The organism is Bacillota bacterium, from assembly GCA_036504675.1.
Classification (GTDB): Bacteria; Bacillota; Sulfobacillia; order JAJYWN01; family JAJZPE01; genus DASXUT01.
Genome location: DASXUT010000147.1, coordinates 1 through 56722, shown reverse-complemented (window position 1 = coordinate 56722; position 56722 = coordinate 1). Strand labels below are relative to the sequence as shown.

At 66.4% G+C, this 56722-nt stretch carries 66 protein-coding genes and 1 riboswitch (1 of these 67 cut by a window edge); all 66 genes read left to right on the top strand.

From position 1 onward, the window contains the following. Positions 1-126, top strand: partial view of an amidohydrolase gene (locus VGL40_10810; GenBank protein HEY3315750.1) — the end only. Its footprint begins 1104 nt before the window's first position; 126 of the gene's 1230 nt are visible here — the last part of the coding sequence; its start codon lies off the left edge, out of view; the stop codon is at positions 124-126. Positions 127-194: 68 nt separating this feature from the next. Next, entirely contained in the window at positions 195-644 is a 450-nt protein-coding gene (locus VGL40_10805) for a GNAT family N-acetyltransferase (protein ID HEY3315749.1), read from the top strand. 2 nt (positions 645-646) lie between these two features. Continuing rightward, positions 647-883 carry a MoaD/ThiS family protein gene (locus VGL40_10800; GenBank protein ID HEY3315748.1) on the top strand — a complete coding sequence of 79 codons (237 nt, stop codon included), beginning with the start codon at positions 647-649 and terminating at the stop codon, positions 881-883. A gap of 26 nt (positions 884-909) precedes the next feature. Continuing rightward, positions 910-2817 (top strand): aldehyde ferredoxin oxidoreductase family protein, encoded by a 1908-nt coding sequence (locus VGL40_10795; GenBank protein HEY3315747.1) that lies wholly within the window; start codon positions 910-912, stop codon positions 2815-2817. Continuing rightward, positions 2814-3737, top strand: a complete 924-nt coding sequence (locus tag VGL40_10790; protein ID HEY3315746.1) for a fumarylacetoacetate hydrolase family protein — start codon at positions 2814-2816, stop codon at positions 3735-3737. The genes VGL40_10795 and VGL40_10790 overlap by 4 nt, the downstream gene beginning before the upstream one ends. Before the next feature lie 9 nt (positions 3738-3746). Further along, positions 3747-4961 (top strand): MFS transporter, encoded by a 1215-nt coding sequence (locus VGL40_10785; GenBank protein HEY3315745.1) that lies wholly within the window; start codon positions 3747-3749, stop codon positions 4959-4961. A gap of 17 nt (positions 4962-4978) precedes the next feature. Continuing rightward, positions 4979-5434: a YlbF family regulator gene (locus tag VGL40_10780; protein HEY3315744.1), complete on the top strand. Its 456-nt coding sequence runs from the start codon at positions 4979-4981 to the stop codon at positions 5432-5434. Positions 5435-5702: 268 nt separating this feature from the next. Further along, entirely contained in the window at positions 5703-6056 is a 354-nt protein-coding gene (gene ndhC, locus VGL40_10775) for an NADH-quinone oxidoreductase subunit A (protein HEY3315743.1), read from the top strand. Then, positions 6047-6622, top strand: a complete 576-nt coding sequence (locus VGL40_10770) for an NADH-quinone oxidoreductase subunit B family protein (protein ID HEY3315742.1) — start codon at positions 6047-6049, stop codon at positions 6620-6622. Before ndhC ends, VGL40_10770 begins: the two co-directional genes overlap by 10 nt. After that, the gene (locus VGL40_10765; GenBank protein HEY3315741.1) at positions 6619-7056 is read left to right on the top strand and encodes an NADH-quinone oxidoreductase subunit C; all 438 of its coding nucleotides are present in this window, start codon (positions 6619-6621) and stop codon (positions 7054-7056) included. Before VGL40_10770 ends, VGL40_10765 begins: the two co-directional genes overlap by 4 nt. A gap of 20 nt (positions 7057-7076) precedes the next feature. After that, a complete protein-coding gene (locus tag VGL40_10760) occupies positions 7077-8246 on the top strand; it encodes an NADH-quinone oxidoreductase subunit D (protein ID HEY3315740.1) in 1170 nt (389 codons plus the stop codon). Next, positions 8246-9262 carry an NADH-quinone oxidoreductase subunit NuoH gene (nuoH, locus tag VGL40_10755; protein ID HEY3315739.1) on the top strand — a complete coding sequence of 339 codons (1017 nt, stop codon included), beginning with the start codon at positions 8246-8248 and terminating at the stop codon, positions 9260-9262. Before VGL40_10760 ends, nuoH begins: the two co-directional genes overlap by 1 nt. A 34-nt stretch (positions 9263-9296) precedes the next feature. Further along, positions 9297-9818 carry an NADH-quinone oxidoreductase subunit I gene (locus VGL40_10750; protein ID HEY3315738.1) on the top strand — a complete coding sequence of 174 codons (522 nt, stop codon included), beginning with the start codon at positions 9297-9299 and terminating at the stop codon, positions 9816-9818. Continuing rightward, complete coding sequence (locus VGL40_10745) at positions 9815-10399, top strand: NADH-quinone oxidoreductase subunit J (GenBank protein HEY3315737.1); 585 nt, start codon at positions 9815-9817, stop codon at positions 10397-10399. The genes VGL40_10750 and VGL40_10745 overlap by 4 nt, the downstream gene beginning before the upstream one ends. Continuing rightward, complete coding sequence (nuoK, locus tag VGL40_10740) at positions 10396-10728, top strand: NADH-quinone oxidoreductase subunit NuoK (GenBank protein ID HEY3315736.1); 333 nt, start codon at positions 10396-10398, stop codon at positions 10726-10728. The genes VGL40_10745 and nuoK overlap by 4 nt, the downstream gene beginning before the upstream one ends. A gap of 24 nt (positions 10729-10752) precedes the next feature. Further along, entirely contained in the window at positions 10753-12684 is a 1932-nt protein-coding gene (nuoL, locus tag VGL40_10735) for an NADH-quinone oxidoreductase subunit L (GenBank protein ID HEY3315735.1), read from the top strand. A 6-nt stretch (positions 12685-12690) separates the two neighbouring features. Beyond that, the gene (locus tag VGL40_10730; GenBank protein ID HEY3315734.1) at positions 12691-14187 is read left to right on the top strand and encodes an NADH-quinone oxidoreductase subunit M; all 1497 of its coding nucleotides are present in this window, start codon (positions 12691-12693) and stop codon (positions 14185-14187) included. A 1-nt stretch (position 14188) separates the two neighbouring features. Then, positions 14189-15655, top strand: a complete 1467-nt coding sequence (locus VGL40_10725; GenBank protein ID HEY3315733.1) for an NADH-quinone oxidoreductase subunit N — start codon at positions 14189-14191, stop codon at positions 15653-15655. A gap of 159 nt (positions 15656-15814) precedes the next feature. Next, positions 15815-16483: an ArsR family transcriptional regulator gene (locus VGL40_10720; protein HEY3315732.1), complete on the top strand. Its 669-nt coding sequence runs from the start codon at positions 15815-15817 to the stop codon at positions 16481-16483. A 406-nt stretch (positions 16484-16889) separates the two neighbouring features. Next, positions 16890-18008: a GNAT family N-acetyltransferase gene (locus VGL40_10715; protein HEY3315731.1), complete on the top strand. Its 1119-nt coding sequence runs from the start codon at positions 16890-16892 to the stop codon at positions 18006-18008. After that, positions 18005-18721: an endonuclease III domain-containing protein gene (locus VGL40_10710; GenBank protein ID HEY3315730.1), complete on the top strand. Its 717-nt coding sequence runs from the start codon at positions 18005-18007 to the stop codon at positions 18719-18721. The genes VGL40_10715 and VGL40_10710 overlap by 4 nt, the downstream gene beginning before the upstream one ends. Positions 18722-18936: 215 nt before the next feature. Beyond that, positions 18937-19024, top strand: a riboswitch (cyclic di-GMP riboswitch). A gap of 230 nt (positions 19025-19254) precedes the next feature. Continuing rightward, positions 19255-19632, top strand: a complete 378-nt coding sequence (gene flgB, locus VGL40_10705) for a flagellar basal body rod protein FlgB (protein ID HEY3315729.1) — start codon at positions 19255-19257, stop codon at positions 19630-19632. Positions 19633-19635: 3 nt separating this feature from the next. Next, positions 19636-20109: a flagellar basal body rod protein FlgC gene (flgC, locus tag VGL40_10700; protein ID HEY3315728.1), complete on the top strand. Its 474-nt coding sequence runs from the start codon at positions 19636-19638 to the stop codon at positions 20107-20109. A gap of 18 nt (positions 20110-20127) precedes the next feature. After that, entirely contained in the window at positions 20128-20451 is a 324-nt protein-coding gene (gene fliE, locus VGL40_10695; protein HEY3315727.1) for a flagellar hook-basal body complex protein FliE, read from the top strand. A 264-nt stretch (positions 20452-20715) separates the two neighbouring features. After that, a complete protein-coding gene (fliF, locus tag VGL40_10690) occupies positions 20716-22266 on the top strand; it encodes a flagellar basal-body MS-ring/collar protein FliF (protein ID HEY3315726.1) in 1551 nt (516 codons plus the stop codon). Positions 22267-22288: 22 nt separating this feature from the next. Then, positions 22289-23305, top strand: coding sequence for a flagellar motor switch protein FliG (gene fliG, locus VGL40_10685; GenBank protein ID HEY3315725.1), 1017 nt, complete (start codon positions 22289-22291; stop codon positions 23303-23305). Continuing rightward, positions 23295-24077 (top strand): FliH/SctL family protein, encoded by a 783-nt coding sequence (locus tag VGL40_10680; protein ID HEY3315724.1) that lies wholly within the window; start codon positions 23295-23297, stop codon positions 24075-24077. Before fliG ends, VGL40_10680 begins: the two co-directional genes overlap by 11 nt. Continuing rightward, positions 24067-25437, top strand: coding sequence for a flagellar protein export ATPase FliI (gene fliI, locus VGL40_10675; protein ID HEY3315723.1), 1371 nt, complete (start codon positions 24067-24069; stop codon positions 25435-25437). Before VGL40_10680 ends, fliI begins: the two co-directional genes overlap by 11 nt. A 12-nt stretch (positions 25438-25449) precedes the next feature. After that, positions 25450-25902 (top strand): flagellar export protein FliJ, encoded by a 453-nt coding sequence (gene fliJ / locus VGL40_10670; GenBank protein ID HEY3315722.1) that lies wholly within the window; start codon positions 25450-25452, stop codon positions 25900-25902. Positions 25903-25995: 93 nt separating this feature from the next. After that, entirely contained in the window at positions 25996-26694 is a 699-nt protein-coding gene (locus VGL40_10665; protein HEY3315721.1) for a hypothetical protein, read from the top strand. Between the two features lie 131 nt (positions 26695-26825). Continuing rightward, positions 26826-28715 carry a flagellar hook-length control protein FliK gene (locus VGL40_10660; GenBank protein ID HEY3315720.1) on the top strand — a complete coding sequence of 630 codons (1890 nt, stop codon included), beginning with the start codon at positions 26826-26828 and terminating at the stop codon, positions 28713-28715. Positions 28716-28756: 41 nt separating this feature from the next. Continuing rightward, complete coding sequence (locus VGL40_10655) at positions 28757-29242, top strand: flagellar hook capping FlgD N-terminal domain-containing protein (protein HEY3315719.1); 486 nt, start codon at positions 28757-28759, stop codon at positions 29240-29242. A 2-nt stretch (positions 29243-29244) separates the two neighbouring features. Further along, a complete protein-coding gene (locus VGL40_10650) occupies positions 29245-29664 on the top strand; it encodes a TIGR02530 family flagellar biosynthesis protein (GenBank protein HEY3315718.1) in 420 nt (139 codons plus the stop codon). A gap of 94 nt (positions 29665-29758) precedes the next feature. Next, on the top strand, positions 29759-30997 hold the full coding sequence (locus tag VGL40_10645; GenBank protein HEY3315717.1) for a flagellar hook protein FlgE: 1239 nt from the start codon (positions 29759-29761) through the stop codon (positions 30995-30997). Positions 30998-31216: 219 nt separating this feature from the next. Beyond that, positions 31217-31429, top strand: a complete 213-nt coding sequence (locus tag VGL40_10640; GenBank protein HEY3315716.1) for a flagellar FlbD family protein — start codon at positions 31217-31219, stop codon at positions 31427-31429. Position 31430: 1 nt separating this feature from the next. Continuing rightward, on the top strand, positions 31431-31889 hold the full coding sequence (locus VGL40_10635; protein ID HEY3315715.1) for a flagellar basal body-associated FliL family protein: 459 nt from the start codon (positions 31431-31433) through the stop codon (positions 31887-31889). A gap of 22 nt (positions 31890-31911) precedes the next feature. Then, positions 31912-32901: a flagellar motor switch protein FliM gene (fliM, locus tag VGL40_10630; GenBank protein HEY3315714.1), complete on the top strand. Its 990-nt coding sequence runs from the start codon at positions 31912-31914 to the stop codon at positions 32899-32901. Further along, positions 32894-34012, top strand: coding sequence for a flagellar motor switch phosphatase FliY (fliY, locus tag VGL40_10625; protein HEY3315713.1), 1119 nt, complete (start codon positions 32894-32896; stop codon positions 34010-34012). Before fliM ends, fliY begins: the two co-directional genes overlap by 8 nt. Continuing rightward, complete coding sequence (fliO, locus tag VGL40_10620) at positions 34009-34461, top strand: flagellar biosynthetic protein FliO (protein ID HEY3315712.1); 453 nt, start codon at positions 34009-34011, stop codon at positions 34459-34461. Before fliY ends, fliO begins: the two co-directional genes overlap by 4 nt. Next, positions 34458-35279, top strand: coding sequence for a flagellar type III secretion system pore protein FliP (gene fliP, locus VGL40_10615; protein HEY3315711.1), 822 nt, complete (start codon positions 34458-34460; stop codon positions 35277-35279). Before fliO ends, fliP begins: the two co-directional genes overlap by 4 nt. Positions 35280-35297: 18 nt before the next feature. After that, a complete protein-coding gene (gene fliQ, locus VGL40_10610) occupies positions 35298-35567 on the top strand; it encodes a flagellar biosynthesis protein FliQ (GenBank protein HEY3315710.1) in 270 nt (89 codons plus the stop codon). A gap of 3 nt (positions 35568-35570) precedes the next feature. Then, a complete protein-coding gene (fliR, locus tag VGL40_10605) occupies positions 35571-36362 on the top strand; it encodes a flagellar biosynthetic protein FliR (GenBank protein ID HEY3315709.1) in 792 nt (263 codons plus the stop codon). A gap of 36 nt (positions 36363-36398) precedes the next feature. Continuing rightward, on the top strand, positions 36399-37466 hold the full coding sequence (flhB, locus tag VGL40_10600; GenBank protein HEY3315708.1) for a flagellar biosynthesis protein FlhB: 1068 nt from the start codon (positions 36399-36401) through the stop codon (positions 37464-37466). A gap of 62 nt (positions 37467-37528) precedes the next feature. After that, complete coding sequence (gene flhA, locus VGL40_10595) at positions 37529-39598, top strand: flagellar biosynthesis protein FlhA (GenBank protein HEY3315707.1); 2070 nt, start codon at positions 37529-37531, stop codon at positions 39596-39598. Next, complete coding sequence (gene flhF, locus VGL40_10590; protein ID HEY3315706.1) at positions 39599-40852, top strand: flagellar biosynthesis protein FlhF; 1254 nt, start codon at positions 39599-39601, stop codon at positions 40850-40852. Continuing rightward, entirely contained in the window at positions 40845-41744 is a 900-nt protein-coding gene (locus VGL40_10585; protein HEY3315705.1) for a MinD/ParA family protein, read from the top strand. Before flhF ends, VGL40_10585 begins: the two co-directional genes overlap by 8 nt. An 86-nt stretch (positions 41745-41830) precedes the next feature. Then, positions 41831-42517, top strand: a complete 687-nt coding sequence (locus tag VGL40_10580; protein HEY3315704.1) for a PilZ domain-containing protein — start codon at positions 41831-41833, stop codon at positions 42515-42517. Further along, entirely contained in the window at positions 42518-42916 is a 399-nt protein-coding gene (locus VGL40_10575; GenBank protein ID HEY3315703.1) for a hypothetical protein, read from the top strand. Beyond that, positions 42916-43701, top strand: coding sequence for a FliA/WhiG family RNA polymerase sigma factor (locus VGL40_10570; GenBank protein HEY3315702.1), 786 nt, complete (start codon positions 42916-42918; stop codon positions 43699-43701). Before VGL40_10575 ends, VGL40_10570 begins: the two co-directional genes overlap by 1 nt. Positions 43702-43749: 48 nt before the next feature. After that, positions 43750-45579: a FapA family protein gene (locus tag VGL40_10565; protein HEY3315701.1), complete on the top strand. Its 1830-nt coding sequence runs from the start codon at positions 43750-43752 to the stop codon at positions 45577-45579. Positions 45580-45704: 125 nt separating this feature from the next. Then, on the top strand, positions 45705-46052 hold the full coding sequence (locus VGL40_10560) for a hypothetical protein (protein ID HEY3315700.1): 348 nt from the start codon (positions 45705-45707) through the stop codon (positions 46050-46052). Positions 46053-46077: 25 nt separating this feature from the next. Beyond that, complete coding sequence (locus tag VGL40_10555; protein ID HEY3315699.1) at positions 46078-46584, top strand: hypothetical protein; 507 nt, start codon at positions 46078-46080, stop codon at positions 46582-46584. Between the two features lie 4 nt (positions 46585-46588). Beyond that, positions 46589-47017 (top strand): hypothetical protein, encoded by a 429-nt coding sequence (locus tag VGL40_10550; protein ID HEY3315698.1) that lies wholly within the window; start codon positions 46589-46591, stop codon positions 47015-47017. 17 nt (positions 47018-47034) lie between these two features. Then, positions 47035-47796, top strand: a complete 762-nt coding sequence (gene flgF / locus VGL40_10545; protein ID HEY3315697.1) for a flagellar basal-body rod protein FlgF — start codon at positions 47035-47037, stop codon at positions 47794-47796. Positions 47797-47889: 93 nt separating this feature from the next. After that, on the top strand, positions 47890-48747 hold the full coding sequence (locus VGL40_10540; protein HEY3315696.1) for a flagellar hook-basal body protein: 858 nt from the start codon (positions 47890-47892) through the stop codon (positions 48745-48747). A gap of 65 nt (positions 48748-48812) precedes the next feature. Further along, positions 48813-49076, top strand: a complete 264-nt coding sequence (locus VGL40_10535) for a hypothetical protein (GenBank protein ID HEY3315695.1) — start codon at positions 48813-48815, stop codon at positions 49074-49076. 72 nt (positions 49077-49148) lie between these two features. Then, positions 49149-49556, top strand: coding sequence for a MerR family transcriptional regulator (locus VGL40_10530; GenBank protein ID HEY3315694.1), 408 nt, complete (start codon positions 49149-49151; stop codon positions 49554-49556). Positions 49557-49717: 161 nt separating this feature from the next. Then, positions 49718-50035 (top strand): flagellar biosynthesis anti-sigma factor FlgM, encoded by a 318-nt coding sequence (gene flgM, locus VGL40_10525; protein HEY3315693.1) that lies wholly within the window; start codon positions 49718-49720, stop codon positions 50033-50035. Positions 50036-50071: 36 nt separating this feature from the next. Continuing rightward, positions 50072-50572 carry a flagellar protein FlgN gene (locus VGL40_10520; GenBank protein HEY3315692.1) on the top strand — a complete coding sequence of 167 codons (501 nt, stop codon included), beginning with the start codon at positions 50072-50074 and terminating at the stop codon, positions 50570-50572. A 97-nt stretch (positions 50573-50669) separates the two neighbouring features. Next, on the top strand, positions 50670-52070 hold the full coding sequence (gene flgK, locus VGL40_10515; GenBank protein HEY3315691.1) for a flagellar hook-associated protein FlgK: 1401 nt from the start codon (positions 50670-50672) through the stop codon (positions 52068-52070). 27 nt (positions 52071-52097) lie between these two features. After that, a complete protein-coding gene (gene flgL / locus VGL40_10510; GenBank protein ID HEY3315690.1) occupies positions 52098-53003 on the top strand; it encodes a flagellar hook-associated protein FlgL in 906 nt (301 codons plus the stop codon). Positions 53004-53016: 13 nt separating this feature from the next. Then, positions 53017-53517: a flagellar assembly protein FliW gene (gene fliW, locus VGL40_10505; GenBank protein ID HEY3315689.1), complete on the top strand. Its 501-nt coding sequence runs from the start codon at positions 53017-53019 to the stop codon at positions 53515-53517. 99 nt (positions 53518-53616) lie between these two features. After that, on the top strand, positions 53617-53853 hold the full coding sequence (csrA, locus tag VGL40_10500; GenBank protein ID HEY3315688.1) for a carbon storage regulator CsrA: 237 nt from the start codon (positions 53617-53619) through the stop codon (positions 53851-53853). A 329-nt stretch (positions 53854-54182) separates the two neighbouring features. Continuing rightward, a complete protein-coding gene (locus tag VGL40_10495; protein HEY3315687.1) occupies positions 54183-55517 on the top strand; it encodes a flagellin in 1335 nt (444 codons plus the stop codon). Between the two features lie 211 nt (positions 55518-55728). Next, positions 55729-56004: a flagellar protein FlaG gene (locus VGL40_10490; GenBank protein ID HEY3315686.1), complete on the top strand. Its 276-nt coding sequence runs from the start codon at positions 55729-55731 to the stop codon at positions 56002-56004. 63 nt (positions 56005-56067) lie between these two features. Beyond that, a partial coding sequence (locus VGL40_10485) for a flagellar cap protein FliD N-terminal domain-containing protein (GenBank protein HEY3315685.1) occupies positions 56068-56722 on the top strand: 655 nt, incomplete at its 3' end.

Sequence of the window (56722 nt, the reverse complement as noted above, 5' to 3'; positions counted from 1 at the left end):
CGGCTCGGCTCCCTGGAACCCGGCAAGGACGCGGACCTGGCCATCTTCGACGGCCATCCCTTCTCCAACTTCACGAGTTGCCTTTACACCATCATCGACGGCGAGGTCGTCTTCACCCGGAAGTAGCGGCCCGCGGACGAGGAACCCCGGGTCCGGCCGCGAATCCTTGTTCCTACGCCGGGTTTGACTGGGTGATGTCCGTGCGAGCGGTGGTTCCCCTCAATCGACCGATCAGGTTCGTCCGGGGCGCCGAAGCCGTGACCCCGGCCCAACTGGCCGATCTCTATCGAGCCGTCGGTTGGCGCCGCGGCCCCGAGGAGGCCGGCCCGGAAGACCTGGCCCGGCTGGGCCGGCTGATCGCCGGCTCGAGCCTGGTCGCTTCGGTTTGGGACGGCCTGCTCTTGGTTGGCTTTGCCCGCTGCCTGACCGACGGGGCCTTCATCGGCTACGTCAACAACGTGGCGGTCCGGCCGCAGTACTGGCGGCGCGGCCTCGGACGCCGGCTGGTCGAGATGCTCACGACGTCCTACCCCGAGGTGCTCTTCATGGTCAGCGCGGGGGGAGACGTCGTCCCATTCTTCGAACGGCTTGGTTTCAAGGCCTACCAGACCGCCTGGATGGCCCGGGACCCGCGGGAGGAATGACCTTGATCACCGTCCACGCCCAGGCCTTCGGCAACCTGCGGCGATTCTTCCCGCAAGGTCGCCAGGCGGTCGATTTCCACCTGCCTGAGGGGAGCCGGGTGACCGACCTCTTGAAGCTGGTCGGCCTGCCGGACAACGAGGTCTGGATGGTCAGCGTCAACGAGGCCCTGGCCGAGCCGGACCAGACCCTCGCCGACGGCGATCTGGTCAACGTATTCGCCCCCGTGGCCGGCGGCTGAAACCATCGAACGAGGAGGTCACTGACGTGCCGAACGGCTATGCCGGTAAGATCCTTCGGGTCAACCTCAGCACCGGGGCCACCAACATCGAGACCCCCGGGCCCAACTTCTACCGCACCAACCTGGGCGGCCGTGGTTTCATCGCCGACTGTCTCTTTCGCGAATTGAAGGCCGGAGTCGATCCCCTCGGACCGGCCAACAAGCTCATCTTCGCGGCCGGCTTGCTGACCGGGGCTCCGGTCGCCGGGAGCGGCCGCAACTCGGTGGGGGCCAAGTCGCCCCTCACCGGCGGGTTCGGCGACGCGGAGGCCGGCGGGTACTTCGGCCCGGAGCTCAAGAAGGCCGGCTTCGATGCCATCATCGTCGAAGGGCGGGCGAAGGCCCCCGTCTACCTGTGGGTCCACGACGGCGCGGCCGAGCTGAGAGACGCCCGGAAGCTCGCCAGGATGAAGGCCTTCGACGTTCAGGAGACCATCCGGGCCGAGCTGGGCGACCCCCTGGTCCGCGTGGCCCAGTGCGGCCTGGCCGGGGAGAACAAGGTCAGGTTCGCCGCCGTCTCCAACGACGTCACCCACTTCTACGGCCGCAGCGGGATGGGCGCGGTGATGGGTTCCAAGCGGCTGCGGGCGGTGGCCGTTCGCGGGCGGGCGAAGTATGAGTCGGCCGACCCCGAGCAGTTGAAGCAGATGGCCAAGGCCATGAGCGAGCAGATCCACGCCAAGGAGCGGGGCTTCACGGACCTCGGGACGACCTACATCGTCGGCGCCCTGAACGCCGCCGGCGGCCTCCCGACCCGCAACTTCAAGGACGGCTCCTTTGAAGGGGCGGCCAAGATCGACGGCAAGACCCTCCGCGACACCCTCCTGATCGGCCGGGATTCCTGCTACGCCTGCGCCACGAACTGCAAGCGGGTGGTCGAAGTCAAGGAGGGCCAGGGGCCCTTCGCGGTCGACCCGCACTACGGCGGCCCAGAGTATGAGACCCTGGCCGCCCTGGGCTCGCTTTGCGGCGTCGACGACCTCGTCGCCGTCTGCAAGGCCGCCGAGCTCTGCAACGCCTATGTCCTCGACACCATCTCCACCGGGGTGGTCATCGCCTTCGCCATGGAGTGCTATGAGCGGGGCATCCTGACCGCCAAGGACACCGGCGGCCTGGACCTCCGCTTCGGCAACGGGGCGGCCCTGGTCGAGATGGTTGAGCGGATCGCCCATCGGCTCGGCCTCGGAGACCTCCTCGCCGAGGGCGTCGCCCGGGCCGCCGAGAAGCTCGGCCCGCGGGCCAGGGCCCTGGCCATGCACGTCCGCGGGCAGGAGATCCCGATGCACGAGCCTCGGCTCAAATACGGCTTGGGCGTGGGCTACATGGTCTCGCCCACGGGCGCCGACCATTGTCACAACATCCACGACACGATCTACGCCAAGCGGGTCGACTCCGTGGCCTGCCTGGGTGTCCTCGAGCCGATGCCGACGGACGAGCTCTCGCCCCGCAAGATCAGGCTCCTCAAGCGGTTCGTCGACCTCCGCCACACGATCAATTCCCTCGGCCTATGCGAGTTCGTCAACTGGACCTTCGCCGATCAGGTGGAGTTGGTCCGGGCGGCCACCGGTTGGCAGACCTCCCTTCTCGAACTGTCCTTGATCGGCGAGCGGGCGGCCAACCTCACCCGCCTCTTCAACCTCAGGGAAGGCCTCAAGCCGGCCGACGAGAAGCTGCCCCGGCGGTTCCATCAGAACCTGGGCAACGGTCCGCTGGCCGAGCGCCGGCTCTCCCCCGAGCTTGCCAGGGGGGCCAAGCGCGAATACTACGCCATGATGGGCTGGGACCGTTCTTCGGGCGTGCCGACCCCCGGTAAGCTGGAGGAACTGGGCCTGGAATGGGTCGCGGGGTACCTGTCGACCAAGGCCCCGACCGGCCGACGAAGGGTCAAAGGATGAAGCTGGCTACCATCAATCGCGGGACGGGGACATTCGTCGTCGCCTCATCGCGCAAAGGACTGGTCGATCTGGCCGGACTGGCCCGCCGCGGGGGGATCCCCCTCCCGGCGGGTTTTTCCCCGCCCGCACCCGACCCCGTGGCGATCGCCGCCGATGAGGAGTTCGTCCTGGCCGCCGGCCGCCTGCTCGCCGAGCTCGACGATGCGGGGTTCCGGGAACTGGCTGTTCCGGTGGGGTACGCGAAGCGGATCCCGGTCAGACGGCCGGGGAAGGTCGTCGCCATGGTCCGCAACTACGCGGCCCACGCCGCCGAGCGCGGCCGGGCGGTGCCCGAGGAGCCGATCTACTTCGCCAAAGCGACTTCGTCGCTGATTGCCGACGGTGAAGCCATCCTCCTGCCGGATGGCATCGGGCGGGTTGACCCCGAGGGTGAGCTGGTGGCGGTGATCGGCCGGACGGCCCGCCGAGTACCGGCCCACCGGGCCATGGACCACGTTGTCGGGTACACCATCATGAACGACGTCAGCGCCCGGGAAATCCAGTGGGCCGATTCGGGCCGCTCGTGGCCCTGGTTCAGGGGCAAGGGGCTGGACACCTTCGGGCCGCTCGGGCCGTACCTGGTGACCAAGGACGAGGTGGCCAACCCGCATGCCCTGCGGCTCAGGTTGATCGTCAACGGAGAGGTCCGCCAGGGCGCGACCACCGGAGCCATGGTCCACAGGATTCCGCAGATCATCGAAGCCGTCTCGAACCTGATGACCCTCGAGCCCGGCGACCTCATCGCCACCGGGACGCCGGAGGGGATCGCCCCGATTCTCCCCGGTGATACGGTTGAGGTCGAGATCGAGGGGTTGGGGGTCCTGAGGAATCCGGTCCGGGCCGACCCGACCGGGAGGATAGGGCCGACCAAGGGGGAATAACAAGCCCGTATGGAGACCAATCACGGTAAACCCGATGAACGGCCAAATGACCGGCCCGGCGATCAGCCCAAGGGTCGGCTCCGGCCGGGCAGCTTCTACAACGTCTACGTCCTCGGCCTGACCAGCCTGCTGACCGACATCAGCTCGGAGATGGTCTATCCGCTCATCCCCTTGTTCCTCGTGGCCAAGCTGGGGGCCGGGCCGGCCATCGTCGGAGTCATCGAAGGCATCGCCGAGAGTCTGGCCAGCCTGCTGAAGGTCTTCTCGGGCCACCTCTCCGACCGGACCGGGCGGCGCAAGCCCCTGGCCATCGGCGGCTACGTCGGCTCGACCATCGGCAAGGTCTTCCTTTATGCCGCCGGGTCGTGGCCGTTGGTCTTGGTCTCTCGGGTCATCGACCGCTTCGGCAAGGGCGTTCGGACGGCCCCGCGGGACGCGATGATCGCCGACACCATCCGGCCCGAGCAGCGCGGCCGAGCCTTCGGCCTCCACCGCCTCCTCGACACCACCGGGGCGACCATCGGCTCGCTCCTCGGGTTTTGGTTCCTGACCCGCTACAAGGGTGACTTCCGCCCGGTCTTCCTGTGGTCGCTGGTGCCCGCCTTCATCGGCGTCATCGCCCTGTCCCTGGCCCGGGAGCCGGGGGTCCAGCGCAGTCTGGCCAAGGACCTCTCGTTCAAGTGGTCCGCCCTGGACCGGCGGCTGAAGGCCTTCCTGATCATCGCCTCCGTCTTCACCCTGGGCAACTCGTCCAATCAATTCCTGCTGTTGCGGGCGGGCAACGTCGGCTTCTCGGCCGAGACGGTCATCCTTCTCTACGTGGCCTACAACCTGACCTACGCCCTTGTCTCCTATCCGGCCGGCCGGCTCTCCGACCGGATCGGCCGCAAGGCCCTCCTGGTCGCCGGCTACACCTTCTACGGCCTGGTCTACATCGGTTTCGCCGTGGTCAAGCACCTGCCGTTTTACTGGGGCCTGTTCATCCTCTACGGGGTCTACATCGGCCTCAGCGAGGGCGTCGAGAAAGCCTTCGTCACCGATATCGCCCCGGGCAACCTGCGGGCGACGATGATCGGCCTCCACGCCACCCTCGTCGGGATCGCCCTCTTGCCGGCCTCGCTCCTGGCCGGCCTGATGTGGTCCGCCTTCGGCCCGGTGGCCCCGTTCTACTTCGGAGGGGTCATGGGTCTCCTTGCCGCCGTCGCCCTGGCCGTTCTGATCTAGTCAAGGGAGGTCAATCGATGAACGTCTACGACGTCGCCCACCAGTTGGCCAAGGCCGTCGCCGAATCCGATGAGTACCGTGCGTTCCTGGCCGAGATGAAGAAGCTCGAGGCCAACCAGACCGCGGCCGACATGTTTTTCGACTTCCGCCGACGCGAGCTGGAGCTTCAGGCGGCCCAGATGATGGGGCAGCAGCCGGCCGAGGAAAAGCTCAGTCAACTGCGCAGGTTGGCGGAGATAATAAGCATGCACCCGGATATCGTCGCCTTCACCGCCGCCGAGTACCGCTTCGACCAGTTGATGGCCGACATCCAGCGGATTCAAAGCGAGGCGGTGACCGACTGGTTGGAGTTCGCCAACAAGGTGACCGCGCGGGCGATGGAAGCGGCAGGGCCGGGGACCGAGAAGAGCCGGGACGCCGATGGGCCCCCTTCCCCCGGCGAGCCCCCTTCCCCCGACCAGACCGCGGAATAGCAGGGCGGCAAGCCTGGTCTCCAAAAATGACCCCCGGCCGTCCGAATCCGCCCGATTAATTCCACAATTGGGACATTCGGATTTCGGCAGGAAATGAATTTCTGGATGAAGAACCAATGTAGGGTTTTGCTAGCGAATATTTTCACAAGTGGACTATCTTTTGGAATCGACAGTCCGCTGAGCGGGGGGTCCCGCACCTCGCCGGCGCCAGATCGGCTAGTCGAGATATCACGCCCGCCGGAGCCCATTCGGCACGGGAGGCACAGTCATGGTCAATTGGGTGAACGTCGCCATCTTCCTCATCGCCGGGGTCATCGTCGTGGCTGCTGGTATGGGCATGGCCTGGCTCTTGCGGCCGACCTACCCGGACCCGCGTAAGCGCGACCCCTACGAATGCGGTGAGGTCCCCTTCGGCGACGCGCGGATCCGCTTTAACATCAGGTACTACGTGTTCGCCCTGGTCTTCGTGGTCTTCGATGTCGAGAGTATCTTCCTATACCCCTGGGCCGTCATGTTCCGACAGCTGGGGCTGTTCGGCCTCGGCGAGATGCTCATCTTCCTGGGCATCCTCGTCGTCGGCCTGGTCTACGCCTGGAAGAAGAGGGTGCTCGAATGGATCTGAAGACGGCCGAACCCGCGGCCAACCCCACGGGCAAGCCTGCGGCCGAACCCACCCCCAAGGGCAGTGACTTCGTCCTCGGCCATCACCTCCCGGGGGTCGTCACCACCCAGTTGCAGAAGGTCATCAACTGGGGCCGTCGGAACTCGCTTTGGTATCTGACCTTTGGTCTGGCCTGTTGCGCGGTCGAGGACATCATGGCCGCCGGCGCGGCCCATTTCGATCTCGACCGTCTCGGTTTGTTCTTCCGGGCTTCGCCAAGGCAAGCCGACGTGATGTTCGTGGCCGGGACGGTGACCGAGAAGATGGCCCCCCGCATCCGGCAGCTCTGGGAGCAGATGGCCGAGCCTCGCTACGTCATCGCCCTCGGCTCCTGCGCCATCTCGGGGGGGCCGTTCGCCGGGGGTTACAACACCGTGCTCGGGGTGGACAAGGTCATCCCGGTCGACGTCTACGTCCCGGGCTGCCCGCCGCGCCCCGAAGCGCTCTATTACGGCATCCTCAAGCTTCAGGAGAAGATCCGCAAGCAGGGTATCCCGGAGAGCAAGGGCAAGGAGGCTCGTCCATGATCACGCCCACCTGGGAAGAGATCAAAGTCGAACCGGCCAAATACCTCGAGACCATGCGGGCCTTGCGCCAGGACGGTTTGAACCACCTGTCCGACCTGACTGCCGTGGATTGGAAAGACCGCGGGGTCATCGAGGTCGTCGTGCACCTGTTGCCCCTGAGTCCGGGGAGCGACCCCCGGGCCGCCCAGGGACCGCGGGCCGTCCGGGTCAAGACCGAGGTCGACCGGGACCGGCCGGTCGTCGCCAGCGTCACCCCGATCTGGCCGGGGGCCAACTGGTTCGAGCGTGAGGTCTGGGACCTTTTCGGGGTCGACTTCGAGGGCCATCCCGACCTGCGCCGGATCATGACTCGCGAGGGCTTCGTCGGGCATCCGCTGCGGAAGGACTTCGTCGATGAACGACCCAAGCGCGAGCGCGTAGCTCGCCGGCACTAGCCGGAACCGAGGTGGATGAGATGCCCGAACTCGAAGACTTCAGGTTGGCCACCGGCGGCGAGAAGCCGGAGCTTAGAGACGTGGTCACGGGCGACCTCCATGGTGAAGAGGTCGTCATCAACATGGGCCCTCAGCACCCGGCCACCCACGGGGTCCTCCGGGTAGTCCTGAGGCTGTCCGGGGAGACCGTCACCGGTGCCTATCCCGATATCGGCTACCTCCACCGGGGGGTCGAGAAAATCGCCGAGGGCTGGACTTATCCCCAGTTCGTCCCGATGGCCGACCGCCTCGACTACACCGCGGCGATGGCCAACGAACTGACCTACGTGCTTGGTGTGGAGAGGCTCCTCGGCCTGGAGGTGCCGGAGCGGGCCGCCTCCATCCGGGTCATGTTCGCCGAGTTGCAGCGGATCGCCAGTCACCTGATCTGGCTGGGGGCCTTCGGCACCGACCTGGGCGCGGTGACCATGTTTGTCTATGGCCTGCGCGAGCGGGAGTCGATCCTGCGCCTCTTCGAGATGGTCACCGGGGCCCGGCTGACCTACAGCTACATGCGGATCGGCGGGGTCAGGAACGACCTGCCGCCGGAGTTCACCCCGAAGTGCCGCGAGTTCTTGAAGGTCATGCGGGAACGGATCAAGGAGTACGACGATATTCTCACCGGCAACCCGATCTTCGAGGCCCGGACCAAGAGGGTCGGCGTGCTCACGGCCGATCAGGCCATCGCCCTCTCGGCCACCGGGCCGAACCTGCGCGGGTCGGGGGTGGCCTATGATGTCCGGCGGGCCCAGCCCTATCTCATCTATGACAGACTTGCCTTCGAGGTCCCGGTCGGGAAGACAGGCGATATCTACGACCGGTACATCTGTCGGATGCTGGAGATCCGCCAGAGCCTGGGGATCATCGAGCAGTGCCTGGACGGCCTCCCGGGCGGAGAGGTGATGGCCAAGGTGCCCAAGGTGATCAAGCCGCCGGCCGGCGAGGTTTACTCGCTGACCGAGGCCCCGCGGGGGGCCAACGCCGTGTACATCGTCTCCGACGGCTCGGCCAACCCGTACCGGCTACACTGGCGGGCGCCGACCTTTGCCAACCTGCAGGTCATCCCGACCACCGCGACGGGGTACAAACTGGCCGACGCGGTGGCCACCATCGCCAGCGTGGACATCGTTCTCGGGGAGGTGGACCGGTGATGGCCGCCGTCAGCGGCGCCTGGAGCGCCTTCGTCGATTGGTACTACGCGCTGCCGCCGATCATCCTCGTTCCCGTCGCCGGTCTCCTCAAGGTCCTGGCGGTCTTCGGGTTCATCGTCCTCAACGTCCTGATCCTGATCTGGCTCGAGCGTAAGCTCTCCGGCAAGATCCAGTCGCGACTCGGGCCGATGCGGGTCGGGCGGCCGCACGGCTGGGCTCAGACCATCGCCGACACGATCAAGCTTCTGGTCAAGGAGGACATCATCCCGCGGGGGGTCGACCGCTGGCTGTGGGTCCTGGCTCCCGCCGTGGTCTTCACCCCGGCCCTGATGGTCTGGGTGGTCATCCCTTTCAGCCAGAACTGGATCGTCTCGGATATCAACGTCGCCCTGATCTACGTGGCCGCCGTCAGCTCCCTGGCCATCCTGGGGATCTTCATGAGCGGCTGGGGCTCGAACAACAAGTGGTCTCTCTATGGGGCGATGCGCGCCGCCGCCCAACTTATCAGCTACGAGGTCCCGGCCGTCCTGTCGCTGGTCGGGGTGGCTATGATCGCCGGCAGCCTGTCCCTTCAGGGAATCGTCGCCGCTCAGCACCGGGTGTGGTTCATCTTCCTCCAGCCGCTCGGCTTCATCATCTTTCTCATCTCGACCATGGCCGAGCTGAACCGGACCCCCTTCGACCTGACCGAGGCCGAGTCGGAACTGGTCGCCGGCTTCAACACCGAGTACTCCGGCCTGCGTTGGGCCTTCTTCTTCCTGGGGGAGTACGCCAACCTGCTGGCCGCTTCGGCCATCGCCGCCACCGTCTTCCTCGGCGGCTGGAGCGGGCCGTTCCTGCCCGGGATCGTCTGGTTCATCCTGAAGACCTATTTCTTCGTCATCCTGATCATGTGGATCAAATGGACCATGCCGCGGATCCGCATCGACCAGCTGATGGACGTCGGCTGGAAGTTTCTCATCCCGCTGTCCCTGGCCAACATCGCCCTGACCGGGCTGGTGCTCCTGGTCGTCTGACCCGCAGTCAACCCCAATCAAAGGTGAGGCCTAAATGGATTCACTGAAGGACATCTACAGGTCGGCGGTCAGCTTGCTCAAGGGGATGAAGGTGACGGCCATCAACGCCGCCAGGCGCCCGGTCACCCTGCAGTACCCCGATGAGCGGCCGGTCCTGCCGACGGGCTATCGGGGCATCCCGGCCCTCCTCAGCGATGAGGGCGGCAAGGCGCGCTGCACGGCCTGCGGCATCTGCGCCCGGACCTGCCCCCTCGGGGTGATCAAGATCGACTCCGAGCTCGGGCCGGACAAGAAGCGGATCCTCAAGGACTACTCCCTGGAGGCCAGCCGCTGCATGGTCTGCAACCTGTGCGTCGAGGCCTGCCCCTTCGACTCACTGGTCATGGCCAAGGACTTCGAGCTGGCCGACTATGACCCCGACCGGCTGGTCTATCACAAAGACCGGCTGCTTGAGTTCGGGCGGCCATACAAGCACGGCAACCCGTTCTACAAGGAGCCGGACCCGAAGCCGGCGGCCAAGGCCGGGACGCCGACCACAGGGGGTGAGCCCGCTTGAACCTCGGGTTTGACATCCCGATCGTCTTCAACCTCTACACCGCGACCTTCGGCCTGCTGGCCCTGATCACCCTGGTCGCCGCCTACGAGGTGGTCACCAGCCGGTTGATCACCCACGCCGCCTTCTTCCTGGCCCTGGCCTTCGTGGCCATCGCCGGCCTCTTCCTCCTCCTCGGGGCCGAGTTCCTGGCCGTCGTTCAGGTGCTGGTCTACGCCGGGGCGATCACCGTGATGATCATCTTTGCCATCATGATGTCGCAGGTCGGGGAGATCAGGTTCGGCGAGGAAGGGCGTCCGCCCTTCGTCCGGCGTCTGTGGCTTAAGCTGGTCTCCAGCCAGTGGGGGCTGCTGCCGCTGGCGTCCGCCCTGGTCTTCGCCCTGGCCATGTTCGTCGTCTACGCCCGGGCCACCTGGACGGTGCGCCTGCTCCAGACCGACCGGGTCGGGACGGTACCAAACCTTACGGCCATTGGGGCCGAGTTGTTCTCGACCTACGCCGTGCCGTTCGAAGTCGCGTCCATCATCTTGCTCGTCGCGCTAATCGGGGCCATCGTCCTGACGGCCAAGGAGGACAAGTCATGAACGCGGTCGCCGCCGTCGGCATGATCCCGCTGTCCTATTTCCTCATCCTCGGCGCCCTCCTCTTCGGGCTCGGGCTCTATGGGGCTCTCCTGCGGACCAACGCCGTGCGGGTCCTGATGTGCATCGAGCTCATGCTCAACGCGGTCAACATCAACCTGGTGGCCTTCAACCAGTACCTCAACCGCGGCTACGTCGGGGGTCAGATCTTCGCCATTTTCATCATGACCGTCGCCGCCGCTGAGACCGCCGTCGGCCTGGCCATTGTCCTCGAAGTCGTCCGTCGCCGCAACGTCATCGACCTCGATAAGATCAACCTCCTGAAATGGTAGGGAGAAGGGGAGAAGGGTGAGATGATGCTTCCTTATGCCTGGGTGATCGCGGCCTTACCCCTCCTGGCCTGCCTGGCCATCATCTTCTTCGGCCGGCGCTTCAAGAACGGCGGGGACTTCATCGGCATCGCCGCCATCGCCATCAGCTTCGTCATGTCCCTGCTGATCCTGGCCCAGATGGCCGCCGGAGCGGCCCCCTACCGGTACACCTTCACCTGGCTCGACATCGGCGGGGTCCAGATTCCGACCGGTATCGCCGTCGACAACCTGACCGCCCTGATGCTGGTGGTCGTGACCCTCGTCAGCCTGCTGGTCCAGATCTACTCCCGCGGCTACATGCACGGCGACGTCCGCTACACGCGGTACTACGCGACCCTGTCCTTCTTCACGTTCTCCATGCTGACCCTGGTCCTGGCCGACAACTTCCTCCTCCTCTACGTCGGTTGGGAACTCGTCGGCCTGTCCTCCTACCTCCTCATCGGCCACTGGTTCGAAAACCCCGGCCCGCGCTACGCCTCGATGAAGGCCTTCATCACCACCCGCATCGGCGACGTCGGGCTGTTCCTCGGGATCCTTCTCCTCTTCCTGACCACCGGGGTCATGGGCTTCCCCGAGGTGGCCGCGGCCGTCGGGGCCGGCAAGATCTCCGGCACCCTCCTGACCATCGCCGCCGTCCTCGTCTTCTCCGGCGCCGTCGGCAAGTCGGCCCAGTTCCCACTCCACGTCTGGTTGCCCGACGCGATGGAGGGCCCGACCCCGGTGTCGGCCCTGATCCACGCGGCGACGATGGTCGCCGCCGGGGTCTACCTGGTGGCCAGAGCCTACGGCATCTTCGCCGCCTCGGCCCAGGCCCTGCTGGTGGTGGCCTGGATCGGGACGATCACGGCGGTCATCGCCGCTCTCATCGCCACCCTGGCCTCGGACCTCAAGAAGGTCCTCGCCTACTCGACCATCAGTCAGCTCGGCTACATGATGCTGGGGCTGGGGGTCGGCGGGTACACCGCCGGCGTCTTCCACCTGACCACCCACGCCTTCTTCAAGGCTTTGCTCTTCCTCGGCTCGGGCTCGGTCATCCACGCCATGCACACCCAGGAGATGCACGAGATGGGCGGGCTGGCCAAGAAGATGCCCACGACCACGTGGACCTTCATCTTCGGTACCCTGGCCCTGGCCGGGATTCCGCCCTTCGCCGGCTTCTGGTCGAAGGACGAGATCCTCCTGACTGCCTGGCACTCTAACCCGCTCATCTTCTGGCTGGCCCTCGGGGTGGCCTTCCTGACCGCCTACTACATGACCCGGGCGGTCGCCCTGACCTTCTTCGGCCGGCCGCGCGACCACCACAAGTACGAGCACGCCCACGAGTCGCCGGCCAACATGACCGGGCCCCTCGTCGTCCTGGCCGTCCTGGCTCTGGTCGCCGGCCTCCCCGGCTCGCCGCTCTTCGGCAACTGGTTCGGCCGCTTCATCCACTTCGGCGAGCACGAGGCCGAGGCGGCCGTGCCCGGGGTGATGGCCATGGCCATTGGGGCCGCCGTCTTCGGGATCCTGGTCGGCTGGGTCGTCTACGGGACCAAGGTGATCGACCGCCGCAAGGTGATCAAGGCGCTCCATCCCGTCTACGTCTTCCTCAAGAACAAGATGTACTTCGACGAGGTCTACGCCTACGCCGTCGTCGGCCTGACCGAGGCCATCTCGGCCGCCGCCGGCTGGTTCGATAAGAACGTCGTCGACGGGCTGGTCAACCTGATCGGTTGGATCGGCGCCCTCCTCGGTCAGGTCTCCGGGTGGTTCGACCGGGTCGCCGTGGACGGATTGGTCAACGGGGTGGCCGCCCTGGCCACCGGGATCGGGCAGCGCCTCCGCCGCTGGCAGACCGGGTACGTCCAGTCCTACATCCTGACCTTCTTTGTCACCGTCATCATCGGCGTCATTATTTACGAGTTGATAGGAGGATAAGGTCGTATGAGCCTGCCCATCCTGACGCTGATCGTTTTCGTTCCCCTCGCCGGGAGCCTCCTGATCACCCTCGTCCCGAGGAACCAGGAGAAGACGATCAAGCAGATCGCCCTGGTGGCCACGATCATCTCGGCGGCCCTGGTGGCCTACTTGTGGACCCAGTTCAAGTACGGCCAGCCGGGGATGCAGTTCGGCGAGCGGGCCACCTGGATACCCAGCCTTGGCATCCAGTACCTGATGGGGGTCGATGGGATCAGCCTGTCGCTGCTCATCCTGACCGGCCTCCTGAGCGTCCTGGCCTGCCTGGCCTCGTGGAACATCACCCATCGGGCCAAGGAGTACTTCGTCCTCTTCCTCCTCCTGGTCACCGGCATGTTCGGGGTCTTCGTCGCTCTCGACTACGTCCTCTTCTACGTCTTCTGGGAACTGGTCCTGGTGCCGATGTTCTTCCTCATCGGCATCTGGGGCGGCCCGCGGCGCGAGTACGCGGCGATGAAGTTCTTCATCTACACCCTTGCCGGCAGCGTCCTGATGCTGGTCGGGATCCTGGCCATCTACTTCCAGGCCGGGCTGGGGACCTTCGACATGGTCACCCTGGCCCAGCACAAGTACCCGGTGACCTGGCAGTGGTGGATCTTCCTGCTTCTCTATGCGGGCTTCGCGGTCAAGGTCCCGGTCTTCCCGTTCCACACGTGGCTGCCTGACGCCCACGTCGAGGCCCCGACGGCCATCTCCGTCCTGCTGGCCGGCGTTCTTCTGAAGATGGGCACCTACGGCTTCTTCCGGATCGCCCTGCCGACCCTGCCGGACGCCGCCCGGGCCTGGGCGCCGATCTTCGCCGTCCTCGGCGTGATCAACATCGTTTACGGAGCCCTCGTGGCGATGGCCCAGACCGACCTGAAGAAGATGGTCGCCTACTCGTCCATTAACCACATGGGTTACGTCATGCTCGGTCTGGCCGCGGCGATGGCGGCCGGCCCGGGCAACGCGGCGGCCGCCCAGATGGCCATCACCGGCGCGGCCTACCAGATGTTCGCCCACGGCCTGTCGTCGGGAATGCTCTTCCTCATGGTCGGCGTGGTCTACGACCGGACCCATACTCGCGACATGGGCAAGCTCTCCGGCCTCTACCTGACCTTCCCGGTGTGGGCCACCTTCATGGCCTTCGGCGCCTTCGCCTCCCTGGGCCTGCCGGGCCTGTCGGGCTTCGTCGCCGAGTTCTTCGTCCTCCTCGGGGCCTTCCCGATCTTCAAGGTCTTGGTCGTCCTGGCCACCTTGGGCATGGTCTTCACGGCCGCCTTCTATCTGCTGATGATGCGCAAGGTCCTGATGGGACAGAAGCGCCCGGAGTACGACAAGATGCCGGACGCCAACCCGCGCGAGCTGATCACCCTTGTCCCGCTGACCATCCTCATCGTCGTCTTCGGCGTGGCTCCGGCGATCCTCATCAATCTGATCAACCCGGCGCTCGTCCAGTTGGTGGCCAGGCTGGGAGGGATGTAACTTGCCTTACGTCTACCTCCTGCCCGAGCTGATCCTCAGCGCCGTCGCTTTGGGGCTCCTCCTCGCGGTGGCCTGGGCCGGCCGGGAGCGGGCGGCGCGCTTCGGCCCGGTGGTCGCCTTCATCGGCTTCGCCGCCGCCATCGCCGCCGTTTACCCGGCCCTTGGCCAGGTGACCCTGGTCTTCGGCCAAATGCTCGCGGTCGACGGTTACACCCAGTTCTTCAAGGTCGTCTTCCTGGCCGTCGGGGCCCTGATCGCGGTGGCCTCCTCGGGCTACATGAAGCGCCAGGACGTGGCCGCCGGTGAGTACTACGTCCTCCTGATGTTCGCCATCGTCGGGATGATCCTGATGGCCTCGTCCACCGACCTCTTGGTCATCTGGCTCGGCCTCGAGCTCGTCTCGATCACCTCTTACGTCCTCGCCGGCTACCTGCGTCACGACCCCAAGTCGAACGAGGCGGCGATCAAGTACTTCCTCACCGGCTCGCTGGCCACGGCCGTCCTCTTGTTCGGCCTGTCACTCATCTACGGCCTGGCCGGGACGACCAACCTGTCCGGCATCAGCCAGGCTCTGGAGCAGGTGGCCGGCTTCTACCAGGGCGGCCAGGTGGTGGCCGTACGGCCGGCGGTCGACCCCCGGCTGATCGTCATCGCCATCTTCATGCTGGTCGCCGGCTTCGGCTTCAAGGTGGCCTTGGTCCCCTTCCACATGTGGGCCCCCGACACTTACGAAGGCGCCCCGACGCCGGTCACCGCCTTCTTCTCCATTGGCCCCAAGGGTGCCGGCCTGGCCGCCCTGGTCCGGATCTTCCCCCTGGGCTTGGCCGCCCTGCAACCCCGCTGGTCGGTCCTGTTCGCCATCCTGGCGGCGGCGACGATGACCGTCGGCAACCTCTCGGCTTTGAACCAGACGAACATCAAGCGGATGATGGCCTACTCGTCCATCGCCCAGGTCGGGTACATCACCGTCGGCCTGGCTGTGGCCTCGCCCCTGTCCATCGCGGCGATCATCTACTACGTCATGGCCTATGTCTTCATCAACGCCGGCCTCTTCTCGGTGATCATCCTCCTCGATCAGGCCGGGGTGGGCCAGAAGGTCAAGGACTACGCCGGCCTCAGCCAGCGGGCTCCGGCGACGGCGGCGGCGATGGTCGTCTTCTTTGTCGCCCTCATCGGCATCCCGTTCACCTCGGGCTTCTTCGCCAAGTTCTTTATCTTCAGCTCGGCCGTCGAGGGCGGCTTCCTCTGGCTGGCCATCCTGCTGGCCGTCAACAGCGCCATCTCGGTCGGTTACTATTACGGGGTCGTCCGCCAAATGTACCTTGAACCGCCCAGGGAAGATCAGGCCATCAAGGTCCCCGGCCCGCTGGCCGCGGTGCTGGTCACCGGGGCCGTGGCCACGCTGGCCATGGGGGTTTTTTCCGAACCCTTCCTGCGGCTCATCGGTCTGATTCGGTTGGCCCCCTGAGGCCACGACCGTCCCGGACCCGGTGTTTCGGCCTTTCCCGAGCGCAAAAATGATCGGCCCGATCGGGGGCCGGTCGCTTTTTTCCCTGGAACAATCCGTCCTTTTTAGGGTATTAAGTTTACAAAAACTCAAGGGTGTGGTAGAATCACCTTGGGGTTTGTGATAGAATACACAATTTATAATGGCGAGGGGCGACCGGCCGTGACACGCGAGAAACACTCCACCAGGCGAGAGATTCTCAACACACTAAAGAAAAAGGGCAGCCTAAGCGTGGATGAATTGAGCCAGCACCTGGGGATCACGCCGATGGGGATCAGGCAGCACCTGGCCATCCTCGAGCGCGATGACCTGGTCACCCCCAGCCAGGTCCGGCGGGGCATCGGTCGTCCCAGCCATCTCTATTCGCTGACCGAAGCGGCTCAAGAGCTCTTCCCCAAGCATTATGAGGCCTTCGCGATCAATCTCATCAACGACATCGTCGACCTCTTCGGACCCGACCGGTTGAAAGAGCTCCTGGAGATGCGGATCCAGCGGATGGTCAAGGAGATGGGCGACCGTTTGGCCGGGATGACTTTCGATCAGAAGGTCCAGGAGTTCGCCAAGACCCTCGAGGCCCAGGGCTCCATGCCCGAGTTGCAGAAGCTCGAGGACGGCTCCTACATCGTCCGTGAGTTCAACTGCGGGATCTACCAGATCGCGCAGGCTCATCCGATCATTTGTGACTATGAGCGCAAACTGGTCGAGAAGGTCCTCGGCGGCGCGGTCCAGGTCGAAGAGTGCATCGCCCACGGGGGCCAACGTTGCGCCTACGTGGTCAAGGCCGGGTGATTGAGCGGGGCTCCGAGAGGGGCCCCGAGACTTTCTTGGGAACCTTTACCTGAGCCGGAAAACGCCGTCGTGGCGCCGGTATGGGACGCGTTGGCTGGCGAGGGAAAAAAAGACCCGGACGGCCGGATTCCGACTTGAAGGACTGAAGGCTTGGGAAGTAGAATAGTCACGACGGTAACAGCGGGCCGCGGACGACCCGAGGTTTGAACAGGCCTTCTCCGTGAGGGTTGGGCACCCTGCACCGAGGGGATGTTTGCCAGCCTCAACCGTGGCCAGTCCTTTTGGCTCCGGGCTCGTAAAAAAGCCCGGAAGATATTGGCGGGCGCGCCATCATGGCGGCCCGCTTTCCCTTTCCCCAGGTGAACCGATGGCAGGACAAACCCGTCGAGAGGCTGAATACCGCGGTATGAACGCAGAGCGACGGATAAGACCGGCGACCGACGATGACGTCGCCGTCATCACCGGGATCTACCGCAGCGATCTGCCCCAAGGCAAATGGTGGAGTTTCGGGGGGCGCCGGCGCCGCCCGGCCTCCATCGAGGAACTGAGCCCCTTCGAGCAATGGCTCAACGGCGGGGCCTGGATGAACGAGGACTACTTGAGGGTGCACCTCAAGCGCGCGGCCGACCTGGGACACCTGGCCCTGGTGATTGAAGAACGGGGGAGCCGGCCCGCCGGCGGGAGCGGCTGGATCGTGCGCGGCGAGATCGAGGTCTATTTCTACCGGGAAGCCCGGCCCGCGGGCGCCCCGTCGGGCGGGCGGCCCGAAGCCGGCAGCCTCGTCGCCCACATCGGCGTCCTTCAGGTCGAACGAGGCTTCTTCCGCCGGGGCTTCGGCGGGGCCTTGGTCCGGCGGGCCTGCCTCGAGGCCCTTCGCCGGGGGGCCTACCGGGTCACCGTCGTCTCCAGCCGGGACAACCTTCCCTTCTACCGGCACTGCGGCTTCAGCCAACTGACCCCGGTGGTCACGGTCGAGGGACGGCTCAGTCCCAAGGCCGCCAAGGGCGGCGACGGTGTCAACGGCCTTAACGGCCAGGGCCGACCGACCCTGATCCCGCCCCCGCCGGCCATCTTCGCTGAGGCCACGTGGCCGATCATCGCCGGCATCCACCCCGGCCCCGGGCAAGCCTGGTTCCTTTATTCGGGCCAGCCTTACCCGGATCCCGAGTTCCTGGCCCACCGCCTGGACCTAAGCATGGTCGACCTGCCGGAGCCCGGTGGCCGCCTCCCGCGGCCGTCCGTGGTCTCCTTCCGGCAGAACCAGATCGATGACGGTGAGGTCATCTTTTACTGCCTGGCCGCGCCGCGGAGCGAGGGAGCGGACCCGTCCTTCGGCGGCGTGGAGCGGGCCGCCTTCGGCGAACTGGTGCGATGGGCGCGGGCCCTGGGCTACCAACGCTATCGGACCTACCTGACCGGTCCCGACTACGCCCGGCTGCGCTTCGCCTTTCGGATGAGGGAGGCCGGCCGTGAGTTCGTCTCCCAGCTTCGCACGGCGGACCTGACCCCGGGGGCGGAGGAGTGAGCGGGCGCGGCCGCCCCGTCCGGCCCCCCGCCCTGACCGAGGTCTACGACCACCTCTTGGCCCGCTTCGGTCCGCGTCACTGGTGGCCGGCCAGGACCCCCTTCGAGGTGGCCGTCGGCGCCATCCTGACCCAGGCTGTGGCCTGGCGCAACGTCGAAAAGGCCATCGCCAGCCTGGACGCGGCCGGTCTGCTGAACCCGGCGGCCCTGGCCGCCGCCGACGGCGATGCCCTGGCTGAACTGATCCGGCCGGCCGGCTACTACCGGGTCAAGGCCCGTAAGCTCCAAGCCTTGTCCCGGCACCTGGTCGAGGGCTACGGCGGGCGGGTCGAGGCCATGGCCGACCGGCCGCTCGCCGAGCTCCGCCCCGAGCTGCTCGGCGTGTATGGGATCGGGCCGGAGACGGCCGACTCGATCCTGGTCTATGCCGTCGGCCTGCCCTCCTTCGTCGTCGATGCCTACACCTACCGGGTCTTCGGGCGGCTCGGCCATTGGCCGGAGACCTTTCGGTCTCCGCGTTACCATGAAGTGCAGGCCTTCTTCCACGGTCATCTGCCGGCCGACCTCGGCCTGTTCAACGAGTTCCACGCCCTCATCGACCGACTCGGTCACCGTATCTGTCTCAAGTCCAGGCCCGGGTGCGGCGAGTGCCCGCTGGCCGGCCTTTGCCGACAAGATGGGACCCCTGACAAGGTGGCGCCGCCGCGGGCATAAGCGAAGGACCCCTTTAGAAAGAACAAAACCCCTGCTAGCATGGGCTAGCAGGGGCCGCGGGAAGGCCCCGCGAGGGGCCACTGGAACCGTCCCTAGCTGGGGGGAAAAGTGAAAAGGGGGGAGAAATCCAAAAAAATTTTCCTTTGGAAGAAGGAGTTTCCAGCAGGGTGGCGTATCTGACAAAGTACCGACAGAAATGTCGAAACCCGAAAGCTCCGTTTTCAAGGCAAACCCATCGCAAGGTGGGGACGCAAAGCCACGGGTCGGCACGGTGGAACCGTAGTCGATGGCCGGGTTGCCGGAGGTAAACACGGGGGAAGGCTGTTTTTAGTCGCCTTTACCTGTCCTTCGGCGCCTGGCGCCAAAGGACAGGTTTTTTTGTCGGGTCTTTTCACCAGGACCGAGAGCGCTGGTCTCCTGCTCTCAGTATCGGACCCGAGGTCGAAAGAGTTTAGCTGGAGACGAAGAGTTTTCTCGGCCCCCAGGTTGGGTCGGGCAAGGACGCCCGGCCGGTGGCCCAAGGAGGGATGACGGTGATATCCAAGGCGATCTTCCCAGAAGTGGTCAAGTTCCTGGAGCGGGGGCTGAATGCCTCCTCCCTGCGGAACACGGTCCTCGCCGACAACCTGGCCAACGTCGACACGCCGGGGTTCAAGCGCTCCGACGTCTCCTTCGAAGGCCTCCTCGCTGAGGAGAGCAGGCGGTCATCGAACGGCTCGGCCGGGGATGGTTGGCAACCCAAAGTCGTCACCGACAGCACCACCTCGACGCGCCAGGACGGCAACAACGTCGATGTCGACGCGGAAATGACCAAGCTGGCCGAGAACACCATTTACTACGACGCCCTGGTCAAGCAGATCTCCAGCCAGTTCGCTCTGCTCAGGTCGGCCATCACCGAGGGGAGGCGCTAAGCGATGCGACTCTTCGGAGCGATGGACATCAGCGCCTCGGGCTTGACCGCCCAGCGCCTGCGGCTCGACCTGATCGCCTCGAACCTGGCCAACGCCAACACCACCCGCACCGAGCAGGGCGGGCCATACCGGCGGCAGGTGGCCGTGATGGAACAGCGCGGGCCGAGCCTCTTCTCCAGGTATCTCGGGTCGGCCGCCCAGAGACGCGCGGCCGGCACCGGGACGGAGGCCGCGGGGACAGTCGGCGGGGGGGTCCGGGTGGCCTCCATCGTCGAAGACCCCACCCCATCGAAGCTCAAGTATGAACCCGGCCACCCCGACGCCGACGAGAACGGCTACGTGAGCCTCCCCAATGTCAACGTGGTCACCGAGATGGTCGACATGATCGAGGCGACCAGGGCGTACGAAGCCAACGTGACGGCGATCAACTCGGCCAAGTCGATGGCCCTCCGGGCCCTCGAAATCGGTCGAGGTTAGTAGAAGGGGGGGCCGACGGTGAAGATCGATCTGACCCTGCCCAGGCCGGCCGGCCTGGTCGGAACCGGGGCGACCGGGGCGGCCAACGCCGGGGCCTCGCTCGGCGGGACGACGCCGGAGGGAAACTCCTTCGCCGACCTCCTCAAGCAGGCCGTCGGTGACGTGAATCAGCTCCAGCTGCAATCGGAGCAGGCCGGGCTGGACCTGGCCGCCGGGAACGTCACCGACTTGCACCAGGTGATGATCTTGACCGAGAAGGCCGACCTGGCCCTGCAGCTCGCCATCCAGGTCCGCAACAAGGTCATCGAGGCCTACCAGGAAGTAATGAGGATGCCGGTGTAAAGGCCCTCGCTCCGCCGACCGCAGTAAGCTCCCATATCCAGTCCACCAGGGGGATTAACCCCGGGTCAAGCGACGCCAAGGATGGCGGCTGGGGCCATGACGGCTCCTCGAGACATGGAGGTTATTCCCGTGCCTTCGGCGCCCTGTGAAAGGGGCTCGGAGGCAGCGGGAAACCCGGCGCTATCGTCCCCCTTTTTGTGTCCCCATGGACCTGTCCCTGGCCCCGCCCCGACCAGCCCCGCCCCAGGTCCGGAGGTGTAGTCCTTGGACTTCAACGCGATCCGACGCCAGATAGCCAGTACGTGGGCCCGGCTCACCGGCCGCCAGCGGTCTTTGGTGATCGCCGCGGCTTTGGTCGCCGTCCTGACCCTCGCTATCTGGAGCGCTGTCTACGCCCGCGGACCGCAGTACGCCACGGTCTTCTCGAGCCTCACGGCCCAGGACGCGGCGGCCATCGTCAAGCAGCTCGATTCCGACAAGACCCCGCACAAGCTGACCGACGGCGGGACCACCATCCAGGTCCCGGCCAAGGACGTCTACTCGACCCGCCTGGCCCTGGCCAGCGCCGGGTTGCCCAGCGGCGGCGTGGTCGGCTTCGAGATCATCGACAAGACCCAACTCGGGGCGACCGACTTCGAGCGGCGGGTGAACTACATCCGGGCCCTCCAGGGCGAGTTGACCCGGACCATCACCCAGGTCGCCGAGGTCGAGGAGGCCAGGGTCCACATCGTCCTGCCGGAGCAGAGCTACTTCGTGACCATGGCCAAGCCGGCCACGGCGGCCGTCTTCCTCAAGGTCAAGCCGGGCGTGACCCTCGACAAGAGTCAGATCCAGGGGATCGTCAACCTTATCTCGCGCAGCGTCGAGGGGCTCAAGGCGGAGGACGTCTCGGTCATCGACGTCCACGGCTACCTGCTCTCAGCCGACCTGGGCGGCGCGGAGACCCCGGACAGAGTCTCCACCGGCCTCCTGGAGGTCCAGAAAAAGTTCCAGAAGGACCTGGAGAAGAGCGTTCAGGGTCTCTTGGAGCAGGTCATCGGGCCCGGCCAGGTGGTTGCCAGGGTGACCGCCGAGATGAACTTCGACCAGAAGGTCGTGGACAAGGACCTCTTCGAGCCGGTGGTCAACGAGACCGGGATCATCCGGTCCATCCAGGAACTCGAGGAGAACATGACCGGCTCGACCCAGGGGGCCAGCGGCGCGGCCGGGACCAGCTCGAACGTGCCTGGCTATGCCGCCGGCAGCGGTACGGACCAGTCCTCCTCGGATAAGACGACCAGCACCCGGACATATGAGATCAACAACATCAAGGAACACATCGTCGTCGCCCCCGGGACCGTCAAGCGCCTGTCGGTGGCCGTGGTGATCAACCGCGACCTTCAGGCGAAGGACCAGAAGGCCATCGAGGACACGGTCCGGGCGGCGATCGGTCTGGATTCCACCCGCAACGACCAGATCATGGTCAGCGGGATCAAGTTCGACACGAGCATGGCCGAGGCCGTCGCCGCCGACATGTCCAAGGCGAAGAAGCAGAACCAGTGGGTCTCCCTGGCGATCCGGATCCTCCTGGCGGCGGTGGTGGGCTTCATCCTCTGGCGGATCCTCTTCGGCGGCGGCAAGAAGCGCGAGGAGATCCTCAGCGACGTCTTCACCAGTGAGGAACGGCGGGCCCAGGTCATCGCCGAGATCGGCCAGGAGGAGTTGCCTCCCGAGGAGGTCGAGCGACGCCGGCTGCGGGAGCAAGTCGACCAGCTGGCCAAGAAGAAGCCCGACGAGTTCGCCAAGGTCCTGAAGACCTGGTTGACCGAGGACTGACGAGGAGAAAGGGAGAGACCACGTGGCCAGAGCGGCAGGCGGACTGAGCGGAAAACAAAAAGCGGCCATCCTCCTGATCGCCCTGGGCACCGAGAACTCGGCCAAGGTCCTCAAGTACCTCGGCGAGGAGGACATCGAGCAGCTCACCCTGGAGATCGCCAGCCTCAAGAAAATCCCTTATGAGGCCCGCGAGAAGGTCATCGACGAATTCCACGCCCTCTGCACGGCCCAGGAGTACATCGACCAGGGGGGCATCGACTACGCTCGTGAGATCCTCGACAAGGCCCTCGGGACCCAGAAGGCTGTCGACATCCTCCATCGCCTGACGACGACCCTCCAGGTCCGGCCGTTCGACCTGATCCGCAAGACCGACCCGAGCCAGCTGCTCAACTTCATCCAGGGGGAGAGCTCGCAGACGGTCGCCTTGATCATGGCCTACCTCAGCCCCCAGCAGGCTTCGGTCATCCTCCAGTCGTTGTCGCCGGAGCGCCAGGCCGACGTGGCCCGGCGGATCGCGACCATGGACCGGACCTCCCCGGAGATCCTCCGCGAGGTCGAGAAGGTCCTCGAACGCAAGCTCTCCTCGCTGATGACCCAGGATTTCGCGGCCGCCGGCGGGGTGGATACGGTGGTCGGCGTCCTCAACTTCGTCGACCGCAGCACCGAAAAGTCGATCATCGAGACCCTCGAGGTCCAGGACCCTGAACTGGCCGAGGAGATCAAGAAGAAGATGTTTGTCTTCGAGGACATCATCCTCCTCGACGACCGCTCCATCCAGCGGGTCCTCCGCGAGGTGGACATCTCCAAAGACTTGCCCCTGGCCCTTAAGGTGGCTTCCGAGGACGTCAAGAACAAGATCTTCAAGAACATTTCCAAGCGGGCTGTGGACAACCTCTCCGAGAGCATGGAATACCTCGGACCGGTCCGCCTGAGGTCGGTCGAGGAGGCGCAACAGAAGATCGTCAACATCATCCGCAAGCTTGAAGAGGAAGGCGAACTCGTGGTCGCTCGCGGCGGAGGTGACGAGCTTGTCGTCTAGGATTATCAAGGCCAGAAGGTTATACAGCGGAATGCCCAGGTTGGTCTCGATTGCCGGGTCGTCGGTCAAGGTCCTCGTCCGCGACGGCACCGATGGCCGCGAGATCGCCATCACGTCGGACATGGCCGCCGTCCACCTGCCGGCGAGCGCCGTCACCGTAGAGGGCGGGGCGGTCGCCGGCGAGGCAGCGGCCGCCCACCTGGTCGACCAAGCCCAGGAGAAGGCCGGGAAGATAGTCGCCGAGGCCCGCGAGGGGGCCGCCGCTATCAGCGAAGCGGCCTACCAAGAGGGGCTGACCCGGGGCCGCGAAGAGGCCTTCCAGGCCGCCAAGGCGGACAGCCAGAAGCTCATCGACGAGGCCCAGAAGGTCCTCGACGGGGCCAGGGCCGAGCGAGACGAGGTTGTCGCCCAGGCCGGTCCGGAGATCATCCGCCTGGCCCTGGCGGTGGCCCGGCGGATCGTCAGGGAGACCGCCGAGTCCGACCCGGAGATGGCCTTCCGAGCCGCCCTCGACGGGATGAAAAAGGTCCGCGACGAGGAAGAGCTGACCATCCGGACCCACCCGCGCGACGCTGTCGCCCTCGACGAGAGGAGCCAGGAGCTGCGGGCCATCGCCCGGGGGGCGAAGAAGCTGACCATCACCGAGGACCCGACCATCGAACCTGGAGGCTGTGTCATCGATTGCCCCAGGGGCAGCGTGGACGCCCGGTTGGACCGGCAACTGGCCCGGGCTGAGAAAACCCTCCGGGACGTGATGAACGGTGAGAAGTAGCTCGACGCGGCCGGCCGGCGAAGCCAAGCTGTTCCAGGCCGAGCGGTACCTGAAGGTCCTTGACAACACCGACGTCCTGGCCCTCAACGGGCGGGTGACCCAGGTCATCGGGTTGACCATCGAATCGGACGGCCCCGGGGTCAACGTCGGAGAGCTCTGCCACCTCTTCCCAAGAGGAAGCGTCGAGCCGATCCCGGCCGAGGTGGTCGGCTTCCGCAACGAACGGGTCCTCCTGATGCCCCTTGGCGAGATGGGCGGCATCGGCCCCGGGTGCGAGGTGGTGGCCACCGGTGAGCCCCTGAGGGTCGAGGTCGGGCGGTCCCTCCTCGGACGGGTGGTGGACGGGCTTGGGCGGCCCATCGACGGCCAGGGGCCGGTCGAAGTGGAGGCCCACTACGCGGTCCACAACGCCCCGCCCAAGCCGCTCGACCGGCCGCGGATTAAGGATCACCTGGCGGTCGGCGTGCGGGCCATCGACGGTCTCCTGACCTGCGGCAAGGGCCAGCGCCTGGGGATCTTCGCCGGCAGCGGGGTGGGCAAGAGCACCCTCCTCGGGATGATCGCCCGCAACACCGAGGCCGACGTCAGCGTGGTGGCCCTGGTCGGGGAGCGCGGCCGAGAGGTCCGCGATTTCCTGGAGAAGGACCTCGGCCCGGAGGGCCTCAAACGCTCGGTGGTCATCGTCGCCACCTCGGATCAACCGGCCCTGGTCCGGATCAAGGCGGCCTTCGTGGCCACGGCCGTCGCCGAGTTCTTCCGCGACGGCGGGCTGGATGTCCTCCTGATGATGGATTCGGTCACCCGCTTCGCCATGGCCCAACGGGAGGTCGGTCTGGCCATCGGGGAACCGCCGGCCACCAGAGGCTACACCCCGTCGGTCTTCTCCCTCCTCCCGAAGCTCCTGGAACGCTCGGGGACGGCCAAGCGGGGCAGTATCACCGGGTTCTACAGCGTCCTGGTGGACGGCGACGACATCACCGAACCGGTGACCGACACGGTCCGCGGCATCCTCGACGGACACATCCTCCTCTCCCGGGCTATCGCCGCCCAGAACCTCTACCCGGCCATCGACATCCTCGGGAGCGTCAGCCGGTTGATGACCGAGGTCGTCCCGAAGGAGCACCGCGACGCGGCCTCGGAGGTCAGGAAAATCCTCTCGACCTACCAGGACGCGTCCGACCTGATCAACATCGGCGCCTACGTCGACGGCTCGAACCCCAATATCGACCGGGCCAAGCGGCTGATCGAACCGGTCCGGGCCTTCCTCAGACAGGACGTGAACGAACTGGAGGGCTTCGCCTCCATCCGCGGACGCCTTTTGGAACTGGGGCGCCAGGCGGCCGGAGGGGCGGCCGGATAAGGAGGCTGACCCGTGAACCGCTTCAAGTTCCGTCTGGAGAAGGTCCTGAACCTCACCCTCTCCCGCGAGAAGCAGGCCGAAGCCGAACTGGCCGAGGCCAGGCGGCGGGAGGAGGACGAGAAGAGGCGGCTCCTGGAGATCGAGAAGAACATCATCAAGGTCCTGGCCGGCGCCCGGGAGCTGGAACGCCGGCCGGCGAGCGTGACCGAAATCAAGAAATACCGCGACTTCCTCAAGAAGCTGAACGGCGACCGCGAACTCCAGCGCCAAGCGGTCGAACGGGCGGCCGAAGTGACCGCCCGCAAGCTGGCGGCCCTGCTGGAAGTGAGGAAGAAGCGGAAGACCCTCGAGAACCTGAGGGATCGGCGCGAGGCGGACTACCGCCGTCAGTCCCTGGCCGAGGAGCAGAAGGTCCTGGACGAGGTCGGCGGGCAGGCCGCCGGCCGGAGACGGACCTCGGCCTGAGCGCCGGAGGAACTCGAGGCGGCGAAAGCGGGCCCGTAGCCGGCCCCGGAAGTGGGCCGCGAGAACCCGGTCGGAGCGGAGGTGATGACGCGGATGCCCAGGAAGTCGCTGCTCGATGACCTCGACCCCCAAGGTCCGGTGGACCTGGAGGAAGAGGACAGAGGCAAGGGCAAAGGGAAGGGCAAAGGGAAGGACACGAAGAAGGGCGCCCAGGACGCCGCGGGCAAGGGCGGCAAGGGCAAGGGCCGGACCTCCCCGATGGCCATCCTCCTCGTCATCTTCGTCCTCGGGCTCGCCGCCGCCGTCGGTTCATTCTTCATCGTCTCCGCCAACCCCAAGGCCAAGGCGGCCATGGCCAAGCTCCCGGTGGTGGGCAGGGTCTTCGCACCGAAGACCGCCAAGGTCGACCCGACCGCAGCCGACCGCCAGAAGCTGAGCCAGGACCAGGCGGACCTGGCGGCCAGGGAGGCGGCTCTCCAGGAAGCCCAGGCCGCCGCCGAGGCCAAGGCCAAGGAGCTGGCCGACAAGGAGAAGCTCCTGGCCCAAAGGGAAGCTGCCCTGACCCAACTCGAGACCCAGCTCCAGGGGACCAAGAACACCGTTGACAAGCTGGCCAGGCTCTGGGCGGCGATGAAGCCGACCGAGGCGGCGGCGGTGGCCGAGCGGCTCGACGACGAGCTTCTGGTGTCCATCCTCACCAAGATGGACGAGAAGCAGGCGGCCAGGATCATGGCCGCGCTGCCCCCGGTAACGTCGGCCCGGTTGACCCGGATCATGGTCTCGCACCAGTAGTCCCGGCCGGCCTCATAGCCCCGCCCCGAATCTCAGGTCCCGCCCCGACATCCCAGCCCTGACGGACCTTGACAACTGAAGCCCCGAAAGAAGAAACCTATGTGCACCATGAAAGGAGGTGACCACGAAGGATGACGACGATCAACATACCCGCCCTCTGGGCCGGTGAAGCGGCGACGGCGCCCGGGATTCCCGGAGCCGGCGGCCCCAGCCGAGCCACCGGGGGAGAGGCCTTCGCCGAGCACTTGCGGCGGGCCGGGACCACCGGGACGAGGCCGCCGGCCGCCGGCCGGCGCTCTGGTGAGAGGCAGGTGAGGGACAGCGAAGGCCCCGATCGCCGGCGTCAGAAGGCCGCCGCCAGCGATGAGACCGGGGGTGCCCGCGAAACCCGAGACGGGTTCCGGGACGCCGCGGCCGGGCTGGCGGGACAGAGCGGGCCGACCGAGTCCCAAAAGGGACCGGGACGGACCGGAGAGAAGGAGGCCGCGGCCGGCGACGAGCCGGCGACGGCGATCCAGGCGAAAGCTACCGACGCCCCGCGGGGGTCCGACCCAAGCCCGGCGACGCCCCGGGAGTCAAGCGACGCGGGTCAGGGGCCGGAGACGAACCGGCTCACGGCCGAAGCCGCCCAGGTGGCCGAGGGCCTCGCCGAAACGGCGGGGGCCGGGCCGACCGGGAACGCCACGGCCGCCGACCTCGAAACCTTGGTGGCGAGCCTGAAGGGCCAAGCGGCCCAGGCCGTCGAAGGCCGCTCGGCCCAAGGTGAGGTGACCGCGGACGCGGCCCAGGGGGCCCGCGGGAGCGCCAAGGCCGGTACCGACGGAGCGGCCGGGGAGGCCGCCGCCGACGGGCCGGGAGACGACTCGAAAGCAGTCGGAGTCCGAGCAGTGGTCCAGCAGAAAGGTGAAGCGAAGGCCGGTGAACCGGCCGGAGCGAGTGGGGTGGCCACGACCGAGGCCCCGATACAGGGGTCGGCCGCCGCCGCCGGTGGGACGCAAGGAGCCCAAGGTCCGATAGGTCAAGCGGCCGACGGACCGGCGGGCGACGAGAGCCAATCGACCCCAGCGGCCGGAGCCGGGGCCCAAACGGATCGAACCGGTTCGAGTGGACCGGGGCGGGAACCACCGGTGGGGGCCGGGGCTGGGATGATCGGCGGGGAAGGGAACGGACGGGCGATCAAGGCCGGCCGGGCCCAGAACCGGGAGACCGAGACGGCCGACGCCGCCCAGGAGGGCCTGACCCAACCCCAAACCGGAGGGACCGACGGGCGAGTGAAGGCCGCCGCGGACGGCCCGGGGGGGAACCCCCTCCATGACCCTTCGAAGGCCCAGACCGCGGCCGGCGACCAGCCGGCGGGGTCGAGCAAGGGGGCCAAGGAGGGGCAGGCCGGAACGGCCCAGACGGTCCAAACCGACCGGACCGACGCCCCGAGCGGGCTGGCCCAGGGCCAGTCTACGGCGGGACGGCCGGACGGAACGACGGTCCAGGGGGCCGGCGCCGCCGACGGTCGAACGGTCCAGGGCGGGACGTCCAAGGTCACGGCGGAGACGGCTCGCCCCGACCCGGCTGAGATCATCAAACAGATCGTCGCCCGGACCAACCGGCAAGGGACCCGGGAGGGCGGCGAGATCCGGATCCAGCTGAAGCCGGATTACCTCGGACCATTGAACCTGCGGGTGACCCTCGAACGCGGCGCCCTGACCGCCCACCTGGTGACCCAGAGCCAGAGGGTCAAGGAGGCCATCGAGGCCGGACTCCCCCAGCTGAAGCAGGCCCTGGAAGACCAGGGACTGCGGACCGACCAGATCGCCGTGAGCCTTGGCAACGACTCCTTCTCGGCCCAGTTGAACGGGCAGGGGCGGGGCGCCTGGGGCCAGCGGGCCTGGGGCGACGCGGAGTGGAGCCGGTACCCGGCGGCGACCCCGAGCAAGACGGCCGAAGGCGCCTACGCCGCGGGACAGCCGGCCGGTGCCGCCGGCCAGTATCGATCCGACGGCCACGCTCTGAACTACGTGGCCTGAACGAAGAGGCGAAGACCCATAGCTCATGGAGGTGACCGCGAATGAGCACGACCCAGGGATCGGCCGGGGTGACCGGGTCGACCGCGACCGATTGGCAGAAGACCCCGCCGGCGATGGGCACGGCCAAGATCTTCGACGGGCAGAAGACCCTCGGCAATGACAGCTTCCTCAAGCTGCTGGTGACCGAGTTACAGTACCAGGACCCGATGAAGCCGATGGAAAACCGCGACTTCGTCGCCCAGATGGCCCAGTTCTCGGCCCTCGAGCAGATGCAGAACATGAACGGGGACATGGGCAAGCTCCTGACCCTATCCCTCCTCGGCAAGTCAGTCACCGGTAAGGACGGCGAACAAAAGCCCGTCATCGGCGCGGTGACCGGGATCAGCTTCGGCGACGGCGGCAAGATCGCCCTGAGCATCAAGGAAGACGGTTCGGACGACAAGGCCGAACCAAAGGTAGTGGCCCTCGCCGACGTGACCAAGGTCAACGGCGGGCAGAGCGCCGCGGCGGCCGGCGGGGGGAAGTGACGATGGACCCCAGGATCTACGGACCGCTGCCGGGCCCGACCGGGGGACCGGGACAGGTCAACCGTCCGAGCGGCGCCGGGAACGGGCCGCGGGGGACGCCGGGGAGCACCGGGACGGCGGGGCCGGCCACGGACTTCCGGACCATCTTCCAGAAGCAACTCGACCAGGAGCGCCTGAAGTTCTCGGCCCACGCCCAGGAGAGGTTGGCCGGCCGGACGACCCGACTGACCGAGGCCGACCTGGCCAAGCTGGACCAGGCGGTGGACAAGGCAGCCGCCAAGGGTTCGAGGGAATCGCTGATCCTCATGAAGGACCTGGCCCTGGTGGTCAGCGTGAAGAACCGGACGGTGATCACCGCCGTCGACGGCGAGCGGATGAAGGAGAACGTCTTCACCAACATCGACAGCGCCGTGATCATCTAGAGGAAGGACGAGCAAGCCGGGCCGGACCTCTTTGAGGGGGCCCGAAGCCGCCCGAATGACTGAGGGCGGACATGACAAGGAGGTCACCTAGACCATGATGCGTTCGATGTACGCGGGCGTTTCCGGCCTGCGTAACCACCAGATCAGGATGGACGTCATCGGCAACAACATCGCCAACGTCAACACCGTCGGCTTCAAGGCCGGCCGGGTCAACTTCCAGGAGATCTTCAACCAGACCATCCGCGGCGCCTCGTCCCCGCTGGGACAGCGCGGCGGCACCAACCCGCAGCAGGTCGGCTTGGGCATGGGCCTGTCGAGCATCGATACCCTCCAGATCCAGGGCAACCTGCAGACCACCGGGAAGATGACCGACCTCGCCATCCAGGGCAACGGGTTCTTCGTCCTCAACGCCGACGGCAACCTGGTCTACACCAGAGATGGGGCCTTCGACCTCGACGCCAACGGCTACCTGATCAACCCGTCCAACGGCATGAAGGTCCAGGGCTGGCTGGCCAACTCGGCCGGCGTCTTCCCGGCCAAGAACCCGAACACGATCAAGGACCTCCAGGTCCCCGTCGGTCAGAGCGTCGCCGCCTCCACCACCACCGCGGTGGCCTTCGCCAAGAACCTCGATGCCGGCCTGACGACCACGGCTCCCAATAACACCTACGTGACTTCCATCGACGTCTTCGACTCCCTCGGCGCCCGGCGTTCGGTGACGATGACCTTCACCCACACCGCGGCCAACACCTGGTCCTGGACGGCCACCGGCGACGCCGTCGCCGCCCCGGTCCAGACCGGCAACCTGACCTTCAACGCCACCGGCGCCCTGACCGCCGGTGGGGCGGCGACCATGCAGGTCACCGGCAGCGCCGGCGCGACCAGCCCCTTCACCGTCAACCTCAACTTCAATGGCCTGACCCAGTACGCCGCCGGGTCGTCGGTCGCCGCCAGCGGCCGCGACGGCTACCCGATGGGCTCGCTGATGACCTTCACCATCGACTCGACCGGCACGGTCACCGGCGTCTACTCCAACGGCGTCACCCAGAAGATCGCCCAGGTGGCCGTGGCCACCTTCGCCAACCCCGGTGGCCTCCTGAAGATGGGCGAGAACCTCTTCCAGGAGTCCAACAACTCCGGCCTCCGGGACATTGGCGAGACCGGCACCGGCGGCCGCGGGACCATCGCCCCCGGCACCCTCGAGATGGCCAACGTCGACCTCTCCCTGGAGTTCACCAACATGATCTCGACCCAACGCGGCTTCCAGGCCAACTCGAGGATCATCACCACCTCCGACGAGATGCTCCAGGAACTGGTCAACCTGAAGCGGTAAGGGTAGCCGGTGAGACCGGCTCCGATCCGTGAACGGTGACCACCTGGATGAAAGACTTTGCTCCCCGGGAAACCCCTACGGGCCCCGTTGGGAGATCAGGGGCGGGGGACGGTCAGCCCTCCAAAAGGCAACCCTCCAACCAAATGCCCACCGGCCCCCGCCCACCCCCCTTCTTTAGCAAGCCCGCCTGGCACGGGCGAAAGAGAGGATGAACAGCCCGTGATCAAGGTCACCCGCCTCAACCGGAGCGAGCTGGTCGTCAACGCCGAGTTGATCCAGTTCGTCGAAGCCACTCCGGACACGATCGTCACCCTCTCCGACGGGAAGAAGGTTGTTGTCCGCGAGCCCGTGGATGAAGTGATCAAGCGGATCATCGCCTACCGGCGACAGGCTTACGCCGCCCGCCCGGTTCGCTCGAGGAGGAGCCAGTGACATGCGTCGTCAACCAACCAAACCCTGGATCAGCCTGGACAAGGGGGCCATCAGCCTGGTGACCCTGGTCCTGGCGGTGGTCATCGTCGCCGGAGTGGTCGGGGGAGGGGTCTTCATCCTCCTCGGGCGGAATAAGCCGGCCACCGAAAAGCCCGTGGAAGGCAAGAACTACAACGCCGGCGAGTTCCTGACCAACCTGGCCGACCCCAGCGGCAAGCGCCTCGTCCAGGTGACCCTGGAGATCGAAGTCACCGGGGACAAGGCGGTCCAGGAACTGACCAAGAAGGCCGTCCCGGTGCACGACGCCATCCTCGGCGTCCTCCGCTCGAAGACGTCCGCCGACCTGCAGGGCCAGACCGGGATGGCCGCCCTGGCCACCGACCTCGGTAAGGCCGTCGAGGCCCTGCTGACCCAGGGCAAGGTGATGAAGGTCTACTTCCTCCAGTTCATGATCCAGTAAACCGGGCGACGGAGGGACGAACGTGTCGGAAATCCTCACTCAAAAAGAAATCGACTCGCTCATCGCCTCCCTATCGACCGGAGGCGTCGAGCCCGACGAGAAGAAGAAGGAGGACCGCCCGGTCCGGATTTACGACTTCCGGCGGCCGGACAAGTTCTCGAAGGACCAGATCCGCACCCTCCAGATGCTCCACGACAACTTTGCCCGGCTCCTGACGACCACGTTCTCGGCCCACTTCCGGACGATGGTCCAGGTCAACATCGCCTCGGTCGACCAGTTGACCTACGGCGAGTATGTCCGGGCACTGAAGAACCCGGCCATCGTGGCCATCGTCAGCCTGGCCCCCCTGCCGGGCAACGCGGTCCTCGACATCAGCCACTCGATCGCCTTCCCCATGATCGACCGGCTCTTCGGAGGGGCGGGGCAGACCAGCGAAAGCCCGCGGGCCCTGACGGAGATCGAGGTCATTGTCATGGAGAGGATTTTCGTCCAGTTCCTCGACACCCTCAAGGAAGCCTGGAAGAACATCATCGAGTTAAAGCCGAAGCTCGAGACGATCGAATCGAACCCACTCTTCGCCCAGGTCGTCGGGTCGGCCGAGATGGCCGTGCTGATCACCTTCTCGGTCAAGCTGGGCGAGGCCGTCGGAAGCATCAACTTCTGCCTGCCCTTCCTGGTCATCGAGCCGGTCCTCCCGAAGCTGTCGGCCCAGCACTGGTTTTCGACCAGCCAGCGCAAGGTGGCCCAGGCCAGCCCGGAGGTCCTCAAGAAGCGGCTCGAGGACGCGATGATTCCGGTCAGTGTGGAACTCGGCTCGACGATGATCAGCGTCCGGGACCTCCTGGGCCTCCAGCCCGGGGACGTCATCCAGCTCGACAACCCGATGACCGGCGATCTCCGGGGTTATGTCGGCAGCCGGATGAAGTTCAAGGGACGGCCCGGGCAGATCGGCCGCCGGATGGCTCTCAGCGTGACCGCCCTGATCGGCGGCGAGGAGGACGACTATGAGTAAGGATATCCTGTCGCAGGGCGAGATCGACGCGCTGCTGAAGACGGTTGAGGACACCGGCGGCGAGCACTTCTCGGACACCGAGAAGGAGGCCCTCATCGAGCTGAGCAACCTCGGCATCGAGTCGTCCGTCGGGGCCTTCGCGGCCCTGACCAACCGGGAAATCGAGTCCGAGCGGCCGGAGATCGCCGTCAGTCGGCGGAGCATCGTCGAGAAGAAGATCGCCCCCGGGGCCGTCTGCCTGACCGTCCTCTACGAGGGCGCGGTGACCGGGCAGGCCCTGATGGCCATGGACGGTGGCCTGGCCACGGTCTTTTGCGACATCCTCCTCGGCGGCGACGGCTCCAACCCTCCGGCCGACCTCAACGAAACCCAGCTGGGCACCCTCAAGGAGGCCTGCCAGCACGGCCTGGACGCCACGGCCGACGCCCTCGGCCAGGCCCTCGGGGAGAAGCTCAAGCTCACCGTCGGAGCCATCAAGGCGGCCACGGTCCAGGAAGAGGTGACCTATTTCGGCGACTTCGATCCGGACCACGTCTTTGTCGACCTCGCCGGCAAGCTCAACCTGCCGGACATGGTCGAGGGCGACGTCCGCTACTTATACCCGGCCGAGCTCTCCCAGGCCCTGCTCAAGTCGCTGACCGCCCGCCAGGGAGCGGAGACCTCGGAAGACGCCGAGGCCGACGCGCCGGCTCCCGAGGCCCAGCCGGTCAAGGCCAAGGCGCCGGGCGGCCCGGCCCAGCGGCCGGCTTCCGCCCAGAAGGCCACGACCCGCGTCGTCGGGGGCGCAAGCCGGGTCCAGGTCCAGCCGGCGACGTTCGAAGCCCTCAAGCCCTCGGCGCGTAACGCCGAGTCGCAGAACCTGGACCTGATCCTGGACGTCCCCCTCCACCTCACGGTCGAACTCGGGCGGACGAAGATGCAGGTCCGGCAGGTCCTGGCCCTCGGGACCGGGGCCGTCATCGAGCTCGAGAAGTTGGCCGGAGAGCCCCTCGACGTGCTGGTCAACGGACGGCTGATCGCCAAGGGCGAGGTCGTTATCATCAACGAGAACTTCGGCATCCGGATCACCGACGTCATCAGCCAGGTCGAAAGGGTGCAAAACCTCAGGTGAACGGCGAAACTGGTTCGCTCAATCTGGTCTGGCAGGTCATCCAGTTCCTCTTTTTCTTCGCCCTGGTCATCGGGCTGGTCTACGCGACCTCCCGGTTGGTCGGCAAGCGGCTGGGGGCGACCCGCGGCGGGAAGTTCCTCCACGTCGTCGAGGGCGTCCCGCTCGGCCAGAAGGCCGGGCTCTACCTGGTCGAGCTGGCCGGCCGAGTGCTCCTGGTGGGGCTGTCCGAGGGTCAGATGAACGTGCTGACCACCTTCACCGGACCGGAGGCGACCCGCCTCCTGGCCGAGGGGGGCGAGGAGGTCCCGGTCGAAGAGTCGACCGTGACGGCCTTCCGCAAGCCCCAGGGCGCCGCGGCCACCTTCGCCGAGGAGATGCAGCGGCGGATCGAACGGCTGAGGACCCTTGGGACGCGCAAGGCCGGTGGGGAGAGCGACGAAGACCGATGAGCGAGCACTCGACCGCCCGCCGGAAGTCCATCTTCGCCAGAAGCCGCCCCTTCTGGTTCGGCCTGGCGACCCTCGTCATCCTCGGGGTCTACCTGGTCGGCGGGACCGAAGCGGCCCTGGCCGCGCCGGCCGCCGGCAGCGCCGGCCTGCCCAGCCTGAACGTCAGCCTGGGGACGGCCCAGAACCCCGGCCAGGTGGCCACCAGCCTGCAGATCCTGCTCCTCCTGACGATCCTGTCACTGGCCCCCGGGATCCTCATCCTGATGACCAGCTTCACCCGGATCGTCATCGTTCTATCCTTCGTCCGCAGCGCCCTGGCCACCCAGCAGATGCCGCCTAATCAAGTCCTCGTGGGTCTGGCCCTCTTCCTGACCTTCTTCATCATGGCCCCCATCTTCGGCCAGATCAACCAGACCGCCCTTCAGCCCTACCTGGCCGGGCAGATCAGCCAGCAGGAGGCCCTCGACAAGGCCCTCGTCCCGCTCCGCCAGTTCATGCTGGACCACACCCGGACCAAGGACCTGGCGATGTTCATCGAGTTCTCCGGGGAGAAGCCCCCCGACCGGCCCGAGGATGCCTCGACCATCGCCCTCATCCCGGCCTTCGCCATCAGCGAGCTGAAGACGGCCTTTCAGATGGGCTTCGTCATCTTCATCCCGTTCATCGTCATCGACATGATCGTCGCCTCCACCCTGATGTCCATGGGCATGCTGATGCTCCCGCCGATGATGATCTCGCTGCCCTTCAAGATCATCCTCTTCGTCCTCGTCGACGGGTGGCACCTGGTGGTCCGATCGCTGATTCTGAGTTTCCACTGATAGAGGTGAACCGCCCCCATGACTGAACAGTTCATCATGGACCTCGGCCGGCAGGCGATGACCACGACCCTCCTCGTCGGCGCCCCACTCATCGGGATCGGTCTCCTGGTCGGCCTGGTGGTCAGCATCTTTCAGGCGACCACCCAGATCAACGAGCAGACCCTGAGCTTCGCCCCGAAGATCGCGGCGGTGGCCGTGTCCCTGGTCGTCTTCGGCCCGTGGATGCTCAGGGTCCTCACCGACTTCACCGTCAAGCTGCTCGAGGGCCTCCCGGCGGTCATCCGCTAGGCCGTGGACCTCGGCCAGCTGTTGGTCGACCGGATCGACCTCTACCTGCTGATCCTGGCCCGGGTGAGCGGCATCTTCGCCGTCACCCCGTTCTTGGGCAGTAAGTTCATCCCGATGTCGGTCCGGGTCGCCCTCTCCCTCTTGACCTCCCTGCTCCTCCTGCCGACGATCCCCCTGACCGCGGTCGGCTCGGACAACCTGGCCGGCTACACCGTGGTCCTCCTCGGCGAACTGGTCATTGGGCTGGCCATCGGGTACGCCTCCCTGCTGGTCCTGGTGGGGGTCCAAGTGGCCGGACAGATCCTCGACCTCGACATGGGCTTCTCCATCGTCAACGTGGTCGACCCGCACCTCAACATCGAGTCGCCGCTCATCGGCAACTTCCAGTACCTTCTCGGACTGCTCTTCTTCCTAACGGTCAACGGTCACTACTGGGTGTTCATGGGCCTCGCCCAGAGCTATCGCGCCCTTCCGCTGGCCGCCGCCGGGCCTTTCGCCGGGGCCCTCGGGCAGGGCCTCGTCTCCGGCCTCGTCGACCTCTTCGCCCAGATGTTCGCCATCGCCGTGAAGCTGGCCGTGCCGGTCCTGTCCGGGCTCTTCCTGACCACCGTCGCTCTCGGTCTCATCGCCCGGACGGTGCCCCAGATCAACGTCTTCGTCGTCGGGCTGCCCCTCAAGGCGGTCATCGGGACCGCCCTCCTGGCGGTGATCCTCCCGGTCTACGTCTTCGCCCTCGACTCGGCCCTGGGTCAGATGTACTCGAGCTTCTTCAGGATCATCGGGGCTCTGCGGTGACCGGGGTGAAGCCGGCCCGAAGGTGGTGAGACAGGCCTGAACCTCCAGCTGTTCGCCCAGGAACGCAACTTCCCGGCCACTCCGAGACGACGGCAACAGGCCCGCGAGCGGGGGCAGGTCTTCCGCAGCGTCGAACTGGGCTCGGCGGTCATCCTGCTGGCCACTTTCGCCGCCCTCCGCCTGGCCGCCCCGGCGATGGGCCGCTCGGTCGGGAGCTACCTCGGGGAGAGCCTGTCCAGGTTGCCCGCCGGAGACCTGACGCCCCTTGACATCCGCAACCTCTTGACCGCGGCCGGGCTGACCGCCGTCCGCGTCGTCATCCCGGTCCTGGCGGTGGCCTTCGTCACCGGGGTCGGGATCAACGTGGCCCAGGTGGGGCTGCTCCTCAACGGGCGGGGCCTGACCCCCGACTTCTCCCACCTGAACCCGATCCAGGGTTTCACCCGGATGTTCTCCCGGCGCTCCTGGGTCGAGTTGGGGAAGACCCTCCTGAAGATGGGGATCATCGGCTGGGTGACCTACTCGACGGTCCTCCGCGAGACCAGGGAACTGCCCCGGTTGCTTGACCAGGGACTGCTCGAGTCGATCAAGTGGGTCGGTTCGGTCACCTACACGGCGGCCATCCGGGCCGGGGTGATGCTCCTGGTGATGGCCGGGCTCGACTGGTTCTACCAATTCTGGGAATACGAGCAGGGCCTGCGGATGACCCGCCAGGAGATTATCGAGGAGACCAAGGAGACCGAGGGACGGCCGGAGGTCAAGGCCCGGATCAAGGAGCGGATGCGGGCGATCATGCGCCGCCGGATGATGGCCCAGGTGCCCAAGGCCGACGTGGTCGTGACCAACCCGACTCACTACGCCATCGCCCTCAAGTACGACGCGATGAAGATGAAAGCCCCGGTGGTGCTGGCCAAAGGGCAGGGCTACATCGCCCTCCGGATCAAGGAGATCGCCCAGACGGCCAAGGTCACCATCGTCGAGAATCGGCCACTGGCCCAGGCCCTCTACAAGACGGTCGAGATCGGCGAGTCCATTCCCGAGAAACTCTACCAAGCCGTCGCCGAGGTGCTGGCCTTCGTCTATAAGCTCAAGGGAAAGATCTAGCCGCCGGCCCCGCGCCCCGCCCACGGAAGGGATATCTGGTCATCCACGGAAGGAGAACCCCGATGCCGGTTCGCAGCGGAACCCTGACCGCCAGGATCTTCAAGTACAGCGACGTCTTCGTGGCCGTGGCGGTCATCGCCATGATCGTCATGATGGTCGTTCCCCTGCCGACGGCCCTCCTGGACCTGCTCCTCTCGTTCAACCTGACCTTCTCCCTGGTCATCGTCCTGGTCACCATGTACACGGCCGAGCCCTTGCAGTTCTCGATCTTCCCCTCGCTGCTCCTGGTGACGACCCTCTTCCGGCTGTCCCTCAACGTCACCTCGGCCCGGCTGGTCCTCCTCGACGGCTATGCCGGGGAGGTCATCCGGACCTTCGGCAACTTCGTCGTCGGGGGCAACCCCGTCGTCGGGTTCATCGTCTTCATGATCATCGTCATCATCCAGTTCATCGTCATCACCAAGGGCGCCGAGCGCGTCGCCGAGGTGGCCGCCAGGTTCACCTTGGACGCCATGCCCGGCAAGCAGATGAGCATCGACGCCGACCTCAACGCCGGAATCATCAACGACAAGGAAGCCCGGGCCCGCCGCCAGGCCATCGAGCGGGAGGCCGACTTCTACGGGGCGATGGACGGCGCGTCCAAGTTCGTCCGCGGCGACGCCATCGCCGGGATCCTGATCATCGTCATCGACATCCTCGGCGGCTTCATCATCGGCATGGTCCAGCGGGGGATGACCATCAACGAGGCGCTCAGCCAGTACACCTTGCTGACCGTCGGCGAGGGGCTGATCACCCAGATCCCGGCCCTCCTCATCTCGACCGCCACCGGCATGATCGTCACCCGGGCCGCCTCCGAAGGGGCCATGGGCCAGGACCTGGTGGCCCAACTCCTCAGCCAGCCGCGGGTCCTCCAGATCGCCGGCGGGTTCCTGGCCCTCCTGGGCCTGGTGCCCGGGTTGCCGAAGATCCCCTTCTTCGTCCTGGCCGGCCTGACCGGCGGCCTTGGCGCTTACATGCAGCGGGCGATCAAGGTCGACGCCGAGGAGGCCGAGGACAAGGCCAAGGTCGAGGCGGCCGAGACCGAGCGGCGCCCGGAGAACGTCCTCAGCCTCCTCCAGATCGATCCGCTCGAGCTTGAGCTCGGTTACGGCCTGATCACCCTGGCCGACCCGACCCAGAACGGTGACCTGGCCGAGCGGGTCGGGGCGATCCGCCGCCAGATGGCGATGGAACTGGGGCTGGTCGTCCCGCCCATCCGGATCATGGACAACATGCAGCTCCGCCCCAACAACTACGTCATCAAGCTGCGCGGGGTCCAGGTGGCCCAGGGAGAACTGCTCCTCGGGCGGTACCTGGCGATGAACCCGGGGATCGTCGAAGAGGAGATCGACGGCCTCCATACCCAAGAGCCGGCCTTCGGGCTACCGGCCCTGTGGATCAGCGAGGAGCAGCGGGAGCGAGCCGAGGTCCTCGGCTACACCGTCGTCGACCCGGCCTCCGTCCTGGCCACCCACCTGACCGAGGTGGTCCGCGGCCACGCCCCCGATCTACTCGGCCGGCAGGAGGTCCAGACCCTGGTCGAGGCGGTCAAGCAGCACCATCCGGCGGTCATCGACGAGCTCATCCCGAGCCTGATGACCCTGGGCGAGGTCCAGAAGATCCTCCAAAACCTGCTCCGCGAGGGAGTCTCCGTGCGCGACCTGGTGTCCATCGCCGAAGCCCTGGCCGACCACGCCAGGTCGACCAAGGACCCCGACCTCCTGACCGAGTATGCCCGGCAGGCCCTATACCGGACGATCACCCGCCAGCACGGGCTGGACAAGGGGCGGGCCGAGGTCGTCACCCTCGATCCCGAGCTCGAGCAGGCCATCCTCCGCTCGGTCCAGCGCACCGAGCAGGGGACCTACCTGGCCCTCGACCCCGAGACGATCCAGCGGATCCACGCCTCCCTGCGGACCCAACTGGAAAAACTGACCGCCCTCGGGCGGCAAACGATAGTCCTCTGTTCCCCCATCGTCAGGCTCTACTTCCGCCGCCTGATCGAGAAGACCCTCCCGAAGCTGACCGTGCTGTCGTACAACGAACTGGACTCCGGGGTGGAAGTGGAGTCCGTGGGGACGGTGAACGTCTAAGTGAAGGTCCGTAAGTATCAGGCCAACACCCTTGCCGAAGCGATGGCCCTGGTCAAGCGGGAGATGGGCCCGGAGGCGATCATCCTCCAGACCAAGCGGGTCAAACCCGGCGGTCTGATGGGTCTCTTCTCGCCCGGCTTCGTCGAGGTCACCGCGGCCATCGACGACGAGCCTGAGCTACGACCGGCGACCCCGCCGGGACCGAAGCCGGCCCGGCCGGCCCGGGCGGCCGGCGAGAAGGCCAAGCCGAAGTCCTCGACGCCGCGGGCCCCGCGCAAGAAGAAAGCTCCCGGGGCGGAGACCGTGTCCGTCGCCGCTCCGGCCGAGACTCACGCCGTCGTGGGCAGCCTGGCCGTGGCCGAGCATGACCCGGCCGAGGATGCCTCGACCCTCGAGCACGAACTGGCCAAGATGAAGGACATCCTGGCCACGATGCTCCGCCAGATGGAGCAGCCGGCGGCCGCGCCCGACTACCCCGAGCGGGTCAAGGGCCTCCACGACACCCTTTGTGCCCAGGAGGTCAACCCGCGACTGGCCCACGAGATCGCCCTGCGCCTGTCGCCGCCGAGCGAGATCGGCACCGGGGACCTCGACGCCCGCCTGGCCGAACTGATCCGGGAGATGGTCGGCGAACCGCGTCCCATCGACCTTCGCGGCGGGCGCCGGATCTGCGCCTTCCTGGGACCGACCGGGGTCGGCAAGACGACGACCATCGCCAAGCTGGCCGCCAACTACTCCCTCCTGGAGAAGAAGGATGTCGCCCTGATCACTTGCGACACCTACCGGATCGCCGCCGTCGAGCAGTTGAAGACCTACGGGCAGATCATCGGCGTGCCGGTGGAAGTGGTCTTCTCCCCGCAGGAACTGAAGGAAGCCATCCTGCGCCAGGCCAAGCGGGACCTCATCCTGATCGACACGGCCGGCCGCAGCCACCGCAACGTGATGCAGATGTCCGAGATCAAGGGCTTCCTGGCGGCCGCCCGGCCGGACGAGACCTACCTGGTCATCTCGGCCACCACCAAGTACCGCGACGCCATGGACATCGTCAAGAACTACGGCTACGCCGGGTTCGACCGGCTCCTCTTCACCAAGCTCGACGAGACGTCGACCTACGGGATCGTCCTCAACCTGGCCGCGGCCACCCAGAAGGGGATCTCCTACTTCACCACCGGACAGAGCGTCCCCGAGGACATCGAACTCGCCAGCCTGACCAAGCTGACCCGGCTCCTGACGAGGGGGTCCGACAATGGTTGATCAAGCCGAACGCCTGCGCCTGCTGGCCGACAAGATCAAGCAGGAAGCCAAGGAACGGGGGAGCCTGCAACGGGCCCGGGTCATTGCCGTCACCAGCGGCAAGGGTGGGGTGGGGAAGACCAACGTCACCACCAACCTCGGCATCGCCCTCTCCCAGGCGGGGAAACGGGTCCTGATCATCGACACCGACCTCGGTCTGGCCAACGCCGACGTGGTCCTCGGGGTCACCCCCCAGTTCACCCTGTCCCAGGTGCTGAAGGGCGAGAAGTCCATCGCCGAAGTGGCCGTCGAGGGGCCGGCCGGGGTCCGGCTGATCGCCGGCGGGTCCGGCTTCCAGGAGCTCATCAGCCTCAACAACCCCCGCCTATCGCGCTTCCTGACCAGCCTGGAGGCGATGGAGGAGATGGCCGACGTGATCCTCCTCGACACCGGGGCCGGCCTGTCCAAGAACGTGCTGTCCTTCGTCCTCGCCGCCGACGAGGTCATCGTGGTCACCAACCCCGAACCGACGGCCCTCACCGACGCCTACGTGACGATCAAGGCCATCATCAAGAAGAGCCCGGCGGCCCGCCCCAAGCTCCTCGTCAACCGGGTCGGCGACGAGGAGGAGTTCCACGGGGCCAAGAGCCGGCTGGTCAAGGTCTGCCAGCGTTTCCTCGGGATCAACCTGGACGTCTTCGGCTACATCCTGGAGGACCCCAACGTCACCCGGGCGGTCAAGAGCCAGCAGCCGTTCATCCTCGCCTACCCGGGGACGGCGGCCTCCCGCTGCCTTAAGAAACTGGCCGACAAGCTCGTCGGGGCGCCGGTCGCCACGACGGCTGAAGTAAAGGGCATCAAGGGCTTCTTCAGCCGCCTCGTCCGCAGCTTCTCGAGCGGCCCGGCGTCGTGACGAGCGGCCCCCGAGACCGGTAGGGCGTCGAAGACATCAAGAAACACCGCAGACCAGAAAGCGTCCTGTAAGGAGGGTTCAGGAGGGTGGCTTTCGACCGAGCACCAAGCGTCAATCAGCGACTGAGTGTCGAGGTCCTCGCCGGCACGCTGGCCGGCAGGTACAGCTCTCAATTCGTCGACGAGCGGGCCGAGGGCTTCGTCATCGCCGCCCCGATCACCCAGGGGGTAGCCCTGGCGGCGCCCGCCGGGACCCTGCTCAAGGTGGACTGGACGGGCGAGTCGGCGGTCTACTCGTTCGAGTCTGAGCTTCTGAAGCTCGAATCGGGGGTCATCGCCCTCTGGGTGATCACCAAGCCCGAGGTCACCCAGCGGATGCAGCGCCGCACCCACGTGCGGTTGGATGCCAGTCTCCCGATCCTCTACACGATCCTGGCCCACCCCAACGATCCCAACCCGGAGCTATCGGCCCAGCAGAACATGACCGTTTTCAGGGGGCGGACGCGGGACCTCTCCGGCGGTGGGTCGATGCTGGTCATCGACCAGAAGCTCGAATCGGGCACCCTGGTCGACATGGAGATCCAGCTCCGGCCGAGGGAGACGATCAACCTGATGGGGGAGATCGTCCGGATCATCAAGTCTGAGGAGAAGGGCCGGATCGTCGAGCACTGGACGGGGGTCAAGTTCCTCGATGTCAACGAACGAGAGATGGACACCATCATCAGCTTCATCTTCGAAGAACAGCGGAGGCTCAGACGAAGGGGGCTCATCTGAGTGGCCACCGGCCGTATCGCCCTGCTGGGTGGGTTGGTCGCGGCGCTCCTGTCGGCCGCCCTGGCCCGAGGCGCCGGGACGACCGAGGACGAGATGCTCCTCCGGGCCGGTCTGGCCTTCGTCCTCTTCGCCCTGTTCACCAAGGCCGTCGCCTCGGCCGTCACCTACCTGGTGCCGGAACTCCTCGAACCGGGCCGGCCGCGGAAGGCGGCCGCGGCCGCCGGTGAGGGCGAGGCCGGTCAGATCCCCTCGGGTCAGGCCCCGCCGGGAGGAGCCCAATCGGGCCGGACCGACGGGGGGACCGAGGGCAAGAAGGGCGGGCGACTGGACGTCGTCCTCCCCGGGACTTCCGCCGCAGAGATGCTCAACGCTGGAACGGGTAAGGAGGTGGCCGGCTGATGGCAGCCGTCGCCGACGACCGGGAGAAGCTCTGGACCCTCTATAAGAAGGGCAAGGACCTGAAGGCCAGGGAGGAACTGATCCTCAACTATGCCTCGCTGGTCAAGTACATCGCCGGCCGGTTGGCCATGGGCATGCCGCCCAACGTCGAACTGGACGACCTCATCAGCTACGGTATCTTCGGGCTGATCGACGCGATCGAGAAGTTCGACCACGAGCGCGGGGTCAAGTTCGAGACCTACGCCATCGCCCGAATCAAGGGGGCCATCCTCGACGGCCTGCGGGCCTTCGACTGGGCGCCCCACTCTCTCCGGCAGAAGGCCAGGGAGCTCGAACGGGCCTATGGAGACTTGGAGGCCAGGCTGGGGCGGTCGGTCAGCGACGAGGAAGTGGCCGGGCACCTCGGGATCAGCCTGGGTGGCCTCCAAGACCGCCTGAGCGAGGTCTCGAGCCTCTCCCTCCTCTCCCTGGACGACCTATGGCCCAACGAGGGTTCCGGCGACGGCCTGGTCCGGCCGATGGACACCATCGTCGATGAGAACTCCCCCGACCCGGTGGCTTTCGTCATCTTCGAGGAGAAGAAGGCCCTCCTGGCCGAGGCCATCGACCGCCTGCCGGAAAAAGAACGCCTGGTCGCCGCCCTCTACTACTACGAAGGATTGACGGCCAAGGAGATCAGCCAGATCATGAACCTCTCCCAATCCCGCATCTCCCAGCTCCACTCGAAGGCCATCCTCCGGCTCAGGGGCCGCCTGAGCCGGCTGAAACAACGCTTGGTTCCCTGACGGCCGCGCGGGCCCCATCATGTCTCGACGGGAAGGTTGGCTGCCACCATGGACAAGCCCGATTCGATGGAGATCGATGCCCGCTCTCTTCAGGACGGCGTCAGCAAGGCCTGCGCCGCCCTGGGGATCGGGCCCAAGGACATCGAGGTCGAGGTCATCGAGAAACGCCCGGCCGCCGAAGACGCCGAACGTCGCTACCGCCTGAGGATCACCCCGCGGACGGCGAAGAAGAAGCCGGTCGACGAATCCGGTGAAGGGGCCGACGCGCCCTCCTCCAAGGACGGCACCTGGCTCATTCTCAGTCGTGAGGACGGGGTCCACCTGGTGGTCAACCCGCCCACCGGGAGCGGCCGCCAGTGCACCCTCGAGGGGGTGACCCGGGGCCTGGCCGACGCCAGGATTCGGGGAGTCGACGTCAAGGCGGTCGAGGAGGCCGTCCAGGCCCAGACCTCGCAGTCGGTCAGGGTCGCCGCGCCACAGCCCGACGTGGTCGTCGACGGCAAGGCCGAGGTCGCCGTGTCCAGGGACAAGATGCGGGCCGAGCTGATCATCCACCCGCCCAGCGGGGGCCGCAAGGTGAGCTTCGACGACGCCATGCGGCTGCTGGCGGAGGCCGGCGTCCGGGCCGGGGTCAAGGAGGACGCCGTCAAGCAGGCGATCAACCTCGATTCGCCGCGGAGGCCGATCATCGTCGCCGAGGGTCGGCCGCCGAAGAACGGCGAGAACGGGCGGATCGAGTACGGCCTCATGGCCGACAGGCAGGCCGGGCGGCCGGCGGAGATGGAAGACGGGCGGGTCGACTTCTACAACCTGTCCATGGTCGAGAACGTGGTCACCGGGCAGGTCCTGGCGACCCGCTTCCCGCCGACCGAGGGGGAAGCCGGCCAGACGATCACCGGAGAGCCGATCAAGGCCAAGCCGGGGCGACCCGTGAGCATCCTGGCCGGGACCAACACCGAACTCGTCGAGAACGGCAACAAGGTGGTCGCCACCCAGAACGGCCAGGTCGTCCTGGCCCAGAACGGGCGGTTGTCGGTCTTCCCGATCTACGAGGTCAAGGGCGACGTCGACTTCTCCACCGGCAACATCGATTTCGTCGGGAGTGTCGTCATCAGAGGGAGCGTCGCCGCCGGATTCTCGGTCAAGTCCGGGAACGACGTGACCATCGAGGGTCACGTCGACAGCGCGGTCATCGAGGCCGGCCGGAACGTCGTCGTCAAAGGCGGGATCCAGGGCCGCGGCAAGGGGCGGATCACCGCCGGCGGGACGGTCAGCGTCAAGTTCATCGAGAGCGCCGAGGTCACCGCGGGCGGCGACGTCCAGGCCGGCGAGGCGATCATGCACTCGTCGATCAGCGCCCGCCGCCGGGTCGTCGTCGGCGGCAAGAAAGGGCTCATCGTCGGAGGGTCGATCAAGGCCCTCGAGGAGGTGGCCGCCAAGGTCATTGGTTCGACCTTCGCCACCTCGACCGACCTCGAAGTCGGCGTCGACCCCATCCTCTACCAGGAGCTGGTGGCCACCCACAACGTCCTGAAGGACACCGAGACCGACCTCGTCCGCACCCAGCAGGCCATCAAGATGCTCAAGGACATGCAGGAGAAGGCCGAGCTACCCACCGACAAGCGAGCCCTCCTGTTGAAGCTGACCCGCAACCAGTTCCAGCTGACCGGCCGGCGGGAGGAACTGCAGAACCGGAAGTACGAGATCGAGAAGTCCCTCGAGCAGCGGCAACGCGGTCGGGTCCGGGCCCTGGAGGTCATCTACCCGGGCGTCCGGGTGACCATCGGCCATGCGACCATGCTGGTCACCGATCCGGTCGTCCGCTGCAGTCTTTACCTCGCCGAACACGGCGAGATAGCGATCGGCGTCTACAACTGATCCGAGGGTTTAAACCAGCCCCATGGTCGGTCGGGCGGTCCCGGCCCTCCGGGGCGGCGGACTAACCGGGGCGGGGCCGGCCGCCGATGGGATGACCGAGACCGGCCGCGGGGAAGGTGATGGCATTGTCGCTGAGACCGGTGGACATCCAGACGGTCCTTCCGAAATCAACCGAAGTGGCCAAGGTCAAACAGGTCCAGGACAACGATCCCCAGAGCCGCCAGGTCCAGTTCGCCACCCAGTTCCAGCACCGCGTGGAACGCCGGCAGCAGCAGGTCACGGCCAGCCCCCAGGCCCGCGACTCGCGGGTCGACCCGGACGCCCGCGGCCGGAAGGGTCGGGAGGGCGAGGCCCGGGACGGCCGCGAGGGCGAAGCCGGGCCGGGCGAGGCCGAGGCCAAAGCCGGCGCCGGAGGCGGGAAGCGCCCCGGGCCGGGACCGGGGCGGGGGAAAAAGCTCGACATCACCATCTGATGAGCCGGATGCGGGGGACCCTACCATGCTGAAGCTAAAGGACATCGTCCTTTCGGCCGGTGGGCTCCTGGCCCTGACCGGGGCGGCCTGGTTCGGGGCCGTCAGGTCCGTCGAGGCTCGGCGCGGCGTCCGCCTCACGCCGGGGGGCGGCGCCCTCCGGAACGACCTGACCGCCCAGTTCGTCGAGGCGGCCGAGAAGGCCGTCGGCGAGATCGACCGGCGCAGCGACGAGTTGCGGCTGCTCCTGGAGAAGACCGAAGAGCGACTGGCGGCCGTCCGCCGCCCGTGGCCGGAGCCTTCACCGGCCAACCCCTTCCGCGAGATCCCGGCCGTCCCGGCCGCCCTCGGGGGGGACGCCGTCCGGGCCACCCCGGCCGACTTGCGGTCCGACCAGGAAACCGCCCTCCAGGGCCGCTTCGCCATCGTCTACCGGCTGGCCGATCAGGGTTTCGACCTCGGGGACATCGCCGCCAAGGTGAAGCTGACCAAGGGTGAGGTCCAACTGATCCTGGGGCTCCGTAAGGCGAGGTGAGGTCATGCCGGGTAGCAGCCGGGCCGTACTGGTGGTGGGCTTGGGTCTGGGGTTGGTCCTGGCCGGGTTGGCCATGACCATTTTCCCCGAGAAGCCCGCCGCGGCCGAAGTCGAGGCAATGGCCCGCGGGCTCGGGATGGTCTACCCACAGGAGGTGACCTTGCCCGAGGCGCCGCAGTCCGAACCGCCTCCCGAAGCGACGCCGCCCCCGGTGGTCCAGGAGGTCGTTGTGGTCATCCCCGAGCGGATGCCGGCCGACCTCATCGGCCAGGTCCTCGAGCGGGGTGGGGTGGTCGCCGACGGGCGGGCCTTCGCCGACAAGGCCAGAGAGATGAAGGTCGACATGGACCTCAAGCCGGGGGTCTACCGTTTCGTACCCGACGAGAAGCTCGAGGTCATCGTCGCCGCCATGGTCAAGGGCGGCGGGTGGTGAGAAGGAGGCAGGTCGCAGTGATCAGAGGGATTTACACTTCAGCTTCAGGGATGCTGACCGAGCTTGAACGCAACGACGTCCTGGCCAACAACCTGGCCAACCTGGGCACGGTCGGCTACCGTCAGGACAAGTTGTCGGTGGGGACCTTCCCGACGATGCTCCTGAACCGGCTCGAGGCCGGACGGCGGCCGGCGGTCATCGGCCCGGCCGGGGCCGGGGCGCAGGTCGTCGAGCAACGGGTATCCTTCCTGCCGGGGACGATCCAGGAGACGACCATCCCGCTCGATTTGGCCCTCGGGGAGGACGGCTTCTTCGTCGTCCAGAACCAGGGCGGTGAGGCCTACACCCGCCAGGGCCACTTCTCCCGGCAGAGCGACGGGACCCTGGTGACTGCCGATGGGTTGCCGATCCTCGGCGAGCGGGGGCCGATCAAGGTCAACGGGACGGACGTCAAGATCGCCGAGGATGGCTCGGTGACCGTTGACGGGCAGGCCGTCGACAAGTTGCGAGTGGTCGACTTCCAGGACCGGCGGGTCCTTGAGAAGCGCGGCCAGACCCTCTTCGTGGTCGCCTCCGGTCCGAATGGGGCCGGGGCCGTGCCCACGCCGCTGGCCTCTCCCAAGGTCCGCCAGGGCTACCTGGAGATGGCCAACGTCAACCCGATCGAGGCCATCACCGAGATGATCGCCCTGGTCCGCAGCTATGAAGCCAGTCAGCGGGCGATCCAGGCCCAGGACGAGACCCTCGACCGGGCGGTCAACGAGATCGCCAAGTTCTAGAGCCGCCGCGACCGAGGCCGGACCGCCCGTGAGGGCGGAGGCCTCCGGGCGCTGAACGACCGAGGCGCCCAATGACTCAAGGAGGCGAGGCGCGTGATCAATTCCCTGTGGCTCGGGTCGGCGGCCATGTCGGCCCAGCAACTCAAGGTCGACACCATCTCCAACAACCTGGCCAATGTCAACACCACCGGCTATAAGCGTGGCCGGGTCAACTTCCAAGAGCTGGTCTACGTGACCGTCCCCGAGTGGCCGGGGAGCAACCTGGGCACCCAGGCCCCGCCCCAGGGGGCCCAGGCCGTCCCCTTCGGGCCGGCCACCCTAAAGGTCGGGGCCGGCACCCGGGCCATCGGGGTCGAGCGGCTGCAGACCGCGGGGCTCCTCCAGTCCACCGGGGTGGAGACCGACCTGGGTCTCGACGGCGATGGGTTCTTCGGCATCCGCACATCGTCCGGGGAGACCCTCTACACCCGGGACGGGCACTTTACCTTCGACGCCGCCGGCAACCTGGTCACCAGCGCCGGTGAGAGCGTGGTCATCGAGGGCGGCACCCGGCTGCCGGTCGGGGCCAAGGATCTGTCCGTCGCCCGGGACGGGACGATCACCGCCACCGTCAGTGGCCAAGCCCAGCCCAGCAACTTCGGGCGGATCAGTCTCTTCCGCTTCGGCAACCCCGGCGGGCTGGAGGCCATGGGCCAGAACCTCTACCAGGCGACGGAAGCCTCCGGCCCGGCGGCCGCCGAGACGGGCACGGGCGCCGGCGGGGCCGGCGGCAGCGGCGGAACGGTCACCACCCCGACCAAGGTCCGCCAGGAGTACCTGGAGGCCTCAAACGTCTCCCTCATCGACGAGATGGTTGGGTTGATGCAGGCCCAGCGGGCCTACGAGATGGGGGCCAAGATCGTCCAGAACGCGGATACCCTGATGGCCATCGCCAACGGGCTCAAGCGCTGAGTGAGCGAGGTGCGTCCGTGAACGCTTTGATGATTGGGACATCCGGCAAGGTATCCGGGACGGGAATGGCGAATTCAGCCGTCGACCGGGCCGCACCGAAGGAAACGGCTGAAGGGCAGCGGGCCGACGCCCAGCTGAGAGGCCTCTGCCGGGAGTTCGAGTCGTTCTTCCTGTCGGCTCTGCTTAAGCAGGCTAATGTCTTCAAGCCTGGAGTCACCGCGGCCGACCCGTCGGCGACCTTCGCCGACGAGCTGGCCAAGGCCGGCGGGCTCGGCTTGGGCGACAGCCTCTACCAGTTCCTCAAGAGCGGCTGGGCTCAGTCGGTCTAGCCCTGGGCCGTGAGCGGTCCCTCCATCGAGATCGGGACCGGGATGAAACGAGGATGGACGGGGGGTTTGACGATGCCGATGGAGCTGAGGAACTGCCCGAGGTGCGGCAACCTATTCACCTACTCGGGCAAGAACCTATGCCCAGTCTGCCTGGCCGAGGACGAGAAGGAGTACGACACCCTGCGGGCCTTCCTGAAGGACAACCCCCGCGCCGGTCTCGAGGAGACCAGTGAGGCCACGGGGGTCAAGCCCGAGCGGATTCTGAAGTTCCTCCGCGAGGGCCGGATCGTCGCCGCCCAAGAAGTCTCCTGGATCCAGTGTGAACGCTGCGGCAAGCCGATCATCGCCGGTCGCTTCTGCTCCGAGTGCGCCGGGGACCTCCGCAAGGAGCTGCATCTGGAGGGGCCGGGCGACCGTCTCGATCGGGGCGATCAGGACCGGATGCACACCGCCGATCTCATAAAGAAGAGTAAGAAGTAGCTTCTGGCCGCTCGGCCGAGGAAGTGCCCCATTGATTGCATTCAGCCGGGGCAGGCCGGTCATCCCGACCGGAACCGGCGTAAACAAAGCGACTGTCTCCCGCACGATACTTCGGGTGGAAGGGTAACCTGGGTTTGGGCTGATTTAAGGAGGGTTCCGGGATGAAGATCTCCCAGAAACAGATCCACGACCTACTGCAGACCTATTCGCAGCGGGCACCGGAGAAGCTCGGGAACGAGACCGTGGCCAAGAGAGAGGTCGCCAAGGACAAAGCGAGCGGCCCGGTGGACAAGGTCATCGTCTCGGATCAAGCCAGGGAAGTCCGCAAGGTCAAGGAAGCCGTGGCCAAGCTGCCTGAAGTTCGTCAGGAGCGGGTGGAGGAGCTCAAGAAGCAGGTCGCCGAGGGCACCTACAAGCCCAAGGCGGAAGACATCGCCGAAAAGCTCCTCGGCCGGATCCTGGGCGATCGCGTGCGCTGAGTCTGGACGGTCGCAAAGCCAAGGAAGGTGGGCGGGTTGATTCAGACGCAGGTGGGACGGATGACCGAGGTCCTCGACCAGGAGGCCGAGGTCTACCGGGTCCTGGTGGAACTGTCTTCGAAGAAGCAGAAAGCGCTGGTGGAGGGCGACCTTGAAGCCCTCCCCGGAATCATAAGGGCCGAGGAATCCCTTCTCTGGCAGGCCGGTCGGGTCGAGGAGACCCGGCAGATGGCGGCCACTGAACTCGCCGACGAGCTTCACCTCAGTGAAGGTGAGCGGACGCTGGGCCGACTGATCGAGATCATCGGCGGCGCGAGCGGCGAGAGACTCCGCGAGCAGCACGACGAGATCCTGAAGGCCGTGACCGAACTGGCCGAAGGCAACCAGATCAATGGTCGCCTCATCGAGCAGGCCATGAATCAGGTCAAACTGACCATCAACCTGCTGGCCAAGGCCAAACCGGGCGGCGCGGCCTACGGCCCCGACGGCGGGCGCAACGTCGACGGAGGGGCGTTGAAGATCGACCGCCAGGTCTGACCGGCGGACAACCATCAGGGGAAGGCCGCTGACGGCCTTCCATCCCGGGACACGGATGGTCCCGAAGGGTAGGTGCTCACGGATGAGGTCTTCGTTCATGGGTTTGGAAACAGCCCGTCGGGCGCTGGAGGCCCAGCAGATCGCCCTCCAGGTGACCGCCCACAACATCGCCAACGCCAACACGCCGGGCTATTCCCGGCAGGTCCTGGCCTTCTCCCCGACCGACCCGTACACCGTGCCGACGCTCTCCCGTTCAGTGGGGGCGGGGCAGGTGGGTACGGGCGTTTCTGTCTCCGACATCGTCAGGGTCCGCGACGCCTTCCTCGACTCGCAGGCCAGAGGCGTCCAGACCCTGGTCGGGGAGATGGAGTCCAGGCGGGACGCCCTTCAGGAAGTCGAGATCATCTTCAACGAGCCTTCCGAGTCGGGTCTCCACAGCGTCGTCGACGCCTTCTGGCAGTCGTTGCAGGTCCTGGCCAACAACCCCGAGTCGCCCTCGGTCCGGTCGGCGGTCAAGCAAGCCGGGGAGACCCTGGCCCTGGCCTTCCGGACGACCCACCGCCAGCTGCAGGATCTGCGGGCAAACATCGATAGTGTGGTTAGGGCCCGGGTCCTCGAGATCAACGACATCGCCAAAGAAATCTCACAGGTCAATCAGCAGATCGCCAACGTCGCGGCGGTCAACGACAAGCCCAACGACCTGCTGGACCGGAGGGACTCCCTCCTCGAGAAGCTCTCCCGTTACGCCGACATCAGCATCCTGCCCGAGAATAACGGGACGGTCTCGGTCTTCCTCAACGGGGTGGCCCTGGCCAGCCCCTACGGTTTCCAGGCGATCAGCGTCGCCAACGACCCCTTGAACAGCAACTATGCCGCCCTCACCTGGAGCTCGACGGGCACGCCGGTCGAGGTTCGGGGCGGCGAGCTCCGGGGCCTCATCGACACGCGGGACAAGGCCGTCGCTGATTACGTGAGCAAGCTGAACACCGCCGCGAACACGATGATCACCCAGATCAACGCGGTCCACCAGGGCGGCTTCGGGCTCCCCCCGGCCAACGCCACCGGTCTGGACTTCTTCGTCGGGTCGAGTGGCCTGAACAACGCCGGCGACATCGCCGTCAACCCGGCCCTGACCTCGAACAACATCGCCGCCGCCTCGGCGGCCAACAGTCCCGGTGACGGCGCCAACGCCCTCCTCTTGGCCGCGGTCAAGAGCACGGCCACGCCGGCCCTCGGCGGCGCCAGCCCCGACGACTACTTCCGGGCCATCATCGGCCAGGTCGGCCTGGACACCCGGGAGACCACCCGGATCGCCGAGGGCCAGGCCCTTCTGGCCAAACAGATCGCCAATCAGCGGGATTCACTCTCGGGGGTCTCCCTCGACGAAGAGATGGTCAACATGATGAAATACCAGCACGCCTACCAAGCCGCGGCGAAGTTGATGACGGTCGTCGACGAGATGCTCGACACCCTGATCAACCAGCTCGGCCGCGTGTAGCCGATTGGACAGTGAGGTGAGTGAGCGGTGAGGATAACCACCAGCCAGTTGTCCCGGAACATCCTCTTCAATCTATCCGAGAACGCCGCCAAGGCCGACCGCTATGCGCGGCAGATGTCCAGCGGGAAGAGGGTCAACGTGCCCTCGGATGACCCGAACAGCGCGATTAAGATCCTTCACCTCAAGACCGCGCTGCTGGAAGCCGAACAATACAGTCGGAACATCGAGGACGGTCAGGGCTGGCTGCAAACTACCGAGACGGCTCTGAACGGCGTGGAGCAGATCATCTCCGATGCCCAGGCCCTGGCGATCAGTGCCTCCAATGGGGCCCTGCCGCAGGGGGCCCGCGAAGCCCTGGCCAAGCAGGCCGATGAGATGTACAACCAGATGCTCCAGCAGGCCAACATGATGTACGGCAATCGCTACCTCTTCGGCGGCTGGAAGACCCTCACCAAGCCTTACACGTCGGGCGGGGCGGCGGTCACCTACAACGGTGATGACAAGCAGATCATGCGGGAGATCGGTTTCGGGCAGAGGATGCCGATCAACCTCCCCGGCGAGGCCGTCTTCGGCCCGCCGCCGGGCCTTCCCGGAGCCCCCGGGATCTTCGATACCCTCACCGACCTACGGGCCGACATCAGGACGGGGAACGTCGCTGACCTTTCCGGACACCTTTCCGCGGACCTCAACGCGCTCCACGACAACGTCCTCGCCCAGCTGTCCGAGGTCGGTTCGCGGGTCGCCCGGCTCGATCAGACCAAGGACCGGCTCCTCGACGCCAAGGTCAACTTTACCGACCTGCTTGAAAAGGAAGAGGGCGTCGACGTCATTGAAGCGACGATGAACCTGAAGATCCTGGAAAACGCCAGGACCACGACCCTGGCCACCACGGCCCAACTGATCAAGACGACCCTGGTGGATTTCCTCAGATAGAGGGGGTAGGGCGATGCTTCTCAACACCCAGCGGTTCGGGCAATTGGAGATAGATGAAGGAAGAATTCTAACCTTTGACGAAGGACTACCGGGTTTTGAAGGGCTCCATCAGTTCGTCCTCCTGCAACCGGACGAAGGCGCCCCGTTCATGTGGTTGCAGGCGGCCGAGGACCCCCAATTGGCCTTCGTCATCGTCAGCCCCTACGATTTCTTCCCGAGTTACCGCCTGGAACTGGCCGAAGATGACCGGCGGTCCCTCGAGCTCCATAAACCTGCGGAGGCGGCCGTCTTCGCCATCGTCGTCATTCCCGACGACCCGCGGGAGATGACCGCCAACCTGAAGGCTCCGCTGGCCGTCAACCCCGAGACCCGCCGGGCCAAGCAGGTCATCGTCAACACCAAGGGATACGGGCTCAAGCACCGGATCATCGGCGGGACCGCGCCGAAGCGCCGCCCGACCAGGGCCGGCCGGGTCGAGGATCAGCCGCTTCTCTCGGCCGCCGGCTCGAAGTGAGAGCCGGCGCCCGCCGACGGCCAAGCGGGAATGGACATGGTGGGCCGACCGGCGAGAAGCGACGGCGGTCGAGAGGGTGGGCCAGGGAGGGCTAAATAGATGCTGGTCCTGACCAGGAAGCTCAAGGAGAGCATCATCATCGGAGACGACATCGAGGTGACCGTGGTCGACGTCAAGGGGGATCAGGTCAAGCTGGGGATCGTCGCTCCGAGTCACGTCAGCGTCCACCGCCGGGAGGTCTACGAGGAGATCCAGCGGGAGAACCTGGCCGCGGCCAGGGCCCGGGTGGACGACCTCGGCCAGTTGACCGAGCTGGTCAGGAAGGGCCGCCGATAGCCGGGGCCAGAGCAGGGGCCGGCGTTGATAAAGCGGTTGATCGAGCGCGGACGTGAAATCTCCAGCCCGAATGAGCTAGGTAGCGAAATGGAACCGGCCGTGGGCCGGGAACAAAAGCGAATGCGAGGGAGCAATCTCTAAAGGATTGCTCCCTTTCTTTCGATATAGAGAATGGAAAGCCCCAAAGGCGGTTTTCCGCCCCGGACCACCAGGATTCACGGCCGAGCGCGCGTCCGGCCGGGCGTGCAAGACCGTAGGCCGACGGGGTCGCGGGGGGACGAATAAGACGGGCAAGGAAGCCCAAAACCCATCAGGGAGGATGACTGAGAATGAGGATCAACCAGAACATCGCCGCGTTGAACGCGTGGCGGAACCTGACCCGGACGGATGAGACCTTGAACAAGTCTCTGGAACGTCTGTCCAGCGGTGTCCGGATCAACCGGGCCGCCGACGACGCCGCCGGGCTCGCGATTTCCGAGAAGATGCGGGCCCAGATCCGCGGCATCAACCAGGCCCAGCGGAACGCCCAGGACGCCATCAGCTTGATCCAGACGGCAGAAGGTGCCCTCAACGAGTCCCACGGCATCCTGCAGCGTATGCGGGAACTGGCCGTGCAGGCCGCCAGCGACACCCTGACCAGCAGCGACCGGCAGGAGATCCAGAAGGAATTCGACCAGTTGACTTCGGAAATCGACCGGATCGCCACAACCACCGAGTTCAACACGAAGAAACTGCTGAACGGCGGGGCCGGCATCACCGTGACCGCCACCAACGCCAACGTCGGCGCCCTCGAGGCGACGGGCGACACCGTCGCCGGTACCTATAGCATAACCGCCTCGACCGTGGCCACCGCCGCCTCCACGGTGACCACGGCCACCTTCGCCGCCGCGTCAACCCTCCTCAGTGCGGCCAGCACCATCACCATCAACGGCGAGACTTTCAACTTCACCACCGCCAACACGGTCCAGAACGTCCTCGACGCGGTCAACTATAAGTCCAACGTCACCGGGGTCAAAGCGACCTTCACGGCAGGCGCGGGGATCACCTTCTCCAGTCTCGCCGTGGGCTCGACCGCCAAGTTCACGGCGACCGCGACCGGAACTCTGGCCGGGGTCACCGCCACCGCCACCGGTACGGACGCCACCGTCACCCTCGCCGGTGCCACCTATATGGCCCTCGGCAACCGCGTCACCGTCACCTCGGGGAACGCCAAGGGTCTGGCCTTCGACCTTAACGCGGCCGGCCCGGTCGACATCACCGTCGGCGCGTCCAACGCCCTGGTCCTCCAGATCGGGGCCAACAAGGATCAGACGGTATCGGTGTCGATCAACAGCGTCACGGCCACGGCCATCGGGGTCACCGGCCTGAACGTGACGACCAAGGACTTGGCCGCTTCGGCCCTGGCGACCATCGACGCGGGCGTGACCAAGGTCTCGTCCGAACGGTCCAAGATCGGTGCCGTTCAGAACCGCCTTGAATACACCATCGCCAACCTGGGGACCGCCTCAGAAAACATGACCGCCGCCGAGTCGCGCATCCGCGACGTCGACATGGCTCAGGAAATGGCCAAGTTCACCCGGAGCCAGATCCTGATGCAGGCCGGCACGGCCATGATGGCTCAGGCCAACACCAAGCCGCAGTCGGTCCTCCAACTGCTGCGGTAAACGAAGCAACCAACCCCCTTAGTGGGCTACGGGGTGGGGGCCGGTCGGTTAACGCCGGCCGGCCCCCATGCCTCGGGCAGGCGGGGACTTCCCCCCAGGGAACACCGGGATGGTGATAAAGATGTCAATCGGGAGAATCCATCCTCTAGCCATAAAAGAGCCCGCTCCTTTCGTGGCCCGTGCCGTCCAGCCCGCGGAGATCCCCCCCGGCATGAGGTCTCAACCGGTTGAGGCTCTCGAACAGGAAGCCCAGCGGGAGTTCACCCGGGCGGAGATCGAGCGGTCTCTGGAAACCATCAATCGCGCCGCCTTCGCCGCCGACGAGAGGGTTAGCTTCGTCCTCCACGACGGCTCGGGCCGGCTGATGGTCCAGGTGCTCAACGGATCGACCGGCGAGGTGATCAAGGAGATCCCTCCACGGGAGATTCTCGACGCCGAGGCCCGTATCCGTGAGATGATCGGCCTGTTCCTGAACGAGAAGGTTTGAACCGGCGCCGCGACGACGCCGCGAACGCCCGGTCACCCCGACCGGCAGAGGGTGGTGCGAGGTATGGCCGGTATCAGCATCGGCGGACTTGTCTCCGGTCTCGACCCCGACGCGCTGGTCAGTCAGCTCATGGCCCTCGAGCGGAAGCCGGTCCTCGATCTTCAGGCCAAGAAGACCAAGCTGCAGTTACAGGCGGACGCTTGGCGGGATGTCAACACCCGGCTCTACACCCTGCAGAGCCGGGCCTATGACCTGAAGCAAACCTATACCTTCTATAGCAAGACCGTTAGCTCCAGCGACGCCACCATCGCCACGGCCACCGCGGCCACCACGACCGCCGTCGGCAATTACGCCCTCAAAGTCGGGCAGCTGGCCCAGGCCCACGTGGTGGCCTCGGGCCCGTACGCCGACCCCAACACGGGTCGGGGGGTGTCGGGGACCCCGACCATCAACGGCAAGACGGTGACCATCGCCACCACCGACACCCTCAACTCCATCCGCGACAAGATCAACGCCACCCCCGACATCGGGGTCCAGGCCTCGGTCATCCAGGTCGACGCCACCAACTACAAGCTCGTCCTGACCAGGCAGCTAACGGGCGCCACGGAGATCAGCTTCGTTGACAACAACTCGGCTCTCACCAACCTGGGGATCCTGGCCGGCGGCGTGGCCAACACGATCCAGGCCGCCCAGGACGCGGTGATCACGATCAATGGAA

Coding starts and splice junctions, on each gene's coding strand:
- VGL40_10805 (HEY3315749.1), top strand. CDS start 195: ATGTCCGTGCGAGCGGTGGTTCCCCTCAATCGACCGATCAGGTTCGTC.
- VGL40_10790 (HEY3315746.1), top strand. CDS start 2,814: ATGAAGCTGGCTACCATCAATCGCGGGACGGGGACATTCGTCGTCGCC.
- VGL40_10785 (HEY3315745.1), top strand. CDS start 3,747: ATGGAGACCAATCACGGTAAACCCGATGAACGGCCAAATGACCGGCCC.
- VGL40_10780 (HEY3315744.1), top strand. CDS start 4,979: ATGAACGTCTACGACGTCGCCCACCAGTTGGCCAAGGCCGTCGCCGAA.
- ndhC (HEY3315743.1), top strand. CDS start 5,703: ATGGTCAATTGGGTGAACGTCGCCATCTTCCTCATCGCCGGGGTCATC.
- VGL40_10770 (HEY3315742.1), top strand. CDS start 6,047: ATGGATCTGAAGACGGCCGAACCCGCGGCCAACCCCACGGGCAAGCCT.
- VGL40_10765 (HEY3315741.1), top strand. CDS start 6,619: ATGATCACGCCCACCTGGGAAGAGATCAAAGTCGAACCGGCCAAATAC.
- VGL40_10760 (HEY3315740.1), top strand. CDS start 7,077: ATGCCCGAACTCGAAGACTTCAGGTTGGCCACCGGCGGCGAGAAGCCG.
- nuoH (HEY3315739.1), top strand. CDS start 8,246: ATGGCCGCCGTCAGCGGCGCCTGGAGCGCCTTCGTCGATTGGTACTAC.
- VGL40_10750 (HEY3315738.1), top strand. CDS start 9,297: ATGGATTCACTGAAGGACATCTACAGGTCGGCGGTCAGCTTGCTCAAG.
- nuoK (HEY3315736.1), top strand. CDS start 10,396: ATGAACGCGGTCGCCGCCGTCGGCATGATCCCGCTGTCCTATTTCCTC.
- nuoL (HEY3315735.1), top strand. CDS start 10,753: ATGCTTCCTTATGCCTGGGTGATCGCGGCCTTACCCCTCCTGGCCTGC.
- VGL40_10730 (HEY3315734.1), top strand. CDS start 12,691: ATGAGCCTGCCCATCCTGACGCTGATCGTTTTCGTTCCCCTCGCCGGG.
- VGL40_10715 (HEY3315731.1), top strand. CDS start 16,890: ATGAACGCAGAGCGACGGATAAGACCGGCGACCGACGATGACGTCGCC.
- flgC (HEY3315728.1), top strand. CDS start 19,636: ATGCGACTCTTCGGAGCGATGGACATCAGCGCCTCGGGCTTGACCGCC.
- VGL40_10665 (HEY3315721.1), top strand. CDS start 25,996: ATGCCCAGGAAGTCGCTGCTCGATGACCTCGACCCCCAAGGTCCGGTG.
- VGL40_10660 (HEY3315720.1), top strand. CDS start 26,826: ATGACGACGATCAACATACCCGCCCTCTGGGCCGGTGAAGCGGCGACG.
- VGL40_10655 (HEY3315719.1), top strand. CDS start 28,757: ATGAGCACGACCCAGGGATCGGCCGGGGTGACCGGGTCGACCGCGACC.
- VGL40_10650 (HEY3315718.1), top strand. CDS start 29,245: ATGGACCCCAGGATCTACGGACCGCTGCCGGGCCCGACCGGGGGACCG.
- VGL40_10645 (HEY3315717.1), top strand. CDS start 29,759: ATGATGCGTTCGATGTACGCGGGCGTTTCCGGCCTGCGTAACCACCAG.
- VGL40_10635 (HEY3315715.1), top strand. CDS start 31,431: ATGCGTCGTCAACCAACCAAACCCTGGATCAGCCTGGACAAGGGGGCC.
- fliY (HEY3315713.1), top strand. CDS start 32,894: ATGAGTAAGGATATCCTGTCGCAGGGCGAGATCGACGCGCTGCTGAAG.
- fliP (HEY3315711.1), top strand. CDS start 34,458: ATGAGCGAGCACTCGACCGCCCGCCGGAAGTCCATCTTCGCCAGAAGC.
- fliQ (HEY3315710.1), top strand. CDS start 35,298: ATGACTGAACAGTTCATCATGGACCTCGGCCGGCAGGCGATGACCACG.
- flhA (HEY3315707.1), top strand. CDS start 37,529: ATGCCGGTTCGCAGCGGAACCCTGACCGCCAGGATCTTCAAGTACAGC.
- VGL40_10585 (HEY3315705.1), top strand. CDS start 40,845: ATGGTTGATCAAGCCGAACGCCTGCGCCTGCTGGCCGACAAGATCAAG.
- VGL40_10570 (HEY3315702.1), top strand. CDS start 42,916: ATGGCAGCCGTCGCCGACGACCGGGAGAAGCTCTGGACCCTCTATAAG.
- VGL40_10565 (HEY3315701.1), top strand. CDS start 43,750: ATGGACAAGCCCGATTCGATGGAGATCGATGCCCGCTCTCTTCAGGAC.
- VGL40_10555 (HEY3315699.1), top strand. CDS start 46,078: ATGCTGAAGCTAAAGGACATCGTCCTTTCGGCCGGTGGGCTCCTGGCC.
- VGL40_10550 (HEY3315698.1), top strand. CDS start 46,589: ATGCCGGGTAGCAGCCGGGCCGTACTGGTGGTGGGCTTGGGTCTGGGG.
- VGL40_10535 (HEY3315695.1), top strand. CDS start 48,813: ATGGCGAATTCAGCCGTCGACCGGGCCGCACCGAAGGAAACGGCTGAA.
- VGL40_10530 (HEY3315694.1), top strand. CDS start 49,149: ATGCCGATGGAGCTGAGGAACTGCCCGAGGTGCGGCAACCTATTCACC.
- flgM (HEY3315693.1), top strand. CDS start 49,718: ATGAAGATCTCCCAGAAACAGATCCACGACCTACTGCAGACCTATTCG.
- flgK (HEY3315691.1), top strand. CDS start 50,670: ATGGGTTTGGAAACAGCCCGTCGGGCGCTGGAGGCCCAGCAGATCGCC.
- fliW (HEY3315689.1), top strand. CDS start 53,017: ATGCTTCTCAACACCCAGCGGTTCGGGCAATTGGAGATAGATGAAGGA.
- csrA (HEY3315688.1), top strand. CDS start 53,617: ATGCTGGTCCTGACCAGGAAGCTCAAGGAGAGCATCATCATCGGAGAC.
- VGL40_10495 (HEY3315687.1), top strand. CDS start 54,183: ATGAGGATCAACCAGAACATCGCCGCGTTGAACGCGTGGCGGAACCTG.
- VGL40_10490 (HEY3315686.1), top strand. CDS start 55,729: ATGAGGTCTCAACCGGTTGAGGCTCTCGAACAGGAAGCCCAGCGGGAG.